This window comes from Robertmurraya sp. GLU-23, assembly GCF_052983275.1.
Genome location: NZ_JBRKCV010000018.1, coordinates 57,672 through 99,211 on the forward strand (window position 1 = coordinate 57,672; position 41,540 = coordinate 99,211).

Below are 41,540 nucleotides of genomic sequence, written 5' to 3' on the forward strand. Positions count from 1 at the left end.
TGCTAGAGATAATTCGGTACGGCCTGATCCAAGTTGACCCGTAATCCCAAGGATTTCCCCTTTTCTCAACTTGAAACTCACATCATTAAAGCCTTGTGCGGACAATTGCTTTGTCTCTAAGACTGTTCCACCGATATTTCTTGTTTTGGTAGCTGTATCTTCTTCAAAATGCCGTCCAGTCATATGATAACTAAATTTCTTTTCATCCATTTCTGATACAGGACAGGAGATAACATTTTTCCCATTCCGGAAGATCGTAACAGTATCACAAATTTCGAAGACCTCTTCCAACTTGTGTGAAACAAAAAGGATTGTAACGCCCTCTTCTTTCAACCTGTTAATAATCTCAAACATTCTTTTTACTTCTTTTTTGGTTAATGCTGTTGTTGGCTCATCCATAATAATTAACTTTGCATTATCCAATAGTGCTCTCGAGATGGCGATTAACTGCTTATCTGCAACAGGGAGTGTTTCAACCAAAGCGTCAAGATCCACATCAAAGTCAATCTTACTTATGGCCTCTTCTGCAATTCTTCTAAACTCTTTTCGATTCACGAATTTCTTTTTATTTGCTAATACTTTATTGAAAGCTAAATTTTCGATAACAGTAAGGTTGGGGAATACAGAAAAATCTTGGTATATGATTTGAATCCCTTGCTTAATTGATTCCGTTGGTGTCATAAATTCATACTTTTTACCGTTCACCTCTATATCGCCACCGTCTGGCTTGTGAACACCAGATATCACCTTAATAATTGTTGATTTCCCACAGCCGTTTTCACCAGCTAAACAGTGAACCTCGCCTTTTTTAATATGTAAGTCAACACCTTTTAAGGCATGGACCCCTCCAAAATATTTATGTATTCCTTTTACAGATATAATATTTTCAGACATTGTAACCCTCCTCAGACCTGATCCTAGATTCTGTTTCTTAACGATATTAATAAAAGAAATACCGTATCATTTTCCTTCTATTGAGAATAATGCGATACGGTATTTCTAGTCTTTAGTTAAGGTTTTTGCAATTTAAATTCTAGAAATCGTATTCGTCAATGTTGCTTGCGTCAATTTTTAAAGGAGCATTTCCAATAATTGTTTTATTTGTTCCCTCTAGAATTTGAACCTTTTCATAACCAGTTACTCCTAGATCTGAGCCTTCAGTAATTTCTTCACCAGCCAAGATCTTGGCAGCTACTGAAACCATTGCGTAACCAGCATCTTTTGGATCCCATAATAAAAGCTCATTAATTGTTCCAGCTTTGATATAATCAGAGAATTCGTTAGGTGTACCTACACCCACAATACTAACTTTTCCAGATAAACCAAGTTCTTCAACAGCGTTTGCAATTCCAGGGCTGTCCGTAGACGCAACCCCTGTAAACCCTTTCAAATCTGGGTACGCTTTTAATAGTTCTTTTGCTTTTTCATATGCTACGTCAACGCTTTCTTCTGATTCAGCACTTGGAACTTCTCCACCATTAATTAATTCCATTTCTGGATAAGCTTCTTCTTGACGGGCTTTTTGAGCTTCAGCGTATTCCATGTGAGTTGTACTTGTAGTGTATCCTACCATCGTGGCATATTTACCCTTTTCACCCATTGCTGCGGAAAGTGAATCCATGATACTTGCACCAAAATCCTCTGAAGTGAAGGCTTCGATATCAAATAAAGTATTCTTTTGGTTAGACGCTTCGTGAGTTACTACCGCAATACCTTGAGATAAAGCATTTTGTAAAGAAGCTTCGATTGCACCCGGATCAATAGGTACTACTGCGAGTGCATCCACACCTTGAGCAATCAAGTCTTCAATTACTTGTACTTGTGATGCAGCATCAGCGTTAGCTGGTCCTTTTTGAATAACATTGATATTCATTTCTTCGCCATATTCATTAACTCCAACTTCCATTCGCTTGAACCAAGCTGCAGTATTATCTTTTGTTACAACACCAATTGTCCATTCAGATTTATCTTTATCAGATTTATAGTTTGCTGGATTTAAAAGGTCCTCATTTGCAGATCCTCCTGAATCAGCTTCACTTGAACCTCCACTTTCTGTAGAACAAGCTACTAGAGATAGAACCATTGCGACAACTAAGAATAATACAAAAAACTTTTTCTTCATGCTTTAACCCCTCCTATTTTATGTTTTATATATTTATTCAGTTGTGAAAAGGAATCACAACCGCCTGTTAAGGCCCTATTCAAGATTTGCATGGTTACCAAACATTTGGTCTGCACTAGCTGATTGTGACTCCATAAGATCTAGAATCAAAAGATCCAAGCAAATCAATAAAGACTGTTCAAAAAGTGTACCCATTGGCTGAACAGAGGTAACTTCACTAGTTTTAGTAGATTTCGGTGTTGGTGTGGAAATTTGTAGTACTGCATCCGCCATATCTCCTAATGTAGAGTCTACAAAACTTGTTAGCGTTATCATTTTTAGGCCAAGCTTCTTAGCTTTGGTTGCATATGTAATCAAACTACCTGTTTCACCAGAACCAGTTCCTACTATTAGTAGATCACCTTTACTCGCGCCTGGAGTGGTAGCGTTTCCAATTATATGAACATTAAAACCTAAGTGCATCAACCTCATCGCAAACGCTTCCATCATAAAACCCGATCTACCTACACCCTTCACATAAATGCGAGGTGCATTCACAATATAATTAGTCACTTCTTCGAATTGCGATTGATCAATCCTTTCAATTACTGATGTAAGTTCTAATGCAACTGCTTCCAATTTGGTTTTTAACATGTTTACCACCCTCCTCACTCTCCAAAAATAATTAAGTATTTCTGATACTTAGTACTATATAGGTTATTAGGCAACTCTTGTAGGAGATAAAATTCAGGTTGGTCGGACATTATTCGGTAATGCTAAAAATAAATGAAAATAAAAAGAGTGATTTCAAAAGGTTTATTATGCCTTTTGAAATCACTCTCTTTACTATGGCCGAGATCGACCTACTATTATAATATTTTATTTATTCTAGGGATGAACGTTTGAGAAAGTTATCCCGATACTGAGAAGGTGAATACCCTTGCCACTTCTTGAATAATTGGCTAAAATATTTTGCATCATGATACCCTACTGAACTTGAGATGTCATAAATTTTTATATCTGGAACCTCTAATAATTCCTTTGCCTTCTCTAGACGTTTTTTTGTGACATAATCAAGCACGGTTACACCTGTCATATTCTTAAAGTATTCACAAAAATAAGTGGGATTCATATATACATATTCTGCAATTCTTTTAACAGTAATATTCTCTCCAAGATTAGCATTAATCCATTGTTTAGCTTGCTGTATAGAGTCAGGCTGATTCTCCTTCAAAGATTGAATTTTTTTCATCATGCTTAATATCCAATACTTTGTACGATCTTTTAGTTGATTAAAACTAGTGGCTTGTTTTGTAATTTGCATTGCTTCATCTAATAAATAAGGATCTATACAATAACCATCGTTATCCATCCACATATTAACTATTTTGATAAATAAATAGTTAATCGCCTCTTCCACCAATCCAGGTGAAGATAACGTTTCAATCTCATTAAAATAGGCTTGTAAACTCTCCAATACTTTTTCTTCATCTTTTTGTTCAAGCTTAAACATGATTTGTTGGGTACGCATATAAGTACCAGAAGAAATCCCTTTTGGTTTTTGTTCTAACTCATTTTTGATTAAATCATATTTAAAAATATTGTTTCCGCCTTGAATAATTCGAAACTGTAATAGAGACAATAATTTATTTTTATAATTTGGTAGTTCCATGATGTCCTGAAACTCATTTCCAATCGATACGGAAGCTGTATAAGGAGTATAGTCTCTTATATTTTGTTGTAGGTTTCTAATAAATTGGTCTGTTACAGATGTTAAAGAATTACTATCTATTTTGGATTGTTCATTAAGCAGCACCCAATAATTAAATTTTCCGTTTCTCCACCACCAACTCCATACTTTATCGTTATAAAAAATTTTTTTTAATGTCTCTTCTAAAATATTTTCAATAGCAAAATTCCAAACTTCCCATTCCCTTGATTCCACTTCTTTTGTCTTCGTTGACACTTGATCAATACTAATATATGCCAACGCATAATTACCTATTGGAAATTCCTCAACCCAATTCAGCATGGAGACATCTTTATCTTCCATCCAAGTCATCTCACTTAGTAACCGTACCTGCTTTATGTACTTTAATTGCGAAGCTTTTTCGTACACCTCTTTCAAATCCTGTTGTTCAATTCTTTTTTTCATTACCTTTTCTTTTACTTCCTGTAATTCGGACCGAAACTGTTCACGGTCTATAGGCTTCAAGATATAGTTAATTGCACCTTCACGAATTGCGCTTTGTAAGTATTGGAAGTCATCAAATCCACTAATGAAAAATGCAAAAAAGGAATGTGTTTTCTTTAAATTCCTAACTAAAGATAAACCATCCATTTCAGGCATTTTCACATCTGTAATAACAAGATCTACATTAATATGATTATTGATGATTGTCTCATAGGCTTCTTTCCCGTCTGAATATGTGCCAATAATTTCCCATTCATCTCCAAAGGACTTCACTAACCGCTCAATTCCTCGACGAATTCGTGCTTCATCATCAACAATAACAGTCTTAATAGTTATCATCTCCAAAAACCTCCCTGCTATTGACATACTTTGTAACTTCACTGACATCAATTAACTTTGTACGAATGATAACTTCAGTACTCTTATCCGAAGTGCTCTTAATGCTGATACCATATTTATGTCCAAACATCGTAGCAACCCTTGCATGAACATTGGTAATTCCAAAGCCAGAGTCACGATTTACAATTGGATCGGATTCCAATAACTTATGAATCCTTTGCATTCTTTCACTATCGATACCCGGTCCGTTATCACGAATGGCAAACAAAATATCTTCTTCTCCTAATTCATTAACGTCCTTTATTACGTCAATATTAATTGTCAGTTCCCTTCTTTTTTCTAACCCGTACTTTATCGCATTTTCAACAATTGGTTGCAAAATAAATTTCGGTGTGTAGTAATATTCACAATCTATTGTTTCGTTAATGTGAAAAGAAAGGCGGTCCTCAAATCTAAAGCTTTGAATACTTAAATAATCACGAACATGCATAACCTCTTTTGAAATAGGAATTAGTCGGTCCTTATTGCTTAACGAAAAGCGCAGCATTCTCCCTAGAATCGTAACCATGTCAACGACTATTTCTGAATCTCCTTCCTCTACTGCCATACCAATTGTTTCTAACGTATTGTACATAAAATGAGGATTAATTTGAGATTGCAGTGCGTAGAGCTCTGCATTCTTTTGTCTAAGTTCATTTTGATAGTTTTTTCGGATAAGCTCCCTTAATTGTGTAATCATAGAATGAAAGCTTCGGGCTAGAAAGCCAACTTCATCTTTAGAGTCAATTGGAATTTGAACTTCAAAATTTCCTTTTTCAACCTCTTTCATCAGGCTTCCTAAGGTTTTAATAGGTCTTGTTACAGTTAAAGCTAAATATATTGAAATCAATGTACCTAATAGAACTAGGACAATGAAAAATAAAACAATGACATTTGTAACAGTGTCTGTTCTCTCGGTTAGAAACTTAGTCGGGATACTGTGAACAAGGATCCAGCCCATGTTTGATGCTTCGTCCACACTTATTAATGTACTGTCACTAGAAGAATGAAAGCTCCCACTTAAAGTTGGAAAATCCTTAACCCCTCTATACATGCTACCTATTTTATTTGAATCCGTATGATAAATAATTTTACCCTCTCTGTTCATGAGCCAAATATCAGCTTTATCCTCGTGATCTAAATTATTGAATACCCTTTCGATAAAAGAAGTCTCAACAGCAATGAACAAAGTCCCTATCGTCTTTCGATTATCAAAGTCTATAATATTTTTCTTAAGTAAAAAATATGGAGGATTCCCTTCAAAGACTAACTTACTTTGATATGGTAGTAGAATTTGCATCTCATTCCCAAAGACAATGCCCTCATTTTTATCAAGATCTTTTAAATCAAAGCCTTTATAAGAAGTACGAGAATTTTCAAAAACATGGTTATTTGATACCAAGAAAACCCCTAAAATTTCAGAGCTATTATTATTTAAAAATGTCCTTGAAAAGAAACTTTTTAAAATATAGTCATCTCTATTTAACTCTGCAAGACTCTCATATTTTTCTTTTCTTAATATGGCCATTACATTTTCTGAGTTGTAAATTAATTCGGGCAGGGCAACTAATTCCTTGAAATTATTTTCGATATTTTCACTCGATTGATGTAATAGTCTGGGGATATATTCCCCTATTTGTTCCTCAATAGACTTTGTATATTGGACATAAGCAAAGTAACCTAACAAAGCCATAGGCAGAACGGTTAACAAAATATACGTGATGATTAACTTAGTAGATAAATGGAAATTTTTAAACTTAACATTCTTTAACAGATTAGAAATCATATTGATCAATATTTTCCTTTGTAAAATCTATTGGTAGTCCCATAATTACCATATCTCCAGTCACTTTAATTGTTCCTACTTTTGAAATAGCTTGCCCATCATAAGGAAGCCTATTGTCAAAAAGGTCGTTTGCTAAACTAACAGTTAAGTATCCTAGTTTTTGTGGGCTCCATAGTGTATTAACTTGAACCGTTCCATCTTTGATGTCTTCTCTAATTAAATTAGGAGTTGTTGTTCCAATGATAACAATTTCTCCGTTTTTATTATTCGTTTTAACAGCTTGTGCTGAAGCTGGGGGATTAATTGTTGAGATTGCAAGGATTCCAGCTAAATCAGGATAATTTTCTATGACCTGCATCGAGGTAGTGTAAGCCTTATCATAATTTTCATCAGTCGCAATAACATCTAATAATTTTAGATTTGGATAATATTCCTCATTTTGAATCTTTATCCACTTAATCCAATCATTTAAATTCGCTGAACTTTCCGATCCTGTCAAAATAATATAATTACCTGACTCTCCTGTCCTTAGAGCCAATGAATCCATTAGATGACGGCCTAACGTTTCAGGATCAAGCATATTGATATAAAACTCTCTGAATTCCGGATTAGTATCCGAATCCCAAGTAATTACTCTGATACCTTGATCTTTGGCCTTTTGTAGGATAGGACCAACTTTTTGCGGATCATTAGCTGCGATAGCAATAACATCCACTCTACTCCGTATCATTTCTTCTATTATTTTCACCTGTCCTTCCCATGTAGCATCACTAGGTGCCCTAAAGATCACTTCTATCCCTAAGTCATCTGCAGCTTCCTTTACTCCTTCTTGAACAGCATCAAAATATGAAATTCCACTAATCTTAGAAACTATCCCTATGGTATAGGAATCCAGTTGTTCACTTTTTTCTTCCACTTCCAATAGTTTACTAGGATTACTATAAATGACCTCATATTGTGCCTTCGGGCTACACCCAGCACTTATCATAACTATGAATAAAGTGATAAAAAACCTGTACATATTTATCCCCCTTGCTACATTAGTTAATAACATTGATTTAGGATGTATAAATGAACTCTTATTAAATATAGTTAGTAACCGTTTACAAAATAGTGTTAATTAACTTGTTCAGCAAGCAATGATATATCTTAAGAATAATTAAATATACTTTTAAAAACCTACTAAACGTAATTCTTTTATATAGCCAAAACGTTTTATCAGGTTTTCTCTCTTGGTTTTTATTGTACATGTACAGTATAACAAGATAATTCAGAAAGAACATCATCTATAGAAGCAATATTGCCCAGTAGTTTTCTTTGACTACGAACATATAACAATCTTTTTAAAAAAATTGACTTTAAATGACTAAGTAAATAGCACTCTAAATTGCATACTGACAATAGATATGTCATCGTGAGATTAAGGGTGCTATTTTTTTATTATTTTCTATATGAATTTTTAACTGTTAAGGGTAAATACAAGGATTTATATCATCATATGGTAAAATATAGTTAAAAATTTTAGAGAATCCTTGCAAGGCAGGTGGATCTAATATGCGAAAATCAACTAAAATGACAATTTGGTTTTTCACTGGATATGTTTTATTGATGGTATCTTTGATTAGTACAGTAGCATTTGTAGATTTCGATAAAACAACATCACCAATTAAGATTACTGAATCTAATACTACATTAAAGATGAGCTAATGAAGCATGAACGCAAAGTCGAAGAAAAGAATAAAGAACCAAAGCAAATATTATTTACTGTTTCAGATGAATTCGCGATTATTGCAGTTTCCCTAGGAGCCATATTAGACATAGTTATCGTTATTCTATGGGCTAGAAAAGAGAACCCGAAGTTAGAAGGAAGAGATATTACTAGCAAAAGAAGATGACGTGATAATAAATATTTTGGAATATAGTTGCTATGGGGATGGTTCAACCTAAAATAATAAATACTCAATAAATTGGATTAACATGATTAGTGTAAACATACTTCTACACGTTTTGTTTTATATATTTTTTACCAAATATTAATATTCCATATTTTAAGAACCATTAAAAAGCGGACCCTTCTGGAGGTTTTGATAATTAAGCGGAGAAATTCCTCTTAAATTAGAAAATAGCACTAATTATAGCTTAAATAGACGGAAAGATTCCGTCTATTGGCTCCTGAAACGTGAAAATAGGTAACTTTGCTCTGCTTAATCGGAAAACCTCCGCTTATTTCCCCTGAACAGAGCCCTATGCTGCAGTATAACCGAAAAATCTCCGCTTATTATTAAATTACTTATTTTCTTTTTTCAAACCATTTATTTTTCAACATTAGAAGAAAATTACAAAAAAGACCACTTCCCAGTTACTATCTGGAAGAGGCCTTTTCTCTTAAAATTAATTTCAGGTTATCATTTGTTTTCTTTTTATCAATTAACTACTGCAGCCACCTCCACAACTAGAGCAGCTGGAACCTCCTGAATCACCACCGCCACCTGAATCATGTGAATCACTACTACAAGCAAAACCTGAACAAGAAGAGCCTCCACTAAAAGGTGCAGCTTTTTGGTACTCTTCAGGGACAACTTCGCTCATCTGCTCATGAAATTCTTCTTCATCGTATAATGAATAATAGACAGCTGCCCCCGCTGCCAATGAATAAATGTGGGCGTTACTAGTTGAGGGATGTGGAGCAAACTCCTTAGATTCTGTGTATTGCTTTTCAGCCTCACCAATCTCACTTTTCATTTTTACGGACTAAATATCTTTTAACATCCAACCAATCTTCATTTTTTCTAAAATATTTTGATAGTAACTCCTCTTCAGGCAGTAGGAGGAAATCATCTAAAATCTCACGCTTAATAGGGTTCTGTAAAAAACTACCCCAGATAGCTCTACTGTTCGTGGTTACTTCAAATAGACTTATATAAACCCAGTCAAAGAAAGCTCGTTCTCCCGGGATCGGTGTGCTATCCATATTAGGTGTATGGTGCAATGTATCATTGTAAAAGTCCTTTGAAAACTTCTCATAATCCCTTGTAAACATTAACATCTCATGCCAAATTTCATCTACATGATGGCTAAACATCGGGACTGTTTTTAATAGACTATTCATCAAGAAATACCGCTTTAACTCAAACATCCCCCAATCGAATTCATGATCCTTCCATTTCGGATGGTTCTGTAAGACACGGTTTTTCACATTGTCCATATAAAAGTTGGGCAAAGATTGGTCCAGCTTTTTTACAATCGGAAGTCCTTCAACTACCTCTACACCTAGCTGTTCTGGGATTGGGTCATTCCTTAAGGATTTTTTCTTTCCACTAGAAAACAACGTACTTCCTATCAGTAAAAAAAGGCCGATCATCATAAACCCAATAAAAAATTCCATGCCCCTCTCCCCTTTCCAAATCATGTTTATTCTCTTTATCACCTTATATATACGATTTAATCATAAGTAAGTTTCGTTTAAATTTCTAGAATTTAACAAACACCTTAAGCAAAATTAACACAATAAGCTTAATTAGTACCTTATATCTCGTAAAAGACAAAAAAGGAAGCTTCTCATAAGTTTAGTCAACTTATGAGAACTTCCGTTGCATTAGCGCCATCACCAAACTATATGGTGGAATTATAGGTGTACATCTAGGATGCCAATTTTCAATTTCCGCCTAACATTTTGTCTATTTTTATGAGTTTATTTTGAAAAAAGAAAAAATCACCTCAGCACATAAGTCTGTAGGTGATTCCGTTTTTCAAAGTTTCTTTCAAAATTATAAATGAACCTCTTCACCTTCTTACACACTCAAGTACTGATATACGTCTTCATCCTGTATCTCATCTACCGAGCTCTCATACACGATTGATCCGTGATCAACGACATAGATGTAATCTGCTACACTTTTCGCATAATCTAAATTTTGTTCTACTAAGATCATGGATGTCTTACTTTTTTCTTTAATATCCCGAATAACTCTTTGAATATCTGCAACAATGTTTGGCTGAATTCCTTCTGTTGGTTCATCTAATAGCAAGAAAGATGGGTTAGAAACCAAGGCTCTTGCAATGGCTAGCTGCTGCTGTTGACCTCCACTTAAGTCCCCACCATTTCGATTCTTAAATTCCTTTAAGATTGGAAAATATTCATAGATATCCTCTCGAATGGAGTTCTTCTTTGGCCCACCACTTGCTTCTAGACCGATTAATAAATTTTCATAAACCGTAAGCTTCGGAAAAATCTCTCTGCCTTGTGGAACATAACCAATCCCCTTTATTGCACGATACGAAGGACTTTTTTTTGTAATATTATCATTTTTAAAAACAATACTGCCACTTTTCGGTGATAAAATTCCCATAATGGCTTTTAATAATGTGGTTTTCCCAACCCCATTTCGTCCCATTATACAAACCACTTGGCTTTCCTTTACCTTCAGCTGTATATTCCTTACCACCATGCTTTCACCGTAACCAACCTCTAAATTTTCCAGTTCTAGCATTAGATTAATCCTCCTTTCGTCCAAGGTATACTTCACGAACCCGAGGATCATTTTGAATCTCTTCCATGGAACCTTGACAAAGTAACTGGCCTTCATGCATCACCGTCACGATATCTGCATACTCTTTTACAAAATCCATATCATGCTCAACAATTAATACGGTCCGATCCTTTGCGATTTCACGTATCATTTCTCCTGTCTTCAGCCTTTCAACTTTAGACATTCCTGCAATAGGTTCATCTAATAACACTAGACCTGGATCCTGTAATAAAACCATCGCAATTTCTAACCATTGCTTTTGCCCATGTGAGAGAGCTCCTGCTTGCTGATCCTTTTCATCTAGTAACCCGGTTAAATGAAGCATCTCCTCTATATCTTTTTGTTGTTTTTTTGTTACTTTTGCTGTTATGGTTGCCCAAAGTCCCTTATCCTGCTTTAGGGCAATGATTAAATTTTCATACACAGTTAAGTTTTGAAAAATAGAAGGAGTTTGGAACTTTCGAGATATTCCTATATGGACGATTTTAAAATCCTTTAGTTTCACTAGATTTTGATCCTCCATATACATAACCTTCCCTTGACTCACTTGCGTTTTTCCACAAATAACATCTAATAAAGTTGTCTTCCCTGCCCCATTTGGTCCAATCAAGAAATGAACTTTATTATTTGTTACCTTAAAATCCAAATTCCTAATGGCTTTAAATCCACTAAATTCAACTGTAATTTTTTTCGACTCTAGCACTGTTTGGTTGTTTATCATGTAAACCACTCCACCTTTTTTGGAATTTCTTAAATAGTCCCATCAAACCGTCTGGTAAAAACACAACGACAATCACGAACATAAGTCCTAAGAAATATAACCAAATATCTGGGTAGGACTCACTGAAGGTTGTTTTTGCCCAGTTTACTAAAATCGCTCCTAGCACCGGACCAATCAGTGTACCTCGTCCCCCTAATGCTACCCATAACACCATTTCAATAGAAGGAATAATTCCCATCATGGTTGGTGAAATAATCCCTACCTGAAGAACAAATAACATCCCAGCTAATCCCGCAATTCCAGCCGATAAAGCATAAATAAAGGTTTTGAAGATGGCAGGATCATATCCTAAAAACCGAAGGCGATTTTCCCCATCTCGAATACCGATTAACACCTGTCCTAAGCGTCCGTTAATCAGCACTTTACTAGCAAAATAAACCATTGCCAGAACAGCAGCTGTAATGAGGTAAATAACAGTCTGTGTGGTTGTCGATGCTAATGAAAATCCAAAAATGGTACTAAAACTCGTCAAGCCATTTGTTCCACCCGTTAAACCTTGTTGCCCTACAAAAAGAGTGACCACAACTACGACTAATGCTTGAGATAAGATAGTGAAATAAACTCCATTAATACGATTACGGAACGTTAACAGTCCAAGTAGTAATGCAATTACTAAGGGAATGAATATTCCTAATAGGATTGCTAGAATTGGATTTTGAAACGGTACCCAAATGAAAGGAAGCTCTTGCACACCACTCCACGCCATAAAATCAGGAAGTTTAGTAGTACCGGAGGCCTCTAACTTTAAATACATCCCCATTGCATACGCACCAATTCCAAAGAAAATCCCGTGTCCCAAACTCAGTACACCTGTATAACCCCATAACAAGTCCAAACCAATGACTAAAATAGCAAAAGCTAAGTATTTACCGAGAAGATTCAGCCGGAAATCTGTTAGAAATAAGGGCGCTATTAGTAACACGATAAAACCTAACAATAGAAGATTTTTTTGATTAAATATCGATTGATTCATTATTTTCCCCATAAAGTCACCGCTCCTTATCTCTATTCGTCAAGTGCTCTTGATCGAGAACTTACAAGTCCAGAAGGCCTCCACTGTAAAAATGCGATAATTAGCATAAATACCAGTACTTTCCCGATTGTAGCTGAAGTGAAAAATTCAAAGACGGTATTGAAAAATCCAATTCCAAATGCACCAACCACTGCTCCTACAAGCGCACCAACTCCGCCAACGACTACTACCATAAATGCATCGATAATATAATAAGTCCCAATTGTTGGACCAATGGGCCCTAATAAGGTTAAGGCACAGCCTGCAATGCCAGCAAAGCCTGAGCCAATCGCAAAGGTCCCTAAATCGACCCTTCTTGTTTGAACACCTAAGCATTCTGCCATTTGTCTATTTTGCATAACAGCACGAACTCTTCTACCATTAGTGGTCCGATAAAAATAAAGGAAAATAGCAACAAGACATAAAATAGAAAGACTTAAAATAAAAAGTCGTGAGTATGGTAAAACAAGCGTACCTATCGTGAGTCCTCCATTTAAAAAGCTGGGACTCTGTACACCAACATTAGGCGCACCAAAGATCGATCTTGCTAATTGTTGGAGCATTAAACCAATACCATATGTTGCCAGTAAGCTATCTAAAGGACGTTTATATAAAAATCGAATCAACGATACCTCTAGTAAAATGCCAAATCCTGCAGCAATGAAAAAGGCGATAGGAATGGATAACAAAAAGTAAAGATCAAAATATGATTCAGGGACATACTTTAAAAAAAGGGATTGAATCACATATGTTACATATGCCCCAATCATAATTAACTCTCCATGAGCCATGTTAATAACCTTCATCAAGCCAAAGGTAACAGCAAGGCCTAGAGCAATTAATAATAAAATGGAACCAAGGCTTAATCCATTGAAAAGGGTTAATATTGTACCACTCATATCCTTGCTCCTTTCTACAAAACGTTTTGATAGTTGTAATTTCTACTAATGGAAAAAAAGTAGATAGAGGCTATTCAAACCTCTATCTAATTTAGTTATAAAGGTGTTTTCAAATCTTAAAAAATATCAATCTTTAGAAAAAAAGCCATTAATAAAATGATTATTGACCTAAGCTTTCAGCTAACCCGCTTGCCCAATCAAATTCCTTTAGGAATGGATCTGGTTTTACTGGTTCACCTGAATTCCATAGCTCTTTAATTTGTCCATCTGCCTGTACTTCACCAATCCTTACTGTCTTATAAACATGCTGGTTTTCCCCGTCAACCTTTACAAGACCACCTGGTGCCTGGAATTCTAATTCCTTAGCCGCTTCTTTTACAGCATCCACATCTGTTGTTCCAGCTTTTTCTACTGCAGCAGCCCATAAATAAACACCAAAATAACCTGCTTCAATTGGATCTGCTGTTACACGATCTTCTCCATAAGCTGCTTTGTAGGCTGCGACAAATTCACTGTTTTCAGGAGTTTCAGTCGTTTGATAGTAGTTCCAACTCGTTAAATGACCTGCAATTACATCTGCACCAATCCCTCGGACTTCTTCTTCAGCTACACTAACTGAAAGCACAGTAATATCTTCTGACGTAATACCTGCATCCTTTAATTGTTTGAAAAACGCCACATTACTATCACCATTTAACGTATTGAAAATGACATCTGGTTTTTCACTTTTTATTTTCGCAATGACTGTGTTATAGTCTGTATGCCCTAATGGTGTATATTCCTCACCAACTAAATCTGCATCCGCATCTTCAAGTTGTGCTTTAATTGCTGCATTTGCTGTTCTTGGGAATACATAATCTGATCCTAATAAGTAAAACTTCGTACCACGATTTTCTAGTAACCAATCAACAGCAGGAACAATTTGTTGGTTTGGCGCTGCACCTGTGTAAAAAATGTTTGGAGAGCTCTCCATCCCCTCATATTGAACTGGGTACCATAGTAACCCATTACTTTCTTCTACCACTGGAAGCATGGCTTTACGACTCGCAGACGTCCAGCCACCAAAAATGGTTGCAACCTTATCCTGCTGTAATAATTTCTTCGCTTTCTCTGCAAATGTAGGCCAATCTGATGCGCCATCCTCAATAACTGGCTTAATTTGCTTACCTAAAACGCCTCCGTTTGCATTAATTTCTTTTATTGCTAATAATTCTGCATCATGTACAGATGTTTCACTGATCGCCATGGTTCCACTTAAAGAATGCAAGATTCCTACTTCAATCACATCTTCTTCAGAATCAGAAGTACCTTCTGTTGATCCAGAGCTGCCCTCTTCCGGGGTGGATGCACCATTACTTCCTGAACACGCTGCAATAATCGTTGTAAAAGCTACCATTAGTAAAAAAAGATAAAACTGTTTTACTTTCATTTTTTAACCCCCGTTTTTATATGTAAAATTTTCTGACAATTCAATGATATCAACCTTACAAATGGTGCGCCATTACCATGTAAGGTAATATGACATAGTTTTTGATTTTTCCAAAAAAAACAAAAAAGCACTTGATGCCTAATTAGACAACAAGTGCTTTCTTTTACAACCTATTAAGCTCAATCTTAAGAAATCCATAACTTAAACAAACCTTCCGAGATTCCTAGATTATACATATAATAAACCCCAAATGCGGCACTTATAATTCCTGTAGCCTGAATAAATCGCCTATTGATAGCGACCTTCCTTGAAGATAAAATAAACGGAATTCCAAGAATGGTAGTAAAGCATAGCATCCCTACAACTGTTCCTACACCAAAAATCCCAATATAAATGGCACCTTCCCAAATCGAGCTTACTGTACTCATCGTTAAAATAATCATAGCAGAACTTCCTGCTAAACCATGAATAACCCCCATAAATAACGACTTGCCATAAGAAACTTCTTTGTTTCCTTGTTTTTTCATTACCCCTTCGTGATCCTTATGTTTTTTAGCCTTAAAGGATGCTACCCCGAAGTAGACAAGCATGATCCCAACCAAAAATTCTAGTGACATCGCCCATACTTCCGGAATCTCCCCCTTTAGTAGAATAATCGTAATCCCTACAATAAATAATGTCGCCGTGTGACCAATCCCCCAAAATACTCCTGTTAAAGACGAGCTTATAAGCTTTTGACTTTGACTCGCAATCGTAGACACAGCAATCACGTGATCCGGCTCAATCGCATGCTTTATACCAAGAAATAAGCCAATCCACAAAATAGATAACAATCCTACATCTTCCATAATAATCCCCCAATAAAAAGACCTATTTTAATATTTCCGCCAAAGAATAGATTCTTTATTTAATAACACGCGCCTGCTATATGTCTGGGCTTCTGCTATGATTGCTTCAATGATTCCAGAATGATTGGCCAATAATCGCAGAATACCCCCTTGATCTGGTAATGCTGATAATCCTAAATGAACATCGGGAAAGTTTTCAATAAGATAAGAATAAAGCTTATCTAAAAACTTTTTATTCACCTGCTCATGAATAAGAATAAATGTACCCATATGGGTATACCCTTCCATTTGCATGATTCCGTTCATTTGATGATCAGGTTCTAAAAAAAGATGATCAAATAACATTAGCTGTCCGTCTTTAAAAATCTTAAGTTTAGATCGAATCCATTCATATTTAAAAAAACTCCCATCTTTTGCCCAGCCAGGAGTAATGATATCGCTATAAAAAAAACACGAATCATGTTCTATTTCAACCTCGGTTTCTTGTATAAATCGAGCGTCTTCATATGCAATCAACGGATCTGGAATGTACTCTAGTACACTCCCAGACCCTAGTTTAATTTTTGTTTGCTGACGTACAGGTTCTGTAGGAGTTTTATAAACCTTTGTTGACGATTGTGTAGTAACTAGGAGATGAGCACTGTCATCTACCTGTATTTGAGTGAAATAAGAATCTCCATTAACATACCCTCCACCCACATGAATGAGATAGATAGAAGGGGAATCTCCCTCTAGATAGATTGGACGTGCTATTTTTAAGGCTCCCTCATAATAGCACGAAGAAATTATCGTTTTTTCATTCTTTTTAGAGGCGATAAGATCTAAAACTCCTGTGTAGCTCATGAACCCAATCCCATTAATAACGCATTCTTTTTAATCCAATCAACAACCTGATCTAAACCCGTACCATCCTTCAAATTCGTGAAAATATATGCCTTTTCCCCTCTCGCTGCAATCGTATCACTTTCCATAATCTCTAGACTCGCCCCCACATATGGAGCTAAATCAATCTTATTTATAATAAATAGATCTGATTTAATCATCCCCTGCCCACCTTTTCTAGGGATTTTTTCCCCTTGAGCAACATCTATGATATATATGGAGAAGTCGACCAACTCTGGACTAAAGGTTGCAGCTAAATTATCTCCACCACTTTCCACAAAAATCAATTCTAAATCCGAATGCAGTTCTGTTAGCTCATCAATGGCCGCAAAGTTCATAGATGCATCCTCACGAATAGCTGTATGAGGGCATCCGCCAGTTTCCACACCAATCACACGGTCCTCAGGCAATACTCCGTTTTTAATTAAAAAATTCGCATCTTCTTTTGTATAAATATCATTTGTCACAACCGCCATGCTCAGCTCTTCATTCAATGCTCGCGTTAATTTTTCGACTAGCATTGTTTTACCGGCCCCAACAGGACCACCAACTCCAATTCGTATCGGTTCCATCTTCATCTCTCCTTCATAACGCTTAATTAAGACATAAATAATCGTACAGGTAGCCTCTCATGACGCATTTGCGCAATTTCCAAGCCTGGACTTACCGCACCTAAATCATCCTTTGTTAACTTCATAATTCTATTTATGGCCTCGTGAATCTTCACCTGCATTTCGATCAACAGCTTTTGACCATCTGTTTGACCTAGTGGCACGCCTCGAACGGCATTTTGAATAAGTGATGACACAGAGGCAAATAGGTAGGCTGAAAGAATTTTCTCCTTATCAATCTGCAAGTGATGTGCAACAAAAGCAAACACAAGTGCCGAATGACCGTAGCCCTGTTTATTTTTTATAAAATGGAGATATTCCCCTAAGGTAGTTGAAGAGTATAATTCCATACACAACTTCGCCATTCGTTCCCCAATTCTGCGATTACCCTCTCTTGTTTCCTTCGCAAGACTCGACACATACAATAGACGATCAATTTCGAGTAGCTCATTCATACCTCTGCTAGATTCCAAGATTTCATATGATAGTCTACAAGCAAGTCCATCTGAAAAGACTAATTGTTTATCAACGAAGGCAGAAATGGCAGTTTTAAAGCTTTCCTTATCTACAATCACTTGTTCTTGGATATATGTTTCTAAACCAAATGAGTGCGAAAATGCCCCAGAAGGAAAATTAGAATCACATAATTGTAGTAAAGGCATTAAATCATTATCCATGACTATGTCCTATATGACGAAACGCCTGACCTACTTTTCTATTTTCTCGTTTATAAGGCACCTTTACCTGATTAAGTAATTCCTCGACAAGGTAATCATACTGAACCAACATTTCATCACCTTCAAATTGGGCTGGAAGATGGCGATTTCCTAACTGATGTGCAATATCACCCATTTGTCCAATCGAAGTTGGCATGATTACTAACACATCATCCTCTTTCACCGAAATAACAATCATATTTTTTTCATCCATATGAAGAATATCTCCATCAACCAAATCTTTATGATCCTTTAGACGGATTCCAATTTCTCTCCCATGGTCTGTAATAACCCGCTGGATTCTTTTGACCAGTAAATCACTTTCCAAATAAACACGTTCAACATGTGGAGTTCTTTTATCAATTGTCGATACATTACCTAGCACTTTTTCAATGATCATTTTATCCACCTCAAAATAAGAAATAACGCTGGGCCATTGGAACAACCTCAGCTGGTTCACATGTAATCAATTCCCCATCCACACGAACTTCGTATGTTTGCGGATCAACTTCAATATTTGGTGTTGCATCATTAAAAACCATTGATTTTTTTGATATGTTCCGGATTCCTGAAACACACTTAATTTCTTTTTGAAGTCCTAACTTCTTATGAACACCATCTTCGTATGCAGCCTTAGAAACGAACGTGATGGATGTTCGATATTTCAAGCTTCCGTGACTTGCAAACATCGGGCGATATAAGACAGGCTGAGGTGTAGGAATACTCGCGTTTAGATCACCCATTATACTATGAGCAATCATCCCACCTTTTAGAATAAGATCTGGTTTCACCCCAAAAAAGGCTGGGTCCCACAAAACTAAATCTGCAAATTTACCAACCTCCACAGATCCCACATATTCTGAAATACCATGTACAATCGCAGGGTTAATGGTGTATTTAGCAATATATCTTTTTACCCGAAAGTTATCTCCTACTGAGAGATCCTCTTGCAGCTTGCCTCGTTGCTTCTTCATTTTATCGGCTGTTTGCCATGTACGGGAAATCACCTCACCCACACGTCCCATTGCCTGGGAGTCTGATGAAATCATACTGAACACACCTAGGTCATGTAATATATCTTCAGCTGCAATGGTTTCCTTTCTAATTCTTGAATCCGCAAAAGCAACATCCTCCGGTACACTCGGATCCAAGTGATGACAAACCATCAGCATATCTAGGTGTTCTTCAAGTGTGTTTACTGTAAATGGACGGGTTGGATTTGTAGAGGAAGGAAGAATATTAGAGTATCCAGCTGCTTTAATAATATCAGGAGCATGCCCACCTCCAGCACCCTCAGTATGGTATGTATGGATAACTCGGCCATCAATAGCAGCTAAGGTATCTTCCACAAACCCTCCTTCATTTAAGGTATCTGTGTGGATAGCAACTTGAATATCAAATTGATCCGCTACTTTTAAACTAGTATCAATCGTTGCGGCAGTTGTTCCCCAATCTTCATGAAGCTTTAAGCCAATAGCTCCTGCTTCTATCTGTTCAATAAGAGGTTTTTCATCTGAAGAATTCCCCTTGCCTAAGAATCCTAGATTCATAGGGTATTCTTCTGCAGCAAGAAGCATCCCATGAATATTCCATGGCCCCGGTGTACAAGTTGTTGCATTTGTTCCTGTTGCAGGACCTGTACCTCCACCTAACATGGTCGTAATCCCAGAGGAAAGGGCCGTTTCAATCTGTCCAGGAGCAATGAAATGAATATGAGCATCAATTCCACCCGCAGTTACTATTTTTCCCTCTGCAGCGATTACTTCAGTAGAAGCACCAATAACAATATCAACATTGTCCATCAATAATGGGTTTCCCGCTTTACCGATAGCAGCAATATACCCATCCTTTACACCAATATCAGCTTTATAAATGCCTGTATAATCGAGAATAATGGCATTGGTGAAAACTAAATCGACACTCTCCGCTCTAGTTGCTAAAGGATGCTGCCCCATTCCGTCCCGGATCACCTTGCCACCGCCAAACTTCACTTCGTCTCCATATGTTGTATAATCTTTTTCTATCTCAATAAATAGTTCGGTATCTGCCAAACGGACGGCATCCCCAACTGTTGGACCAAACATATCAGCATACTGCTTTCTGGACATTTTAAAGCTCATTAGTCTACCTCCTATCTACTGGACCATTTGTTTTGTTATTTAAACCGTAGACCTTTTGTTCGCCTGAAAACGGAACAAGCTCTACTTCCTTTTGATCTCCTGGCTCAAAACGCACAGCAGTACCAGCAGGAATATTAATGTGCATCCCAAATGCTTGTTCACGGTCAAAGTGTAAACCTGAATTGACTTCAAAGAAATGAAAATGCGATCCTATTTGAATCGGGCGGTCTCCTCTATTAAGAACTTGAATTTTCTTCGATTGTTTATTTTCATTGCATACAATCACTTCTTTTTTCAACACATACTCACCAGGAATCATTCATTACTCCTCCTCATATTAACGAATGGGGTCATGCACCGTCACAAGCTTTGTCCCATCTGGAAAAGTTGCCTCCACCTGAATATCATGAATCATTTCAGGAATACCCTCCATTACATCTTCCCTTGATAATACGGTGGCACCATACTGCATTAACTGAGCTACCGTCTTTCCATCTCGCGCACCTTCAAGGACTTCATATGTAATGATAGCTACAGCCTCTGGATAATTAAGCTTCAATCCACGCTTTTGCCGACGCCGTGCTAAATCAGCCGCTACAACCACCATCAATTTCTCCATTTCCCGCGAAGTAAGCTTCATTTATCTCACCCTTTCATTCAATAGACCCCAAGTTACACATAAACTAACATGCGATGTAAGGAAACCTAACATACAAATAAGGTAACATATGTTGGTTTTTTTTACAATATTTTAAAAAATAAAAAAACGGGACATCTGTGAACGAGTAGAGCCGGTTTTCACACTCCTTTTAGGGCTATTTGGATTATTTCAATGTCAGAAAACTAAAAATGCCTAGAAAATAAAAAAAGCCTCCCAAAAGTTCAGTGAACTTATGGGAAAGCTTCATCTCCTGCGTAAAAAAGGGCCTCGTGATTCCGCAAGGCGCTACCATCTATATTTATTATTTTAATAATAGGAGAATTTAATTGACGATAAGCTTCATTTGGCTCTGAACAATCCCTATTTTATCGTTAAGTCTCAATAATTAAATGAATAAGGAAAGTTAACGAATTTTTCAACCTATACTTAAAATCCAAGAATCATGAAGCCACATTTCGGATATACGCCCTCCCATCCAAATCATGTCCTGTTCGAAAGACATTATATTTCCATCAGGACCTACAATAACCCAACCCCATTTGTTATCCCCAGGCATAAATAACTTATATCGAACTCCGGTTAGAGTCATTTCTTTTCCATTTACGATAATGGAAGAATCTTCTCGACGAATCCATGTATTTTCAGAACGCTGAAATAAACCTGGCTCCACTTTTTGGAGGTATTCTTCCACGATTTCTCTCGTTTCTCCATGAGACGGAAGTGTGACTGCCCTTTTTCAAAGCGTTGATCCATCCACATCACGCCAACGACTTTGTACTTGTCCTGTGTAACTGTAAAAGAATACTGTTCGCCTCCTAATCCATTATTTTCACCATTTGCTTTTTCATAACGAAACACCCAAACATCGACCTTATCTTGTTTAACACTGCGAACACTCTTTCCTTCGTAACCTTCGGGAATTGTAAGTTTTGTCAATGCGTGATTTAATGCCTCTTGCTGATATTCTTCTAGATTCATTGATTTCACCTCATCAATTTTTTATTTTATATAACACAACTTTAATGTGATTAGTTGAGTTACTCACTAGATTTTATACAGCTAGTGAACGTTCATTAGCAAATAATTCCTTTTTCCTCCAGCCGCCCCACTGATAATAAGCGATTGAAAATAGACAGCTGATCAAGAAGCTAATTCCCATACCTAATGCGATCCCTATTTCTCCAAATAGAGAAGAAGCCATATACGTTAATGGAACTCGAAATACCCACAATGAAATAATGTTTAAAACTAATACCTGGAACATGGCTCCTGATCCTCGAACAATCCCATTTAAAATAAAATTCAAGCCTAAGAATGGATAAAAGAAAGCAATCGTCTCTAAGTACAATTTTCCAAAAGCAACACTCTCTGGATCTTTGATAAATAACTTAATAAGTGGTTCTGCGCAAACGAATAAGACGACAGCGATTGCTAACATGATCCCCATATTATAAATGACACCAACCCTTGAAGTTAGCGAAACGCGATCCCATTTATTTGCCCCTATGTTTTGTGCAGCCATCGCATTCACAGCCGTACCAAGCGCCATTGCTGGCAGTAAAATGAGGTTGTCTAAGCGTTGTGCAGCACCAAACCCGGCCACAGCTTCAGGTCCAAATGCATTTACCGCGGATAAGATGACATTCATGCCTGCATAAATAACAATCATTTGTATAATGGACGGAATGCCTAATTCTAAAATCGTTTTTACTTTTATCCAGTTCGGCAATTGAAGTTTGAATGCATACTTTACATACTTTCTTGCTACATAAAACAAGCTGTAAAAAAATGCCACCAAGTATCCCAACACCGTTGCATAAGCAGCGCCTGACACACCCATGCCAAAACCTACAATGAACACCGGCGTCGCAATAGAATTCACGATCGTTCCCGCTAAAATAAAATATAATGGGGTTCTACTATCTCCAAATGCCCGTAACACTGTACTGACAAAATTATAACCAACTAAAAACAGGATACCGATAAAGTTAATTTTCAAATACTCTCTTGCAATAGGTATCAGCGACTCTGGTGTATTAAGAAGAGCAAGCAACGGTTCAACAAAAATGTAACCTAAAACTCCAACTGCAAGCGACATGAGAACTAATAGAACGATAGAGTTACTCATATAAAGTCGTATTTCATCAGGATCGCCTTTCCCCCTCAACTGCGAAAAAATCGTCAGTGTCGCGTTGTTGCTACCCAGCGCAAATGCCAAGACGATGGTCATCACTGACATTCCAATCGTAACAGCACCAAATGCTGTGCTATTTAGCAAATTCCCGACCCACAGACTATTAATTAATTGCATCGATGCTTGAAGTAAATTCGTTAATACAATCGGCAGTGAAAATATTAAAAGCTTTCGATAGATCGAACCTTCTGTAAAATCTCCCTTCACACATTTTCCACCTTCCAAAATAATAATCTGGTTCTGTTTATAAACTTAAAATAGTTCCTCCTATAATAAACGAATGTTCATTAATTATCAATGTGAATGTCCTAATATTTCCTTTTTCCCTCACCTTTTAAAGAGTAGTCATTTATTTGAAATTAAACGAACGTTCACTTATAATGTTGGCATGCGAATAAAAGACAATGCTAAATATATCCGTATTTTTAACTCCGCTATTAAATCGATTAATGAATTAGGATTATCAGGAACATCCATTTCAAAGATTGCCAAAAAGGCAGATGTATCTGTAGCAACCATTTATGTTTATTTTGAAAATAAGGAGGATTTAATAAACAAAGTCTATTTAGGGGTAAAAGAAGATATTAGCGAAGCAACATTTAAAGATTTCCACGATAGCATAGAGCCATATGAAGCTTTCAGTCTTGCTATGACAAATTTTATTAAGTTTTTATCTGAAAACACAGCGCATTTATTATTTTTAACACAGTTTGCTAACTCACCCTTAATCAATAATTTTTCACAACAAGAAGGACAATCCCTATTACATCCGATCTATAGCATGTTTGAAAAAGGAAAACAACAAAACCTATTTAAAGACGTGGATACGAAACTTCTCGTCACCTATACCTTTGATCCTGTCATGAATTATTTAAAAGGCCACATTCATGATAGCCATTCTTTCGATCAGCACATGATCCAAACTATTATTGATATGAGCTGGCAAGCCGTAACGCAACATAAACCAGTAAACTCTTGAGGAATTATCGTAGTCTTATAGGAAGATCTCATAATACTAGATAAAGAAACCACATATTAGATGAACCTGATATGTGGTTTCTTTATCTTCAAATATTATGCTCTTATTAATTCAAATGAATAGCCTATCTTCATCCAGACAAAAATGTTTTCGCGAACACACGAATTGACATAGTGAAACTTATTGGTTAATTTAGTTTCATGGAAAATCAAATTGAAGTATTTAAAGTGTTAGCTAACAAAACAAGATTAGAAATGTTGAAATGGTTGAAGGACCCCATGAACCATTTCGATAAGCCATCTATGCATCTTTCAAGAAATCTAAGTGAAAAAGGAGGAGTATGTGTTAAGGACATCCAGGAGAAAGCAAATATTTCACAATCTACAGTATCACACTATTTACAAATGATGCAGAAAGTGGGGCTTCTAGAATCTGAGCGTCACGGACAATGGACTTACTATCGTAGGAATGAGGAAAATATAAAAAAACTTGCTGCCTATATAAAAAATGATCTTTAAGATCTTTTTTTTGCTTAAATATCGATAAATCTAGATATACAGATATCAAATGTTTTTTATAAAAGAGGAGGACAACATCTTGTCTAAACAAAATACTGCAACAAAAAAACAACTAGGCTCTACTCCAATATCAATTCTTGACTTATCGACCGTTAGTGCTGAGAGTACACCCGCTGATTCTTTTAAGAACTCTCTTGATTTGGCGCAGCATGCTGAGGAATGGGGATTTAATCGTTACTGGGTGGCAGAACACCATAATATGGCGCCAATCGCAAGTTCTGCTACTTCCGTCCTCATAAGCCACATAGCCGCTAGAACATCCAAAATACGCGTTGGATCTGGTGGGATTATGTTACCTAACCACTCTTCCTTAGTCATCGCAGAGCAATTTGGCACATTAGAGTCCCTATACCCTAACCGTATAGATTTAGGGTTGGGCCGTGCACCAGGTACTGATCAATTAACAGCACGTGCTTTAAGAAGAGATAGAAATGTTGAATTTCCTGATCAATTGAATGAATTGATGGCTTATTTTAATCCAGCTAAATTTGCTTCAAATAATCCAGTAAAAGCTATCCCAGGCGAAGGATTACAAATACCGATATGGTTATTAGGATCAAGTGATTTTAGCGCACGCTTAGCAGCCCAGTTAGGTCTTCCTTTTTCATTTGCTGGTCACTTTTCTCCATCCTTCACAACCCCTGCTATTAAGACATATAGGGAGAATTTTAGACCTTCAGATATATTAAAAGAGCCTTATGTCATGATGGGGCTGAACCTAACAGCAGCAGATACCGATGAAAAGGCAAAATGGTTGTTTTCTTCAACAGAACAACATTTTCTCGGACTGGTTCGGGGAAAGCCGGTACAAATCCAACCAGCAGCGGATATGGACAAGATTTGGAATGGGTATGAAAAACAAGCTGTCTACCAATCAATATTTGGAAGTATTGTAGGTAGCCCACAAACCGTTAAGGAACAACTCGAAGAAACGATTGAAAATACTCAAGTAGATGAAATTATGTTAACTTCATATATATTTAATCATGAAGACCGGTTAAGATCCTATGAAATTGTAAGTGAATTCATAAAGTAAGATTTTAGAGGTGTATAACGAATAAGTATATTGCTACATTAGCTGGTATGGGGCAGCAAAGTACCTACCTTACCCCGGTTAAAAATAAAAAAGGCTTCCCAAACATTCAGTGAACTTTTGGGAAGCCTCTATTAATATCCTCAATGTTAACAAAATGTTAGCATTTCACTCTCATCTTACATAAAACCCTTATATAGTTCTGCCCAATCAGCTATTCTTGAAAATTCAAATGTCTATTGTAAGGTTATTCTTTTACAAAGACTTTAATGGTGCCACCTTGTGCCTTTTCCCCAGCCATACGAAGGGCATGGATTTCAGCATGAGGTACCAATGCCTACTACTCGATTGTCATTAACAATTACAGCTCCTACTAACGGATTGGGATCTGTCTGCCCTTTCATTGCCTTTGCATTTTATATAGCCAAATCTATGTAGAATTCATGACTAGTCATTACTAAATGTCTCCTCTTCTCCTATATGACCCGAACGGTTTACTTTTGTTGCTAGATACTTTTTATTAAACGCTGATTGATCACCCCATAGCGCCTGTCTTCCTGATACAGTTAAACCTGCATTTTTTAATGCCTCTAGTTTTTTGGGGTTATTGGTCATTAGGGTAACAGGTTTACTTCTCAACGCTTCTAATACATGAATAGCATCACTATAATTTCTAGAATCATCAACAAAACCAAGGGCTTCATTTGCCTCAACAGTATCGTAGTCATTTTCTTGAAGAATGTAAGCCATCGCTTTACTAAATAGACCAATTCCTCTTCCTTCGTGATTTGCTAGATAAAATAAAGCTCCTGTACCATGCTCAACAATATTTTTCATGGATTGTTTTAATTGAAATCCACAATCACATCTTTTGCTTCCAAAAATATCTCCTGTATGACAGATGGAATGCATTCTAATTAATGCTTCGTCGCTATAGGCAAAATCGCCATAGGTTAAAACACTGGATTGCTGGAATTCAGCCAAATTAGCTGAGGATAACTTTTCAATAATTCGATCAAAATCCTCGGTTACCTCTTCACAATTTAACCAGCAATACCATTTAAACACGACTGTTTCTCCATACAAATTAACAGGAAGATTTATAGGTCCCACTAAATAGATGGCGCCTTTTTCTATTTTAATTAATTTAAATTTATCTTCAAGTACAGAAAGAATTGGTTTTAACTTTGTTTGTATCATCTGAATTCCACCTTCCAGGCTAGTTATAACTCCTCTTGCGAATATATTAATATATGATAAATCGACTGGTAACTTTTGTAAAGTAGGAACCTTAAAGTAATATAATAACCTTTTGGTAACTAATCGTCCAAAAAGTCTTGATACGCAAATTTTAATAACACAAAAAACCACTCTCTAAATTTTATAGGAAGTGGTTATTGCTATTGATATAAGTTTTTCACATGACTACTTCTCAGAACGGGCGAAAAATTGCTTTCACTACTTCTCAGATGTTAGGCTTACAAGCCTTACATCATGCCGCCCATTCATTTTCATATAAAATAGAAATAAATGGTATATAAGAAAAGACTTAACATCAATCTTTTTATATAGTTTAACCCAAATGTTTTAAATGCGATATAAAACATTGGAGGACAAATAGGAGGACAAAAGAGGACAATTTAGATGTAATAAAGTATAAAGCCCTGCTCAATTGTGTGGGGCTTTTTGTCTTTGAGTAGACAATCCTTCTTCAACTAACGCCCCCATTAGTTGAAAAAGTAGCTTTTCTTATAGTACATTTGGTATTCAACTGAATAAATTTGTTTCGCAGATTAACAATAACCATAGTGTTATCAATTAACACTATACTTCAATGTGGAGGGATATACTTTGAATATTCTCTTTAGTTTATTCTCAACCATAATTATAATGGCTACTAGATTAGCGTTCTTAGTTAGTAATATAACCGCTAGTTTAACATCTTTGTTAAGAATGCCGTTTTTAACTTAAGCATTGAGTATTCCATAAGTGTCGTCTGATTCGCATTGTAGTAGGAAAAAGGTGAGCAAAGTTTTTGCTTGCCTTTTTTAGTGATTTCGTCTTTTCTAAGAGTCTTTTTCCTCTTTTAAAGTTCAAATAAGAATTTCATATCTCTTGCTGAATTGGTAAATAATATCCTAGAGGTGATAATGTGAATGAGAATAAATTAAAACTCACATCTTCCGAAATAGGAACACTTTGGGGAGAATATGTGAACGGTACAATGATAGATGTGGTAAATAGATATATGGTTTCTATTATTGAGGACGAACCGATAAAAGTCATTTTTGAGGATGCTATTAATACATTTGAAAAACAAAAGAAACAAATCGTGACATTTATGGAGAATGAGGGATTTCCAGTTCCAATTGGATTTACTGAATCTGACCTTTTTAAAGATAAACCGAGATTGTTCACGGATATATTCTGCCTGAATTATTTACATATCATGACATTACATGGTTTGTTGGGTCACAGCACTTCATTAGCCGTATCGGTTAGAAAAGATTTAAGAGATTTTTACGATTCTAGTGATAACGATGCAAAAAAGATGTATCATCAAACCATTGAGTTATTGCTTGAGAAAGGAAGTTTTCAGAGAGACCCTTTATTTTATCCAGCTAAAAACCCAGAGTTTGTTTCCAGCCAAGATTTTACAGATGGGATTTTCGGAAAAGGAAGAAAATTAGCAGCGACAGAAATCATCAGTATATCTTTCAACCTAAAGAAAAGCATTATGGCTAAAACCCTTTCTATCGCATTCAGTCAAGTCGCTCAAACAAAAGAAGTAAGGAAGTTTTTAATGGATTCCGAGAAAACGGCTGATGGACAAATAAAATCATTTTCAAAAATAATGCAATTAGATAATTTGCCAGTTCCGAAATCTTGGGAAACAGAAGTGACAACTTCAACGGACTCTCCTTTCTCCGATAAGTTAATGTTGTACCATATTGGTTTCCTGTTCCAAGCTGCACAAAATTATCATGGAGCAGGTCTAGCATCTGCCATGCGAACAGACCTTGTGACCGCTTATGAAGGTACTATTCTAAAAAATCTTATGGTAACAAAGAAATGGTATAACCTTATGGTACAAAATAAATGGTTAGAACAACCGCCTCTTGCTCCTAATAGAAAAGAAATTGCTAAAGAAGTGTAATAAACAGTTACCAGGGCATATATAAGTGAAAAAGAGTGCATTTGAAAAACTACTGTGGAGCATCGCCCTTCCTGGGTTTGGGCAGTTTTTAAACGGAAAATATTTTAAAGGCACAGTTTTATTAATACTTGAATTTTTGATTAATGTAAAAGCTAATTTTAATCAGGTCATACTTCTAAGTTTTCATGGAGAAATTGGAGATGCCATACAACATGCTGAATATCAGTGGTTGATGTTTTATCCTTGTTTGTATTTTTTCTCTATGTGGGATGCAGTTAAAGATGCAGGCGGAGGGAAAGACCCTTATTCTTTTCTTCCATATGTGTTTACTGCATTTTTTGTAACTGTTGGATTGATTTTTTCCTCGAACTTAATGATATTTGGAGTGTTATTGGGTCCTGTTTGGCTCCCAATAGTGTTTGTTTTTCCTGGAATAATCATTGGATTTATTACTAGAGAAATCATTAAGAACATTCCTTAGAAAACCATCCTCTATTTACTATCAAAAGTGGATGGTTTTTTACGTTGAATAAGCGAAGTTTATTAAACTAAACTGCTCCGTTAGTCGAATAAGAAAAAGCGATCTCCTTTATGGAAGAATCGCCCCCTTTAGTGGTAAGTACATTCTTTCACAAACTGTCGTTATAAATATAAAAGGGCTACATCAGTAGCCCTTAATAAAGTGATAAAAAGATCAACACTTTGCTTACAACTTTTATCTTTCTGGATAGTTGAAAAAGGCAATAAAATAACTTTTATAGTAAAATATTCGTATTTACAAAAGGAGCCTCATTCTTATGAATATTTTAGTTTTAGGTGCAACTGGACGAGTTGGAAGTCAAATAGTTACTTTTGCCCTTCATGACAGACATAATGTTACTGTATTAGTTCGCACTCCAGAGAAGCTTCAAATAAACAATGAAAATTTAACCATTATTCAAGGGAATGTTTTAAATAAAGATGATATCGTACGTGCTATGCAAGGGATTGATGTAGTTATTAGTTCACTAAATACTGACGGGACAACCACTCTATCAGAAAGTATGCTACTAATTATCGAAGCAATGGAAAACGAAGGTATAAAACGAATAATAACTGTAGGAACTGCAGGTATTCTGCAAAGTAGAATCACACCAAATTCTCTGCGTTATCAATCAAGTGAATCAAAGCAGAAGTCAACTCGTGCAGCGATAGAACATCATAAAGTTTATGATATACTCAAACAATCAACCCTCGAATGGACGATTGTCTGTCCTACATACTTGCCGGATGGAGAAAGGGTAGGCAAATATCGAATAGACCGAAATTTTTTGCCGGAGGGTGGAGCTAAAATATCCGTACCGGATACAGCAGAATTTACATTTAAACAGATAAAAACAAGCGATTATATAAAATCACGTGTAGGTATCGCCTACTAATAATATTCTTATACTACTTTCATATTGGATTAACCCTTTTTTTAAAAGGAAAATGAGATGCGGCAATAGTCCCCACTCTTTGGTGAAGTTAGCAATAAAACAGCGACAGGCTAGAACTTTATTTTCTCATCCTAGGCTACCACTGTTTTATTGTTGGGGTGTCTAAATAAGCATGGACGTTTTTTTGTCCATCAACTGTTTAGGTCAAAAACTGGGGAGATTGGGTCGTGTGCATCCGCCAAAAGGAAACAACCTGTTCCGTAGCTGCCACCATTCCAAAATAGGTATCCACGGTTTTTAAGATCATATCGTGTTCTTCCTGCGAAAAAGCAGCACAGGCATCTTTCATGAGCACAATTCGATAATCAAGCATAAACCCGTCTCTGGCGGTTGATTCCACACAAAGATTCGTGCTGACGCCTGTTAAAATCAAGGTTTCGATTTTAAGAGTTCGCAATATGGACTCCAGCCTAGTATGAACGAATCCGCTGTAACGATGCTTCTTCACAATGATGTCATTCAGCTGCGGTGCAACTTCGTAAAATTCCGCTCCCCAAATCCCCGTCTGGCAAATCGGGTTGACACCACATTACTCCACACTCATTTAGACATACCCACACTTCATTATTGATTGAAGCTGGAGTTGGTATTAAAGAGATACAACAGCGGCTAGGACATACGGACATTAATACTACAATGAATATCTATGCTCACATGACCTCCAATATGGAAGAAAAGGCCTCCCAACAGTTTAGTAAACTGATGAAAGACCTTCTCCTATAGTTAGCTTTTTTTGTCATGGATTCGATGTTTTATAGAAAACGAGGACAAGAAAATCATATTATGATTTTAGACGTTGATATAACAAGGTTTTAAACCCCTTATTACATCATGCCGCCCATTCCACCCATGCCGCCCATGTCAGGCATTGCAGGAGTGTCTTCTTTAATGTCAGCAACAACTGCTTCAGTTGTTAAGAACATTGCAGCAACAGATCCAGCGTTTTGAAGTGCTGAACGAGTTACCTTAGTAGGGTCAACGATACCAGCTTCGATCATATTTACCCACTCGCCAGTAGCTGCGTTGAAGCCTGTTCCTACTTCTTCACGCTTTAAGCGCTCAACGATAACAGATCCTTCAAGACCCGCATTGTGTGCGATTGTACGAACTGGCTCTTCCATCGCACGTAATACGATGTTTACACCTGTCTTCTCGTCACCGGTAACGTCTAGAGCTGCCACTTTGTTGTATACGTTAAGTAGGGCAACACCACCACCAGAAACGATACCTTCTTCAACAGCTGCACGAGTAGAGTTCAATGCGTCTTCGATACGAAGCTTGCGCTCTTTTAATTCTGTTTCAGTAGCAGCACCAACTTTAACAACTGCCACACCGCCAGCTAACTTAGCTAAGCGCTCTTGTAATTTTTCGCGGTCAAATTCAGAAGTTGTTTCTTCCATTTGCGCACGGATTTGGTTTACACGACCTGCGATTTGTGCAGAGTCTCCAGCACCTTCAACGATTGTTGTGTTTTCTTTTGTCACAACAACTTTAGAAGCGCGTCCTAGAGATTGAATCGTTGCAGACTTAAGGTCACGACCTAGCTCTTCAGTGATTACTTCACCACCTGTTAAGATAGCAATGTCTTCAAGCATAGCTTTACGACGGTCACCGAAACCAGGAGCTTTAACTGCTACTGCATTAAATGTTCCGCGAAGCTTGTTCACTACTAATGTAGCTAATGCTTCCCCTTCAACATCCTCAGCAACAAGTAATAATGGCTTTCCTTGTTGTACTACTTGCTCTAGAACTGGAAGGATTTCTTGGATGCTTCCAATTTTCTTATCTGTAATTAAAATAAATGGATTGTCTAAAACAGCTTCCATTTTATCAGAGTCCGTTACCATATATGGAGATGCATATCCACGATCGAATTGCATACCTTCTACTACATCAAGCTCAGTAGTGAAGCCTTTTGATTCTTCGATTGTGATAACGCCGTCGTTACCAACGCGCTCCATTGCTTCAGCGATTAATTGACCAACTTCATCATCAGCAGCAGAAATAGCCGCAACTTGAGCGATAGAAGCTTTGTTTTCGATTGGCTTTGAAATAGCACGTAGCTCTTCAACCGCTACTGCTACAGCTTTATCCATTCCTTTACGGATACCCATTGGGTTCGCACCAGCTGTTACGTTCTTTAAGCCTTCACGAATCATCGCTTGAGCAAGAACCGTTGCAGTAGTTGTACCGTCACCAGCTACATCATTTGTTTTGCTAGCTACTTCAGCAACAAGCTTAGCACCCATGTTTTCGAATGCATCTTCAAGTTCGATTTCTTTTGCAATCGTTACACCATCATTTGTAATAAGTGGTGAACCGAATTTCTTTTCAAGAACCACGTTACGTCCTTTTGGTCCTAATGTTACTTTTACCGCATTTGCAAGTGCATCTACCCCACGAAGCATCGAGCGGCGTGCGTCTTCACTAAACTTAATTTCTTTAGCCATTGTAAAATACCCTCCTCGAGTTTTTTCAATCTATTCTGTCTTCGTTTAGTTTTAAATTAATAAAGTTCTACTCTTATCCAAGAATAGCAAGAATATCGTTTTCACGTAGAATTAAGTACTCTTTTCCTTCATACTTCACTTCTGTGCCAGCGTATTTTGAGAAGATAATACGGTCGTCCACAGAAACTTCAAGAGCTACACGCTCACCGCTTTCAAGTACGCGGCCAGTGCCGACAGCAACTACTTTGCCTTCTTGAGGCTTCTCTTTAGCAGAGTCTGGTAGTACAATACCGCTTGCCGTTTTTTCTTCCGTTTCAACTAGCTCAATTACAATGCGATCACCTAGTGGCTTTAACAAGTGAAACAACCTCCTCAAATATATGTAAGATTTTATTATTAGCACTCACTTAACTAGAGTGCTAACACAACTATTATATTAATGAATCTCTTCCTTTTTTGCAAGCGAGAAACCGCTTTTTTTTATAAATTTTTTGTAAAGGTCCTCCCATAACTTGTTAATTATACAACCTTACTAAGTATGTACTTTTCCACCTATTCTATCCATATAATGCTAAAATACGGACAATAATTCTTCTTATTTGATACAACCTGATGTTTACGAGTAGAATAACTATATTGGATTGAAAAGGAGACTTGTTTTGAAACGTGAATATTGGTTTATATTAATTGCTTATATTGCTATGCAGCTTTCAAGCTTTATTGGTGTCCCTATCACCTCTCTCGTACTAGAAATGATTGGTTTTGAAACCAATCACTCTCAAGGGTTTGCAGGTGTCACTTGGCTTGTTATCAGCTTTACTATCACACTTGTGATTGTCCTGCAGCTGTTACGTAATGAGATGGTAAACGCAAATGCAGTAAGAAACGGAGCCAGCTTAGGTCGGTCGATCCTCTGGGCCATTATAGGTGTCTTTCTTGCTCTATTTGCCCAAGCCTTTGCTGCGAATATTGAACGCCTGATTGGTATTGAGGTAGGATCTGATAATACGCAGCAGATTTTACGCATCATTGAGTCTTTTCCTATTATGATAGTAGTTAGCTCCGTTATCGGTCCTATATTAGAAGAAATTGTCTTTCGTAAGATCATTTTTGGAGCTTTTTATAAGCGATTTAACTTTTTTATATCAGCCTTGCTTAGCTCAGTCATTTTTTCTTTTGCCCATATGGAGCCCGAGCACACCCTACTTTATTCCGCGATGGGATTCACCTTTGCGTATTTGTATGTTAAAACCAATCGGATTCTCGTTCCGATTGTTGCTCACGTATCGATGAATACATTCGTTGTTCTTGTGCAATCCGTATATAGGGAAGACATAGAAAAATTAATCAAACAAGCAGAACAAATGCAAAGCTTTATTGGAGGATTCTTCTTATGAGACAGTCACCTTTATTCTCAGGAATTATATACATCGTCTTAGGTGCTCTGTTCACAGTGTTTGCCATTCAGGACTTACAGCAAAATGGAGAGTGGGGGTTTTTTACCTATCTTCTAGTCTTGCTAGCAACATTTGATATTGGTTCAGGCATTCGGATGATTCTTTTACATTTTAAAATTAAAGAAATGAAGAAACAGCAAAAGAAATAGCCGCTCCACTAAGGGGCGGCTTGTTGTTTATTCCTCTACCATTTCTTCATCCACTGAAGAATAGTGCTTTAAAAAGTACACCAGTGACTGTAACTCAATAGCCAGATCAATATGGTGAACCCTGATGGATGATGGAACCGTTAATCGGGCCGGTGTAAAGTTTAAAATCCCTCTCACCGTTCCTTGAACCATTCGATCGGTAATGGATTGTGCAACTGTTGCTGGAACCGTTAATATCGCAACTTGAATATCTTCTCTTTCAATAACCTCTTCTAGATCATCCATATGATAGACGGGCACTTCTCCAATTTTTGTGCCTACCTTCTCTTCTACTACGTCAAATGCAACAGCAATTTTTGTATTATTATTTTTCAAGAAATTATAATTTAAAAATGCTGTCCCTAAATTCCCGACCCCAATTAACGCAACCTTCGTTAACTCATCTTGGTCGAGTGTTTTACGGAAAAAGGATAATAAATAGTTTACATTGTAACCATATCCCTTTTTACCTAATGCTCCAAAGTATGAAAAATCTCTTCGAATCGTTGCAGAATCGACCTTCACCGCCTCACTTAGTTCAGCTGATGAAACTCGTTGTTTTCCTGATGAGTGTAAACTATTTAAAAAGCGATAATACAATGGTAGCCTTTTCGCCGTTGCTTGTGGGATTTTCATTGATTCATTACTCATCGTTCTTCCCCTACCTTCTATCTTTAACTAATATAGTCTCTCTTCCCTTTTGAAGTCACCGTTTTTACCACCCGTTTTTTCAACAAGGTATGTTTTCCCGATTACCATTCCTTTATCTATGGCTTTACACATATCATAAACCGTAAGCGCACAAACAGAAGCGGCTGTTAACGCTTCCATTTCTACACCTGTATTTCCTTTTGTCTTTACACTAGCAGAAATATGTAGAGTATGGCAATGGTTATCTGATTCCCAATCAAAAGAAATATCGACACCGGTAAGTGGAATAGGATGGCACATTGGAATAATATCCCATGTTTTTTTACTAGCCATAACGGCAGCAACCTGTGCAACTGCTAGCACATCACCTTTTTTCATTTGGTTATGTGTAATACGATCATATATCTCTTGATTGACTGTGATACTAGAATGGGCAATAGCCGTCCGTACGGTTTCGGGCTTATCACTCACATCTACCATTTTCGCTCTGCCTTCTTTATTAAAATGAGTGAACTCTGACATCTATTATACACCTCTTTCAAAATCATACACTATTTTCCTTGTTCTGTGTGAAAACATTGTAACATAGTTCACAACTCATATCATTGCTCATCCGTATTGAATGCGATACACTAACCGTAGAAGTATAGAGGTGAAATCAATGATACTACTACAAGTGAACCAGCTTTCCAAGTCTTATGGAGCTGACCTTATTTTATCGAATATAAAACTAGAAGTTCAAACAAGAGACCGTATTGCCTTAGTAGGCAGAAATGGGGCCGGAAAATCTACTTTACTCAAGATTATTGCCGGTCACCTTTCCTATGAATCAGGTGATTTAATCAAGCCCAAACATGTAACGATCGGGTATTTGGCTCAGAATACAGGTCTTGTCTCCGGATTATCCATTTGGGAAGAAATGCTTACCGTTTTTGAACAGGTTATGAACCAAGAGAAAGAGCTTCGTAAGCTCGAGGAAAAAATGGCTGATCCTAACGTGTTTGAAAATGCTGCATTGTACGAGCGAACAATAAAAGAATATGACCATCTCCAAAACGAATTTAAGGAGAATGGAGGGTATCAGTACGAATCTGATATACGTTCTGTCCTACATGGCTTAAACTTTCACTCTTTCGATTACACTACGAAAATTGATAGCTTAAGTGGTGGCCAGAAAACTCGTTTAGCTTTAGCGAAGCTGCTATTAACGAAGCCTGATATTCTTATTTTGGACGAACCGACCAACCATCTAGATATTGATACGTTGTCTTGGCTAGAGCAATACCTGACTGGCTACACAGGTGCGATCTTAATCGTATCCCATGATCGCTACTTTTTAGATAAAGTGGTCAATCAAGTGTACGAAATCTCTAGGAACCAAATCAGCAAATTCTCAGGAAACTACAGTTCTTATCTTGATCAAAAAGCCGAAAACTACGAGCGTGATCTTAAGCAATACGAAAAACAACAAGATGAAATAACCAAGCTACAGGACTTTATTCAAAAGAATCTTGCTCGTGCATCAACCACCAAGCGGGCCCAGAGTAGAAGGAAGAAGCTTGAGAGAATGCAAGTCATGGACAAACCTCTTGGAGATGAAAAGTCCGCCTCCTTCGGTTTTGATATTGAAAAGCAAAGTGGCAATGAAGTGTTAAATGTCCACTCCCTAGCAGTTGGCTATCATGATAAACGAATAGCTGAAGAACTTTCCCTCCGAATTACTAGAGGAGATTCCGTTGCCTTAGTTGGACCGAATGGGATTGGAAAATCAACCTTACTCAAAACCATTCAAGGAACGTTACAACCGTTAGAAGGACAAGTTCATTACGGTTCCAATGTTAGCATTGGCTATTATGACCAGGAACAAGCAGCTCTGACTTCAAACAAGCGCGTGTTAAATGAGCTTTGGGACGAATACCCTCTTAAAAGTGAAAAGGAAATCCGGACTGTCCTAGGAAATTTCCTATTTACCGGTGACGATGTGTTAAAAAACGTATCTACCCTTAGCGGTGGGCAAAAAGCACGGCTTGCACTCGCTAAACTCATGATGCAAAAAGCGAATCTTCTTATACTAGATGAGCCTACCAACCATTTGGACTTGGACAGTAAGGAAATATTAGAAAACGCGCTAGTGGATTATCCAGGTACAATTCTTTTTGTTTCTCATGATCGATACTTCATTAATCGCATTGCTACAAAGGTGATTGAGCTTAGTAAAACTGCTGCTGTTGAGTATCTTGGGGATTATGATTATTACGTGGAAAAGAAGCTTGAACAAGAAGAACTTAAAGCCATTGAACAAGCAGAAAAGGCTGCAGTTACCGTGGTAGCTTCTCCAGAAAAAAACACGTATCAAATCGATAAGGAAGCCAAGAAATTAGAGCGTCAACGAAAACGACGCATCGAAGAAATAGAAGGATTGATTGAACAGCTCGAAGCAACGATTGAAAAAAATAATACACTGCTTTGTGATCCAGAAATTTTTCAAGACCACGAAAGAGTGGTCAAAATTAATGAAGAAACGGAAACAGCCAAACTCCAGTTAGATGAGTTACTAGAAGAATGGAGTGAACTGGCTGAATAAGCAAAAAGAACCGGGAGAATAAATCTATCCCGGTTTTTCTTTTCCACAATTTTGTTCACAGCTAAATTGTTTTTATATGTGCTTTCCACAGGGTTTTCCACATTATCCACAATTTTAGTTTATTTTATCCACATTATACACAGTGAAACTTGTCGAAACAGTGTTTATACACAAAAAATAGCCCCTATCACGTGATAGGGACTTTTTCCTACAGTTATGTGTTGTGGATAGATAGGTCTAATCCTGGATTTGCATTTAAGGTAAAGTCACTTCTTTGTCCTTTTTCATACATGATACTTCCAGCAGCAGCAATCATGGCTGCGTTATCTGTGCATAAAGAAAGTGGAGGAATAATTAATTCTACGCCTTCAATAGCAGCGAACTCTCTCTCTAGTGCGCTACGCAGTCCTTTATTAGCAGCCACTCCTCCTGCTAATAACACTTGCTTCACTGAATGTTGCTTGGCCGCACGTACCGTCTTAGTTACCAACACATCGATTACACTTTGTTGAAAACTTGCTGCAAGGTCTTCAGGTGCAATGATTTCTCCCCGTTGCTCTGCATTGTGGACGGTGTTGATAACTGCTGATTTTAATCCACTAAAGCTAAAATCATATGACCCTTCCTCTAACCAGGCTCTCGGTAAATCAATAACGGGTGAGCCAACAGCGGCTAATCTGTCAATATGTGGTCCACCTGGATAGGGCATTTTTAACGTCCTAGCTACTTTATCGTACGCTTCACCTGCTGCATCGTCTCTTGTTTCCCCAATTACCTCAAAATGGCCATGTTCCTTCATATAAACGAGCTCAGTATGTCCACCAGAAACAACTAAAGAGAGTAGTGGAAAATCCATTTCCTTTATCAACCGATTTGCATAAATATGACCAGCGATATGGTGGATTCCTACTAGAGGAATACCATGAGCAAAGCTCAGCGCCTTGGCTGCGTTTACCCCTATTAATAAGGCACCGACAAGCCCTGGCCCCTCCGTTACAGCAATCGCATCAATATCTGAAAACTGTAATTCAGCCACTCTCATCGCTTCTTCTATGACAATCGTGATTTGCTCCACATGATGACGAGAAGCAATCTCAGGAACCACTCCGCCGAAGCGCTTATGGCTTTCAATTTGTGAAGCAACGATATTTGCTATAATTTCATGTCCATCTTTTACAATGGCAACAGCTGTTTCATCACAGCTTGTTTCGATACCTAATATATATTGGTTTTTTTCACTCATAATGTCACCCACATGACTAATGCATCCTCATAATTATCAGTATAATAGTTCTTTCGTATTCCACCGTTCATAAAGCCGAGCTTACGGTACAAAGATTGTGCCACTGTGTTCGAAATACGTACCTCAAGTGTCATCGTCTTTGCACCCTTCTTCTTTGCAACCTCCATGATCATACGAAGGATTGCTTCTCCAAGCTTTTGCCCACGAAATTCAGGTAAGACTGCTATGTTTGTAATATGTGCCTCATCAACAATCAGCCACATTCCACAATACCCTAGAATTTGACCTTCCTTTTCTAAAACAAGATAGACAGCGAATTGATTTAATTTCAGCTCATTTTCAAATGATTGCCTAGTCCAAGGGGTTGCAAATGAAAGTTCCTCAATTTTTAAGATTTGATCAATATCTTCTTCCTTCAAATATCGAAACACAAAGGAATCCGTTAAAGAGTGAGTCTCTTCATTTTGCATCATTTTCTTTCTTCCCTTCTATCCATTTCGCTTCAGCTTCAGCTAATCGAATATAATTTGGTACAAAGGTGTGTACATCTACTGGTTCACGATTGATCCCTAATTGAGCTAGCTCTCCAGGACGTGGATTATGTTCTGTGTAATGAGCAAATCTTGCTTGATCTCCCATTATGTTTGCTAATACTTCCTTGTGCATCGGAAGATCATTCCCAACAAACAAAACAGGATCAGGCATCTCCTTTAAGCGCTCCGCCCAATCTGCAGCTAACACCAGTTGGTCTTTTTTAACTGTCTCGAGTGTGCCATTTTGGAAGCGATACAGGCCGGTATAGACTTGTCCTCTTCTAGCGTCAAATAGTGGAGCCACATAACCTGGGAAGTAGCGTGCCGCTGATGATGCTAACACTTCTATGCTTGAAACCCCAACAAGCGGAATTTGTAACGTCCACGCCAATGTTTTCGCAATCGTTACTCCTATACGAACACCAGTATAGGAACCAGGACCTTCTGCGACTACGATTTTTTCTAGGTCTGTTGGTTTAATGTCACATTCCCTGCATAGGTTTTCAATCGCTGGCATCACACGGACCGAATGATTCTTTTTAATATTGGTTATATACTCCCCAATCACTTGCTGGTCATCAATTAAGGAAATACCCAGTGGATAATTTGATGTATCTATCGCTAGTACTTTCATTAGACAAATAGCTCCTTACAAAGCATTTCATATCGTTTTCCTTTTGGTGTTATCGTTAAGCTCCGAGAATTCTCTTCACCATGAGTAATTTTTATTTGTAGAAGCTCGTTTGGTAGTTGCTCTTCAATTAAATGAGCCCACTCCACAACCGTTACTCCCTGACCTTCAAAATATTCATCAAAGCCTAAGTCTTCATAGGAATCCTCTAAGCGGTACACATCCATATGATAAAGAGGGAGTCTTCCGTTATATTCTTTTATAATTGTAAAAGTCGGGCTACTTACATTTTTGTTAATATCAAGCCCCACTGCGAGTCCTTTAGTAAAAGTTGTCTTTCCTGCACCAAGATCCCCCTCTAATGTAATCACATCTCCTGGTTGAAGCTTCTGTGCAAGTTCCTTTGAAAATTGTAAAGTCTCTTCCGTACTGTTTGTTCTTACTATGTATTCGATCATTGAATTAATCACCCAATTCTTTTATAAAAAAGCCTTAGGACAGGATCCTAAGGCTAGTCTCTTATAAGTGTACATGATTTTAAAAAAATGAGCAAAAAAGCTTGGTTTTGTATGTAGTTTTTAGTGTGCGATTGATTTTTGTTTAGTTTGTGGACAGTGTATTGGGTTGGGTTGAGATCGCAAGTAAATATTGTGAATCGCATTTATATGGTTGGGATCGCAAATATATCTCGAGAATCGCAAATAAATTTCCAGAATCGCAAATATATCTCGAGAATCGCAAGTAAATACACAACAACATTCATTTTTATCGATATTTGAGTGTGCGCAACTGTGTTCTACACTGTTTTCATTCCATTTTAGCCATAAATATCGTCTTTCATTAAAAAATCTCTATAAAAACAAAAAAACGAATCCATTTTGGTTCGTTTGCTTCTACTAAAATATGAAAATGGCGGTCCCGACCGGGATCGAACCGGCGATCTCCTGCGTGACAGGCAGGCATGTTAACCGCTACACCACGGGACCAGGGTATCTTCAAGTTTCCTTGAAGATCAATTGATTGCGGGGACAGGATTTGAACCTGCGACCTTCGGGTTATGAGCCCGACGAGCTACCAGACTGCTCCACCCCGCGACAATAATAATTAAATCTGTAATACAGCCTAGCGACGTCCTACTCTCACAGAGGGAAACCCTCAACTACCATCGGCGCTGAAAAGCTTAACTTCCGTGTTCGGTATGGGAACGGGTGTGACCTTTTCGCTATCGCCACTAGACCAGTATTCAATTGAAGGAATCATTCCTTCAAAACTAGATAATGAATGAAGAAGAAGAAATACGTTTCATCTTAAATTTGGTTAAGTCCTCGATCGATTAGTATCAGTCAGCTCCACACGTCGCCGCGCTTCCACCTCTGACCTATCAACCTGATCATCTTTCAGGGATCTTACTAGCTTGCGCTATGGGAAATCTCATCT

Annotated in this window: 43 protein-coding genes, 2 tRNA genes, 2 rRNA genes and 2 pseudogenes (1 of these 49 only partly in view); 11 read left to right on the top strand and 38 right to left on the bottom strand. The window is 37.3% G+C overall.

All coding sequences use genetic code 11. From position 1 onward, the window contains the following. From ACVBAX_RS21070 to ACVBAX_RS21095, 6 genes are all read right to left on the bottom strand, one after another. Nucleotides 1-894, bottom strand: partial view of a sugar ABC transporter ATP-binding protein gene (locus ACVBAX_RS21070; RefSeq protein WP_447118713.1) — the 5' portion only. The gene continues 585 nt to the left of window position 1, outside the view; 894 of the gene's 1,479 nt are visible here — the first part of the coding sequence; its start codon is at nt 892-894; its stop codon lies off the left edge, out of view. 139 nt (nt 895-1,033) lie between these two features. Continuing rightward, nucleotides 1,034-2,122, bottom strand: coding sequence for a substrate-binding domain-containing protein (locus tag ACVBAX_RS21075; protein ID WP_447118714.1), 1,089 nt, complete (start codon nt 2,120-2,122; stop codon nt 1,034-1,036). Nucleotides 2,123-2,197: 75 nt separating this feature from the next. After that, on the bottom strand, nt 2,198-2,755 hold the full coding sequence (hxlB, locus tag ACVBAX_RS21080) for a 6-phospho-3-hexuloisomerase (RefSeq protein ID WP_447118715.1): 558 nt from the start codon (nt 2,753-2,755) through the stop codon (nt 2,198-2,200). A 229-nt stretch (nt 2,756-2,984) separates the two neighbouring features. After that, complete coding sequence (locus ACVBAX_RS21085; protein WP_447118716.1) at nt 2,985-4,634, bottom strand: response regulator transcription factor; 1,650 nt, start codon at nt 4,632-4,634, stop codon at nt 2,985-2,987. Then, nucleotides 4,621-6,459, bottom strand: coding sequence for a sensor histidine kinase (locus ACVBAX_RS21090; protein ID WP_447118717.1), 1,839 nt, complete (start codon nt 6,457-6,459; stop codon nt 4,621-4,623). Before ACVBAX_RS21090 ends, ACVBAX_RS21085 begins: the two co-directional genes overlap by 14 nt. Beyond that, a complete protein-coding gene (locus tag ACVBAX_RS21095) occupies nt 6,449-7,480 on the bottom strand; it encodes an autoinducer 2 ABC transporter substrate-binding protein (RefSeq protein WP_447118718.1) in 1,032 nt (343 codons plus the stop codon). Before ACVBAX_RS21095 ends, ACVBAX_RS21090 begins: the two co-directional genes overlap by 11 nt. 685 nt (nt 7,481-8,165) lie before the next feature. On the opposite strand from ACVBAX_RS21095, the gene ACVBAX_RS21100 reads away from it, so the two are divergent. After that, on the top strand, nt 8,166-8,354 hold the full coding sequence (locus ACVBAX_RS21100) for a hypothetical protein (RefSeq protein WP_447118719.1): 189 nt from the start codon (nt 8,166-8,168) through the stop codon (nt 8,352-8,354). Nucleotides 8,355-8,886: 532 nt separating this feature from the next. On the opposite strand, the gene ACVBAX_RS21105 is transcribed toward ACVBAX_RS21100, so the two are convergent. The 17 genes from ACVBAX_RS21105 to ACVBAX_RS21185 form a co-directional block, all read right to left on the bottom strand. Then, nucleotides 8,887-9,201, bottom strand: coding sequence for a hypothetical protein (locus ACVBAX_RS21105; RefSeq protein WP_447118720.1), 315 nt, complete (start codon nt 9,199-9,201; stop codon nt 8,887-8,889). Beyond that, entirely contained in the window at nt 9,191-9,844 is a 654-nt protein-coding gene (locus tag ACVBAX_RS21110; protein ID WP_447118721.1) for a hypothetical protein, read from the bottom strand. Before ACVBAX_RS21110 ends, ACVBAX_RS21105 begins: the two co-directional genes overlap by 11 nt. A 406-nt stretch (nt 9,845-10,250) precedes the next feature. Next, entirely contained in the window at nt 10,251-10,949 is a 699-nt protein-coding gene (gene urtE, locus ACVBAX_RS21115) for an urea ABC transporter ATP-binding subunit UrtE (RefSeq protein ID WP_447118722.1), read from the bottom strand. A gap of 4 nt (nt 10,950-10,953) precedes the next feature. Next, nucleotides 10,954-11,709 carry an urea ABC transporter ATP-binding protein UrtD gene (gene urtD / locus ACVBAX_RS21120; protein ID WP_447118723.1) on the bottom strand — a complete coding sequence of 252 codons (756 nt, stop codon included), beginning with the start codon at nt 11,707-11,709 and terminating at the stop codon, nt 10,954-10,956. Continuing rightward, complete coding sequence (gene urtC, locus ACVBAX_RS21125) at nt 11,663-12,754, bottom strand: urea ABC transporter permease subunit UrtC (protein WP_447118724.1); 1,092 nt, start codon at nt 12,752-12,754, stop codon at nt 11,663-11,665. The genes urtD and urtC overlap by 47 nt, the downstream gene beginning before the upstream one ends. A gap of 20 nt (nt 12,755-12,774) precedes the next feature. Further along, nucleotides 12,775-13,680 (bottom strand): urea ABC transporter permease subunit UrtB, encoded by a 906-nt coding sequence (gene urtB, locus ACVBAX_RS21130; RefSeq protein ID WP_447118725.1) that lies wholly within the window; start codon nt 13,678-13,680, stop codon nt 12,775-12,777. A gap of 160 nt (nt 13,681-13,840) precedes the next feature. Beyond that, nucleotides 13,841-15,109 (bottom strand): urea ABC transporter substrate-binding protein, encoded by a 1,269-nt coding sequence (gene urtA, locus ACVBAX_RS21135; protein ID WP_447118726.1) that lies wholly within the window; start codon nt 15,107-15,109, stop codon nt 13,841-13,843. 185 nt (nt 15,110-15,294) lie between these two features. Then, the gene (locus tag ACVBAX_RS21140) at nt 15,295-15,957 is read right to left on the bottom strand and encodes an urease accessory protein UreH domain-containing protein (protein ID WP_447118727.1); all 663 of its coding nucleotides are present in this window, start codon (nt 15,955-15,957) and stop codon (nt 15,295-15,297) included. A gap of 27 nt (nt 15,958-15,984) precedes the next feature. Further along, nucleotides 15,985-16,800 carry an urease accessory protein UreD gene (locus tag ACVBAX_RS21145; RefSeq protein ID WP_447118728.1) on the bottom strand — a complete coding sequence of 272 codons (816 nt, stop codon included), beginning with the start codon at nt 16,798-16,800 and terminating at the stop codon, nt 15,985-15,987. Continuing rightward, nucleotides 16,797-17,411 carry an urease accessory protein UreG gene (gene ureG / locus ACVBAX_RS21150; RefSeq protein ID WP_447118729.1) on the bottom strand — a complete coding sequence of 205 codons (615 nt, stop codon included), beginning with the start codon at nt 17,409-17,411 and terminating at the stop codon, nt 16,797-16,799. The genes ACVBAX_RS21145 and ureG overlap by 4 nt, the downstream gene beginning before the upstream one ends. Nucleotides 17,412-17,437: 26 nt before the next feature. Further along, the gene (locus tag ACVBAX_RS21155) at nt 17,438-18,127 is read right to left on the bottom strand and encodes an urease accessory protein UreF (protein ID WP_447118730.1); all 690 of its coding nucleotides are present in this window, start codon (nt 18,125-18,127) and stop codon (nt 17,438-17,440) included. Then, nucleotides 18,120-18,566, bottom strand: coding sequence for an urease accessory protein UreE (ureE, locus tag ACVBAX_RS21160; RefSeq protein ID WP_447118731.1), 447 nt, complete (start codon nt 18,564-18,566; stop codon nt 18,120-18,122). The genes ACVBAX_RS21155 and ureE overlap by 8 nt, the downstream gene beginning before the upstream one ends. 10 nt (nt 18,567-18,576) lie before the next feature. Next, nucleotides 18,577-20,286, bottom strand: coding sequence for an urease subunit alpha (gene ureC / locus ACVBAX_RS21165; RefSeq protein ID WP_447118732.1), 1,710 nt, complete (start codon nt 20,284-20,286; stop codon nt 18,577-18,579). Between the two features lie 4 nt (nt 20,287-20,290). Beyond that, nucleotides 20,291-20,605 (bottom strand): urease subunit beta, encoded by a 315-nt coding sequence (locus ACVBAX_RS21170; RefSeq protein ID WP_447118733.1) that lies wholly within the window; start codon nt 20,603-20,605, stop codon nt 20,291-20,293. Between the two features lie 18 nt (nt 20,606-20,623). Beyond that, the gene (locus ACVBAX_RS21175) at nt 20,624-20,926 is read right to left on the bottom strand and encodes an urease subunit gamma (RefSeq protein WP_447118734.1); all 303 of its coding nucleotides are present in this window, start codon (nt 20,924-20,926) and stop codon (nt 20,624-20,626) included. A gap of 621 nt (nt 20,927-21,547) precedes the next feature. Then, entirely contained in the window at nt 21,548-21,925 is a 378-nt protein-coding gene (locus tag ACVBAX_RS21180) for a hypothetical protein (RefSeq protein WP_447118735.1), read from the bottom strand. 73 nt (nt 21,926-21,998) lie between these two features. Then, nucleotides 21,999-23,348 (bottom strand): MATE family efflux transporter, encoded by a 1,350-nt coding sequence (locus ACVBAX_RS21185; protein WP_447118736.1) that lies wholly within the window; start codon nt 23,346-23,348, stop codon nt 21,999-22,001. A 181-nt stretch (nt 23,349-23,529) separates the two neighbouring features. On the opposite strand from ACVBAX_RS21185, the gene ACVBAX_RS21190 reads away from it, so the two are divergent. From ACVBAX_RS21190 to ACVBAX_RS21200, 3 genes are all read left to right on the top strand, one after another. Next, entirely contained in the window at nt 23,530-24,120 is a 591-nt protein-coding gene (locus ACVBAX_RS21190; RefSeq protein ID WP_447118737.1) for a TetR/AcrR family transcriptional regulator, read from the top strand. A gap of 200 nt (nt 24,121-24,320) precedes the next feature. Beyond that, nucleotides 24,321-24,638, top strand: a complete 318-nt coding sequence (locus tag ACVBAX_RS21195) for an ArsR/SmtB family transcription factor (protein WP_447118738.1) — start codon at nt 24,321-24,323, stop codon at nt 24,636-24,638. Nucleotides 24,639-24,687: 49 nt separating this feature from the next. Then, nucleotides 24,688-25,734: an LLM class flavin-dependent oxidoreductase gene (locus ACVBAX_RS21200; RefSeq protein WP_447118739.1), complete on the top strand. Its 1,047-nt coding sequence runs from the start codon at nt 24,688-24,690 to the stop codon at nt 25,732-25,734. 259 nt (nt 25,735-25,993) lie between these two features. Here ACVBAX_RS21200 and ACVBAX_RS21205 read toward each other — a convergent pair. Continuing rightward, nucleotides 25,994-26,135, bottom strand: a pseudogene (locus ACVBAX_RS21205) (bifunctional diaminohydroxyphosphoribosylaminopyrimidine deaminase/5-amino-6-(5-phosphoribosylamino)uracil reductase RibD); the annotation flags it as partial. 43 nt (nt 26,136-26,178) lie between these two features. Further along, the gene (locus ACVBAX_RS21210; protein WP_447118740.1) at nt 26,179-26,931 is read right to left on the bottom strand and encodes a GTP cyclohydrolase II; all 753 of its coding nucleotides are present in this window, start codon (nt 26,929-26,931) and stop codon (nt 26,179-26,181) included. A 952-nt stretch (nt 26,932-27,883) separates the two neighbouring features. On the opposite strand from ACVBAX_RS21210, the gene ACVBAX_RS21215 reads away from it, so the two are divergent. From ACVBAX_RS21215 to ACVBAX_RS21225, 3 genes are all read left to right on the top strand, one after another. Then, nucleotides 27,884-28,888, top strand: a complete 1,005-nt coding sequence (locus tag ACVBAX_RS21215; RefSeq protein WP_447118741.1) for a DUF3231 family protein — start codon at nt 27,884-27,886, stop codon at nt 28,886-28,888. A 25-nt stretch (nt 28,889-28,913) separates the two neighbouring features. Beyond that, the gene (locus tag ACVBAX_RS21220) at nt 28,914-29,369 is read left to right on the top strand and encodes a hypothetical protein (RefSeq protein WP_447118742.1); all 456 of its coding nucleotides are present in this window, start codon (nt 28,914-28,916) and stop codon (nt 29,367-29,369) included. 316 nt (nt 29,370-29,685) lie between these two features. Beyond that, a complete protein-coding gene (locus tag ACVBAX_RS21225; RefSeq protein WP_447118743.1) occupies nt 29,686-30,306 on the top strand; it encodes an NAD(P)-dependent oxidoreductase in 621 nt (206 codons plus the stop codon). 199 nt (nt 30,307-30,505) lie between these two features. Here the strand turns inward: ACVBAX_RS21225 and ACVBAX_RS21230 are convergent, their stop codons facing one another. Continuing rightward, nucleotides 30,506-30,880, bottom strand: a complete 375-nt coding sequence (locus ACVBAX_RS21230) for an isochorismatase family protein (RefSeq protein WP_447118756.1) — start codon at nt 30,878-30,880, stop codon at nt 30,506-30,508. An 11-nt stretch (nt 30,881-30,891) separates the two neighbouring features. On the opposite strand from ACVBAX_RS21230, the pseudogene ACVBAX_RS21235 reads away from it, so the two are divergent. Continuing rightward, nucleotides 30,892-31,089, top strand: a pseudogene (locus ACVBAX_RS21235) (tyrosine-type recombinase/integrase); the annotation flags it as partial. Between the two features lie 101 nt (nt 31,090-31,190). Here the strand turns inward: ACVBAX_RS21235 and groL are convergent. Together groL and groES are read right to left on the bottom strand one after the other, a co-directional pair. Then, complete coding sequence (groL, locus tag ACVBAX_RS21240; protein WP_119706382.1) at nt 31,191-32,816, bottom strand: chaperonin GroEL; 1,626 nt, start codon at nt 32,814-32,816, stop codon at nt 31,191-31,193. Nucleotides 32,817-32,889: 73 nt separating this feature from the next. After that, entirely contained in the window at nt 32,890-33,174 is a 285-nt protein-coding gene (gene groES, locus ACVBAX_RS21245; protein WP_066057304.1) for a co-chaperone GroES, read from the bottom strand. Nucleotides 33,175-33,475: 301 nt separating this feature from the next. Between groES and ACVBAX_RS21250 the strand changes: the two genes are divergently transcribed. Both ACVBAX_RS21250 and ACVBAX_RS21255 read left to right on the top strand, forming a co-directional pair. Beyond that, nucleotides 33,476-34,213 (top strand): CPBP family intramembrane glutamic endopeptidase, encoded by a 738-nt coding sequence (locus ACVBAX_RS21250; protein ID WP_447118744.1) that lies wholly within the window; start codon nt 33,476-33,478, stop codon nt 34,211-34,213. Next, nucleotides 34,210-34,422, top strand: a complete 213-nt coding sequence (locus ACVBAX_RS21255) for a YdiK family protein (RefSeq protein WP_119706379.1) — start codon at nt 34,210-34,212, stop codon at nt 34,420-34,422. The genes ACVBAX_RS21250 and ACVBAX_RS21255 overlap by 4 nt, the downstream gene beginning before the upstream one ends. A gap of 27 nt (nt 34,423-34,449) precedes the next feature. Here ACVBAX_RS21255 and ACVBAX_RS21260 read toward each other — a convergent pair whose 3' ends face one another. Next, entirely contained in the window at nt 34,450-35,112 is a 663-nt protein-coding gene (locus ACVBAX_RS21260; protein ID WP_447118745.1) for a redox-sensing transcriptional repressor Rex, read from the bottom strand. A gap of 27 nt (nt 35,113-35,139) precedes the next feature. Continuing rightward, nucleotides 35,140-35,634, bottom strand: a complete 495-nt coding sequence (gene moaC / locus ACVBAX_RS21265; RefSeq protein ID WP_447118746.1) for a cyclic pyranopterin monophosphate synthase MoaC — start codon at nt 35,632-35,634, stop codon at nt 35,140-35,142. A 139-nt stretch (nt 35,635-35,773) separates the two neighbouring features. On the opposite strand from moaC, the gene ACVBAX_RS21270 reads away from it, so the two are divergent. Then, nucleotides 35,774-37,696 carry an ABC-F family ATP-binding cassette domain-containing protein gene (locus ACVBAX_RS21270; RefSeq protein ID WP_447118747.1) on the top strand — a complete coding sequence of 641 codons (1,923 nt, stop codon included), beginning with the start codon at nt 35,774-35,776 and terminating at the stop codon, nt 37,694-37,696. A 214-nt stretch (nt 37,697-37,910) separates the two neighbouring features. On the opposite strand, the gene tsaD is transcribed toward ACVBAX_RS21270, so the two are convergent. The 8 genes from tsaD to ACVBAX_RS21310 all read right to left on the bottom strand — a co-directional run. Continuing rightward, nucleotides 37,911-38,939 carry a tRNA (adenosine(37)-N6)-threonylcarbamoyltransferase complex transferase subunit TsaD gene (tsaD, locus tag ACVBAX_RS21275; RefSeq protein ID WP_447118748.1) on the bottom strand — a complete coding sequence of 343 codons (1,029 nt, stop codon included), beginning with the start codon at nt 38,937-38,939 and terminating at the stop codon, nt 37,911-37,913. Then, nucleotides 38,936-39,412 carry a ribosomal protein S18-alanine N-acetyltransferase gene (gene rimI / locus ACVBAX_RS21280; protein ID WP_447118749.1) on the bottom strand — a complete coding sequence of 159 codons (477 nt, stop codon included), beginning with the start codon at nt 39,410-39,412 and terminating at the stop codon, nt 38,936-38,938. The genes tsaD and rimI overlap by 4 nt, the downstream gene beginning before the upstream one ends. Next, entirely contained in the window at nt 39,399-40,106 is a 708-nt protein-coding gene (gene tsaB, locus ACVBAX_RS21285; RefSeq protein WP_447118750.1) for a tRNA (adenosine(37)-N6)-threonylcarbamoyltransferase complex dimerization subunit type 1 TsaB, read from the bottom strand. Before tsaB ends, rimI begins: the two co-directional genes overlap by 14 nt. Then, nucleotides 40,106-40,561, bottom strand: a complete 456-nt coding sequence (gene tsaE, locus ACVBAX_RS21290; RefSeq protein WP_447118751.1) for a tRNA (adenosine(37)-N6)-threonylcarbamoyltransferase complex ATPase subunit type 1 TsaE — start codon at nt 40,559-40,561, stop codon at nt 40,106-40,108. The genes tsaB and tsaE overlap by 1 nt, the downstream gene beginning before the upstream one ends. 452 nt (nt 40,562-41,013) lie before the next feature. Beyond that, nucleotides 41,014-41,089, bottom strand: a tRNA-Asp gene (locus tag ACVBAX_RS21295). Nucleotides 41,090-41,123: 34 nt separating this feature from the next. Then, nucleotides 41,124-41,197: transfer RNA gene (locus ACVBAX_RS21300), tRNA-Met, on the bottom strand. Between the two features lie 26 nt (nt 41,198-41,223). After that, a 5S ribosomal RNA gene (rrf, locus tag ACVBAX_RS21305) occupies nt 41,224-41,339 on the bottom strand. 77 nt (nt 41,340-41,416) lie between these two features. Next, nucleotides 41,417-41,540: ribosomal RNA gene (locus ACVBAX_RS21310) — 23S ribosomal RNA — on the bottom strand; the annotation flags it as partial.

Coding starts and splice junctions, on each gene's coding strand:
- rimI (WP_447118749.1), bottom strand. CDS start 39,412: ATGATGCAAAATGAAGAGACTCACTCTTTAACGGATTCCTTTGTGTTT.
- urtA (WP_447118726.1), bottom strand. CDS start 15,109: ATGAAAGTAAAACAGTTTTATCTTTTTTTACTAATGGTAGCTTTTACA.
- ACVBAX_RS21225 (WP_447118743.1), top strand. CDS start 29,686: ATGAATATTTTAGTTTTAGGTGCAACTGGACGAGTTGGAAGTCAAATA.
- ACVBAX_RS21255 (WP_119706379.1), top strand. CDS start 34,210: ATGAGACAGTCACCTTTATTCTCAGGAATTATATACATCGTCTTAGGT.
- ACVBAX_RS21175 (WP_447118734.1), bottom strand. CDS start 20,926: ATGAAGCTTACTTCGCGGGAAATGGAGAAATTGATGGTGGTTGTAGCG.
- ACVBAX_RS21095 (WP_447118718.1), bottom strand. CDS start 7,480: ATGTACAGGTTTTTTATCACTTTATTCATAGTTATGATAAGTGCTGGG.
- urtD (WP_447118723.1), bottom strand. CDS start 11,709: ATGATAAACAACCAAACAGTGCTAGAGTCGAAAAAAATTACAGTTGAA.
- groL (WP_119706382.1), bottom strand. CDS start 32,816: ATGGCTAAAGAAATTAAGTTTAGTGAAGACGCACGCCGCTCGATGCTT.
- ACVBAX_RS21155 (WP_447118730.1), bottom strand. CDS start 18,127: ATGGATAATGATTTAATGCCTTTACTACAATTATGTGATTCTAATTTT.
- urtB (WP_447118725.1), bottom strand. CDS start 13,680: ATGAGTGGTACAATATTAACCCTTTTCAATGGATTAAGCCTTGGTTCC.
- tsaD (WP_447118748.1), bottom strand. CDS start 38,939: ATGAGTGAAAAAAACCAATATATATTAGGTATCGAAACAAGCTGTGAT.
- urtC (WP_447118724.1), bottom strand. CDS start 12,754: ATGGGGAAAATAATGAATCAATCGATATTTAATCAAAAAAATCTTCTA.
- ACVBAX_RS21105 (WP_447118720.1), bottom strand. CDS start 9,201: ATGAAAAGTGAGATTGGTGAGGCTGAAAAGCAATACACAGAATCTAAG.
- ACVBAX_RS21190 (WP_447118737.1), top strand. CDS start 23,530: ATGCGAATAAAAGACAATGCTAAATATATCCGTATTTTTAACTCCGCT.
- ureC (WP_447118732.1), bottom strand. CDS start 20,286: ATGAGCTTTAAAATGTCCAGAAAGCAGTATGCTGATATGTTTGGTCCA.
- tsaB (WP_447118750.1), bottom strand. CDS start 40,106: ATGAAAGTACTAGCGATAGATACATCAAATTATCCACTGGGTATTTCC.
- ACVBAX_RS21085 (WP_447118716.1), bottom strand. CDS start 4,634: ATGATAACTATTAAGACTGTTATTGTTGATGATGAAGCACGAATTCGT.
- urtE (WP_447118722.1), bottom strand. CDS start 10,949: ATGCTAGAACTGGAAAATTTAGAGGTTGGTTACGGTGAAAGCATGGTG.
- moaC (WP_447118746.1), bottom strand. CDS start 35,634: ATGTCAGAGTTCACTCATTTTAATAAAGAAGGCAGAGCGAAAATGGTA.
- ureG (WP_447118729.1), bottom strand. CDS start 17,411: ATGGAACCGATACGAATTGGAGTTGGTGGTCCTGTTGGGGCCGGTAAA.
- ACVBAX_RS21200 (WP_447118739.1), top strand. CDS start 24,688: ATGTTTTTTATAAAAGAGGAGGACAACATCTTGTCTAAACAAAATACT.
- ureE (WP_447118731.1), bottom strand. CDS start 18,566: ATGATCATTGAAAAAGTGCTAGGTAATGTATCGACAATTGATAAAAGA.
- ACVBAX_RS21170 (WP_447118733.1), bottom strand. CDS start 20,605: ATGATTCCTGGTGAGTATGTGTTGAAAAAAGAAGTGATTGTATGCAAT.
- ACVBAX_RS21180 (WP_447118735.1), bottom strand. CDS start 21,925: ATGAATCTAGAAGAATATCAGCAAGAGGCATTAAATCACGCATTGACA.
- ACVBAX_RS21110 (WP_447118721.1), bottom strand. CDS start 9,844: ATGGAATTTTTTATTGGGTTTATGATGATCGGCCTTTTTTTACTGATA.
- ACVBAX_RS21140 (WP_447118727.1), bottom strand. CDS start 15,957: ATGGAAGATGTAGGATTGTTATCTATTTTGTGGATTGGCTTATTTCTT.
- ACVBAX_RS21100 (WP_447118719.1), top strand. CDS start 8,166: ATGAAGCATGAACGCAAAGTCGAAGAAAAGAATAAAGAACCAAAGCAA.
- ACVBAX_RS21195 (WP_447118738.1), top strand. CDS start 24,321: ATGGAAAATCAAATTGAAGTATTTAAAGTGTTAGCTAACAAAACAAGA.
- ACVBAX_RS21270 (WP_447118747.1), top strand. CDS start 35,774: ATGATACTACTACAAGTGAACCAGCTTTCCAAGTCTTATGGAGCTGAC.
- ACVBAX_RS21260 (WP_447118745.1), bottom strand. CDS start 35,112: ATGAGTAATGAATCAATGAAAATCCCACAAGCAACGGCGAAAAGGCTA.
- hxlB (WP_447118715.1), bottom strand. CDS start 2,755: ATGTTAAAAACCAAATTGGAAGCAGTTGCATTAGAACTTACATCAGTA.
- tsaE (WP_447118751.1), bottom strand. CDS start 40,561: ATGATCGAATACATAGTAAGAACAAACAGTACGGAAGAGACTTTACAA.
- ACVBAX_RS21145 (WP_447118728.1), bottom strand. CDS start 16,800: ATGAGCTACACAGGAGTTTTAGATCTTATCGCCTCTAAAAAGAATGAA.
- ACVBAX_RS21210 (WP_447118740.1), bottom strand. CDS start 26,931: ATGATACAAACAAAGTTAAAACCAATTCTTTCTGTACTTGAAGATAAA.
- ACVBAX_RS21075 (WP_447118714.1), bottom strand. CDS start 2,122: ATGAAGAAAAAGTTTTTTGTATTATTCTTAGTTGTCGCAATGGTTCTA.
- ACVBAX_RS21090 (WP_447118717.1), bottom strand. CDS start 6,459: ATGATTTCTAATCTGTTAAAGAATGTTAAGTTTAAAAATTTCCATTTA.